Annotated in this window: 44 protein-coding genes, 1 tRNA gene and 3 pseudogenes; 8 read left to right on the top strand and 40 right to left on the bottom strand. The window is 66.2% G+C overall.

Annotation, left to right across the window (positions count from 1 at the left end; genetic code table 11):
- The 7 genes from A5711_RS09855 to A5711_RS09825 all read right to left on the bottom strand — a co-directional run.
- Positions 1–963 (bottom strand): phosphatidylglycerol lysyltransferase domain-containing protein (locus tag A5711_RS09855; protein ID WP_231987451.1); only part of this gene is annotated, 963 nt, incomplete at its 3' end.
- Positions 964–970: 7 nt separating this feature from the next.
- A complete protein-coding gene (locus tag A5711_RS09850) occupies positions 971–1,762 on the bottom strand; it encodes a universal stress protein (protein WP_067945931.1) in 792 nt (263 codons plus the stop codon).
- A 16-nt stretch (positions 1,763–1,778) separates the two neighbouring features.
- Positions 1,779–2,417 carry an SRPBCC family protein gene (locus A5711_RS09845; protein WP_082974354.1) on the bottom strand — a complete coding sequence of 213 codons (639 nt, stop codon included), beginning with the start codon at positions 2,415–2,417 and terminating at the stop codon, positions 1,779–1,781.
- Positions 2,418–2,508: 91 nt separating this feature from the next.
- The gene (locus tag A5711_RS09840; protein ID WP_067945906.1) at positions 2,509–3,312 is read right to left on the bottom strand and encodes an HPF/RaiA family ribosome-associated protein; all 804 of its coding nucleotides are present in this window, start codon (positions 3,310–3,312) and stop codon (positions 2,509–2,511) included.
- 66 nt (positions 3,313–3,378) lie between these two features.
- Entirely contained in the window at positions 3,379–4,416 is a 1,038-nt protein-coding gene (locus A5711_RS09835; RefSeq protein ID WP_082974353.1) for an acyltransferase, read from the bottom strand.
- A gap of 13 nt (positions 4,417–4,429) precedes the next feature.
- On the bottom strand, positions 4,430–5,251 hold the full coding sequence (locus tag A5711_RS09830; protein ID WP_067945927.1) for a slipin family protein: 822 nt from the start codon (positions 5,249–5,251) through the stop codon (positions 4,430–4,432).
- Positions 5,252–5,279: 28 nt separating this feature from the next.
- Complete coding sequence (locus A5711_RS09825; protein WP_067945904.1) at positions 5,280–5,765, bottom strand: flavodoxin family protein; 486 nt, start codon at positions 5,763–5,765, stop codon at positions 5,280–5,282.
- 389 nt (positions 5,766–6,154) lie between these two features.
- Between A5711_RS09825 and A5711_RS09820 the strand changes: the two genes are divergently transcribed.
- A complete protein-coding gene (locus A5711_RS09820; protein WP_231972108.1) occupies positions 6,155–7,546 on the top strand; it encodes a trypsin-like peptidase domain-containing protein in 1,392 nt (463 codons plus the stop codon).
- 14 nt (positions 7,547–7,560) lie between these two features.
- Complete coding sequence (locus A5711_RS09815; RefSeq protein WP_067945900.1) at positions 7,561–7,965, top strand: DUF302 domain-containing protein; 405 nt, start codon at positions 7,561–7,563, stop codon at positions 7,963–7,965.
- Here A5711_RS09815 and A5711_RS09810 read toward each other — a convergent pair.
- From A5711_RS09810 to A5711_RS09765, 10 genes and pseudogenes are all read right to left on the bottom strand, one after another.
- Positions 7,916–8,416, bottom strand: coding sequence for a hydrogenase maturation protease (locus tag A5711_RS09810; RefSeq protein ID WP_067945898.1), 501 nt, complete (start codon positions 8,414–8,416; stop codon positions 7,916–7,918). The genes A5711_RS09815 and A5711_RS09810 overlap by 50 nt on opposite strands.
- On the bottom strand, positions 8,413–9,705 hold the full coding sequence (locus A5711_RS09805; protein WP_067945896.1) for a Ni/Fe hydrogenase subunit alpha: 1,293 nt from the start codon (positions 9,703–9,705) through the stop codon (positions 8,413–8,415). The genes A5711_RS09810 and A5711_RS09805 overlap by 4 nt, the downstream gene beginning before the upstream one ends.
- Positions 9,702–10,460, bottom strand: coding sequence for an oxidoreductase (locus A5711_RS09800; protein WP_067945894.1), 759 nt, complete (start codon positions 10,458–10,460; stop codon positions 9,702–9,704). The genes A5711_RS09805 and A5711_RS09800 overlap by 4 nt, the downstream gene beginning before the upstream one ends.
- Positions 10,460–11,302 (bottom strand): FAD/NAD(P)-binding protein, encoded by an 843-nt coding sequence (locus tag A5711_RS09795; RefSeq protein ID WP_067945892.1) that lies wholly within the window; start codon positions 11,300–11,302, stop codon positions 10,460–10,462. Before A5711_RS09795 ends, A5711_RS09800 begins: the two co-directional genes overlap by 1 nt.
- Positions 11,295–12,419, bottom strand: coding sequence for a 4Fe-4S dicluster domain-containing protein (locus A5711_RS09790; protein WP_067945890.1), 1,125 nt, complete (start codon positions 12,417–12,419; stop codon positions 11,295–11,297). Before A5711_RS09790 ends, A5711_RS09795 begins: the two co-directional genes overlap by 8 nt.
- A 58-nt stretch (positions 12,420–12,477) precedes the next feature.
- A complete protein-coding gene (locus A5711_RS09785) occupies positions 12,478–13,038 on the bottom strand; it encodes a hypothetical protein (RefSeq protein WP_067945888.1) in 561 nt (186 codons plus the stop codon).
- 41 nt (positions 13,039–13,079) lie between these two features.
- A pseudogene (locus A5711_RS09780) lies at positions 13,080–14,076 on the bottom strand (NAD(P)H nitroreductase).
- Positions 14,077–14,187: 111 nt separating this feature from the next.
- Entirely contained in the window at positions 14,188–14,454 is a 267-nt protein-coding gene (locus tag A5711_RS09775) for a hypothetical protein (RefSeq protein WP_067945925.1), read from the bottom strand.
- An 87-nt stretch (positions 14,455–14,541) separates the two neighbouring features.
- The gene (locus A5711_RS09770) at positions 14,542–15,726 is read right to left on the bottom strand and encodes a cation:proton antiporter (RefSeq protein ID WP_231987450.1); all 1,185 of its coding nucleotides are present in this window, start codon (positions 15,724–15,726) and stop codon (positions 14,542–14,544) included.
- A 56-nt stretch (positions 15,727–15,782) separates the two neighbouring features.
- Entirely contained in the window at positions 15,783–17,075 is a 1,293-nt protein-coding gene (locus A5711_RS09765; RefSeq protein ID WP_067945883.1) for an MCE family protein, read from the bottom strand.
- Positions 17,076–17,276: 201 nt separating this feature from the next.
- Here A5711_RS09765 and A5711_RS09760 point away from each other — a divergent pair, with 201 nt between their 5' ends.
- From A5711_RS09760 to A5711_RS09750, 3 genes are all read left to right on the top strand, one after another.
- The gene (locus A5711_RS09760; RefSeq protein ID WP_067945881.1) at positions 17,277–17,765 is read left to right on the top strand and encodes a glutathione peroxidase; all 489 of its coding nucleotides are present in this window, start codon (positions 17,277–17,279) and stop codon (positions 17,763–17,765) included.
- 146 nt (positions 17,766–17,911) lie between these two features.
- On the top strand, positions 17,912–18,343 hold the full coding sequence (locus tag A5711_RS09755) for a DUF2267 domain-containing protein (RefSeq protein ID WP_067945879.1): 432 nt from the start codon (positions 17,912–17,914) through the stop codon (positions 18,341–18,343).
- A 43-nt stretch (positions 18,344–18,386) separates the two neighbouring features.
- Complete coding sequence (locus A5711_RS09750) at positions 18,387–19,274, top strand: universal stress protein (protein ID WP_067945876.1); 888 nt, start codon at positions 18,387–18,389, stop codon at positions 19,272–19,274.
- A 53-nt stretch (positions 19,275–19,327) separates the two neighbouring features.
- Here the strand turns inward: A5711_RS09750 and A5711_RS09745 are convergent.
- From A5711_RS09745 to A5711_RS09735, 3 genes are all read right to left on the bottom strand, one after another.
- Positions 19,328–19,404, bottom strand: a tRNA-Met gene (locus A5711_RS09745).
- A gap of 270 nt (positions 19,405–19,674) precedes the next feature.
- Positions 19,675–20,715: a methyltransferase gene (locus A5711_RS09740; protein WP_082974031.1), complete on the bottom strand. Its 1,041-nt coding sequence runs from the start codon at positions 20,713–20,715 to the stop codon at positions 19,675–19,677.
- Between the two features lie 46 nt (positions 20,716–20,761).
- A complete protein-coding gene (locus A5711_RS09735; protein WP_067945872.1) occupies positions 20,762–21,472 on the bottom strand; it encodes a nitroreductase family protein in 711 nt (236 codons plus the stop codon).
- Between the two features lie 251 nt (positions 21,473–21,723).
- Between A5711_RS09735 and A5711_RS09730 the strand changes: the two genes are divergently transcribed.
- Positions 21,724–22,410 (top strand): helix-turn-helix domain-containing protein, encoded by a 687-nt coding sequence (locus A5711_RS09730; protein WP_197500997.1) that lies wholly within the window; start codon positions 21,724–21,726, stop codon positions 22,408–22,410.
- Positions 22,411–22,438: 28 nt separating this feature from the next.
- On the opposite strand, the gene A5711_RS09725 is transcribed toward A5711_RS09730, so the two are convergent.
- The 9 genes and pseudogenes from A5711_RS09725 to A5711_RS26220 form a co-directional block, all read right to left on the bottom strand.
- The gene (locus tag A5711_RS09725) at positions 22,439–24,064 is read right to left on the bottom strand and encodes a GMC family oxidoreductase (RefSeq protein WP_082953385.1); all 1,626 of its coding nucleotides are present in this window, start codon (positions 24,062–24,064) and stop codon (positions 22,439–22,441) included.
- A 378-nt stretch (positions 24,065–24,442) separates the two neighbouring features.
- Positions 24,443–25,216 (bottom strand): SDR family NAD(P)-dependent oxidoreductase, encoded by a 774-nt coding sequence (locus tag A5711_RS09720; RefSeq protein ID WP_082974029.1) that lies wholly within the window; start codon positions 25,214–25,216, stop codon positions 24,443–24,445.
- Between the two features lie 28 nt (positions 25,217–25,244).
- Entirely contained in the window at positions 25,245–26,258 is a 1,014-nt protein-coding gene (locus A5711_RS09715; protein ID WP_067945866.1) for an LLM class flavin-dependent oxidoreductase, read from the bottom strand.
- Complete coding sequence (locus A5711_RS09710) at positions 26,255–26,878, bottom strand: DsbA family protein (RefSeq protein ID WP_067945864.1); 624 nt, start codon at positions 26,876–26,878, stop codon at positions 26,255–26,257. The genes A5711_RS09715 and A5711_RS09710 overlap by 4 nt, the downstream gene beginning before the upstream one ends.
- Positions 26,878–27,687, bottom strand: a complete 810-nt coding sequence (locus A5711_RS09705; protein ID WP_231986970.1) for an alpha/beta hydrolase — start codon at positions 27,685–27,687, stop codon at positions 26,878–26,880. The genes A5711_RS09710 and A5711_RS09705 overlap by 1 nt, the downstream gene beginning before the upstream one ends.
- A 155-nt stretch (positions 27,688–27,842) precedes the next feature.
- On the bottom strand, positions 27,843–29,435 hold the full coding sequence (locus A5711_RS09700) for a UbiD family decarboxylase (RefSeq protein ID WP_067945862.1): 1,593 nt from the start codon (positions 29,433–29,435) through the stop codon (positions 27,843–27,845).
- A gap of 35 nt (positions 29,436–29,470) precedes the next feature.
- Positions 29,471–30,100 carry a UbiX family flavin prenyltransferase gene (locus A5711_RS09695; RefSeq protein WP_082953387.1) on the bottom strand — a complete coding sequence of 210 codons (630 nt, stop codon included), beginning with the start codon at positions 30,098–30,100 and terminating at the stop codon, positions 29,471–29,473.
- A 313-nt stretch (positions 30,101–30,413) separates the two neighbouring features.
- Positions 30,414–30,689 carry a hypothetical protein gene (locus A5711_RS26225; RefSeq protein WP_082953388.1) on the bottom strand — a complete coding sequence of 92 codons (276 nt, stop codon included), beginning with the start codon at positions 30,687–30,689 and terminating at the stop codon, positions 30,414–30,416.
- 148 nt (positions 30,690–30,837) lie between these two features.
- Positions 30,838–31,279 (bottom strand): annotated as a pseudogene (locus A5711_RS26220) (HD domain-containing protein); the annotation flags it as partial.
- Positions 31,280–31,451: 172 nt separating this feature from the next.
- Between A5711_RS26220 and A5711_RS09680 the strand changes: the two are divergent.
- Positions 31,452–32,396 carry a GlxA family transcriptional regulator gene (locus tag A5711_RS09680; RefSeq protein WP_067945919.1) on the top strand — a complete coding sequence of 315 codons (945 nt, stop codon included), beginning with the start codon at positions 31,452–31,454 and terminating at the stop codon, positions 32,394–32,396.
- A gap of 37 nt (positions 32,397–32,433) precedes the next feature.
- Here A5711_RS09680 and A5711_RS09675 read toward each other — a convergent pair whose 3' ends face one another.
- From A5711_RS09675 to A5711_RS09645, 7 genes are all read right to left on the bottom strand, one after another.
- The gene (locus tag A5711_RS09675; protein ID WP_067945857.1) at positions 32,434–33,339 is read right to left on the bottom strand and encodes an SDR family NAD(P)-dependent oxidoreductase; all 906 of its coding nucleotides are present in this window, start codon (positions 33,337–33,339) and stop codon (positions 32,434–32,436) included.
- 120 nt (positions 33,340–33,459) lie between these two features.
- Positions 33,460–36,192: a LuxR family transcriptional regulator gene (locus A5711_RS09670; RefSeq protein ID WP_197520769.1), complete on the bottom strand. Its 2,733-nt coding sequence runs from the start codon at positions 36,190–36,192 to the stop codon at positions 33,460–33,462.
- A gap of 93 nt (positions 36,193–36,285) precedes the next feature.
- Entirely contained in the window at positions 36,286–38,997 is a 2,712-nt protein-coding gene (locus A5711_RS09665; RefSeq protein WP_197520768.1) for an AAA family ATPase, read from the bottom strand.
- Positions 38,998–39,204: 207 nt separating this feature from the next.
- Positions 39,205–39,690 carry a cupin domain-containing protein gene (locus tag A5711_RS09660; RefSeq protein WP_067945855.1) on the bottom strand — a complete coding sequence of 162 codons (486 nt, stop codon included), beginning with the start codon at positions 39,688–39,690 and terminating at the stop codon, positions 39,205–39,207.
- Between the two features lie 43 nt (positions 39,691–39,733).
- Positions 39,734–40,438, bottom strand: a complete 705-nt coding sequence (locus tag A5711_RS09655; protein WP_067945853.1) for a nitroreductase family protein — start codon at positions 40,436–40,438, stop codon at positions 39,734–39,736.
- Positions 40,439–40,455: 17 nt separating this feature from the next.
- A complete protein-coding gene (locus A5711_RS09650; protein WP_067945912.1) occupies positions 40,456–41,106 on the bottom strand; it encodes an HD domain-containing protein in 651 nt (216 codons plus the stop codon).
- A gap of 541 nt (positions 41,107–41,647) precedes the next feature.
- Positions 41,648–42,298: an HD domain-containing protein gene (locus tag A5711_RS09645; protein WP_067945910.1), complete on the bottom strand. Its 651-nt coding sequence runs from the start codon at positions 42,296–42,298 to the stop codon at positions 41,648–41,650.
- A gap of 230 nt (positions 42,299–42,528) precedes the next feature.
- Here A5711_RS09645 and A5711_RS09640 point away from each other — a divergent pair, with 230 nt between their 5' ends.
- The gene (locus tag A5711_RS09640) at positions 42,529–43,443 is read left to right on the top strand and encodes a GlxA family transcriptional regulator (protein WP_067945908.1); all 915 of its coding nucleotides are present in this window, start codon (positions 42,529–42,531) and stop codon (positions 43,441–43,443) included.
- Positions 43,444–43,606: 163 nt separating this feature from the next.
- On the opposite strand, the gene A5711_RS09635 is transcribed toward A5711_RS09640, so the two are convergent.
- The 4 genes and pseudogenes from A5711_RS09635 to A5711_RS09620 form a co-directional block, all read right to left on the bottom strand.
- Positions 43,607–44,896, bottom strand: a complete 1,290-nt coding sequence (locus A5711_RS09635) for an FAD-dependent oxidoreductase (protein ID WP_197520767.1) — start codon at positions 44,894–44,896, stop codon at positions 43,607–43,609.
- A 52-nt stretch (positions 44,897–44,948) separates the two neighbouring features.
- Complete coding sequence (locus A5711_RS09630) at positions 44,949–46,694, bottom strand: thiamine pyrophosphate-dependent enzyme (RefSeq protein ID WP_082975694.1); 1,746 nt, start codon at positions 46,692–46,694, stop codon at positions 44,949–44,951.
- A 28-nt stretch (positions 46,695–46,722) separates the two neighbouring features.
- Positions 46,723–47,424 (bottom strand): helix-turn-helix domain-containing protein, encoded by a 702-nt coding sequence (locus A5711_RS09625; RefSeq protein ID WP_197501050.1) that lies wholly within the window; start codon positions 47,422–47,424, stop codon positions 46,723–46,725.
- 161 nt (positions 47,425–47,585) lie between these two features.
- Positions 47,586–47,819 (bottom strand): annotated as a pseudogene (locus A5711_RS09620) (hypothetical protein); the annotation flags it as partial.
- Between the last annotated feature and the right edge of the window lie 45 nt (positions 47,820–47,864).

The raw sequence follows: 47,864 nt of genomic DNA, 5'->3' as shown, positions 1-47,864 counted from the left end.
ACCGGGAAAGCGGCCTTGCAACGCGCCGTCGAGGTTCATGCAGAAGCCGCGATCGGTGCGCGCCGCGCGGTGAGCGGCGTACAACACCTCGGTCAGCTCGGCCAGCGTTGCGCCGCTGAGCTTTTGTTCGTCGACGATCTCGGTGGTGACACCGCAGTTGTGCGTCCGCTGCACCGCTTGGCGCAGGTTGCGAAAGCGGCGGCCCCGCAGGGTGAAGTGGCGGATGTCGACGACCACGTCGCGGCCGATCGGCACCGACAGCATCGGCTGCCCCACCGTGTCCCTGCGCCACAACCGAAGGTGGCGTTCGCCCGCGGCCAAGACGATGATCTGCCATCCCCGGCCGCGGCACATGCGGACGAAATCGGCTACCAGAGCGTCGAATTGCGTCGCGTCGCCGATCGGGTCGCCGCTGACCACGGCGAATCCAAGCCGGGCACGGTAGGCGATCGCCGCGGTCCCGTCGGGGTTGAAGTGGTAACTCTTGCTGGAGTGCATGGCGAACGGGGCCAGCGGATCCCCCCGCGTGGCGTTGACCAGCACCCACACCCGGCCCAGCAGCTCCGGCTGCGGTCGGACCGTGGTGGGTGACATCAGCGCGAGCCCGCTGCCGGCGATCAGAACGTTGCCCAGCAGGGCCCAGGACAGGAAATGCGCGCCCAGCCCGGCGCCCACCGCGGCGGCCGCGTACATCGCGTGTGCGGAGGTCACCGGACGGCCGAGAAAGATGCCGCGAGCGATCAAGGCGGCCGCGCCCAGGAGCGCCACCGACCAGCCGAACCGGCCGGGGGCGATGCGTTCGTAGCCGAGATACTCTCGCGCCACCAGCACTACCAGCCAAACCAGGACGCACAGCAGCATCAGCACGCTGATGCGACGCGCCGCAGGGACATCGGCACCCAGCAGCACCCGCTCCCCACCCCGCGCGACGCTGGTCGCGCGGCTTCTGGGAGTGATCTTCACGGGGCCACTAGCGCACGACGAGCACGGAGCATTCGGGGTGGCGGAAGAGGGGATGCCCTTGGGGCCCGACCAGTCGCGCGAGCTGACCGGCCTCGTCGGCGCCGATCACGGCGAGCTGAACCCTCTCGTCGTTGGCGCTCAGGTAGCTGGCGATGGCGTGCTTCGTGGTGATCGGGTAGACCCGCACCTCGGGATAGTGCTGCCGCCATTCGGCCACCCGGCGCTCGAATTCGCCGTCGGCGTGCTCGGTGAGTTCCTCGGGCCGGCCGCCGAGCACCAGCAGCGGAGCCCTGCGTAACTTCGCCTCCGCAGCAGCGAAATTCACGACGGTGTCGTTGCCGGGTACGTCCGTCATCCGGACCACGATCCAGTTGATGTCGGGCGCCGGCCGGTCGGATTCGGTCCGCAAGACCGCGACCGGGCAACGCGCCTTCTCGGCGAGCTCCGTCGCGGTCGAACCCACGATGGAGCGCGCGTAGCGTCCGATGCCGACGCAACCGACGCAGATCATCTCGGCGTCCCAGGATGCCTCCAACAGGACCGCGCCGGCCGGGCCCCGCGGCACGTCGGTTTCGATCGCGACCGCCTTGCCGGTGGCCTCCACGGCCAACCGTGCGGCATGGAGCGATGTCTCGGCGTGTGCGAAGTCGCGCTCGTAGTCTTCTGCGGAATCGTGCGCCGGCTTGATGACGGAGACGAGACGCAGTGGCGCGCCGCGGGTGATCGCCTCGTCGATACCCCATAGCGCGGCCGTGATCGCGGCCGCCGAACCGTCAATTCCCACCAGGATTGGTTTCATCATCCGGCCTTTACTGTCAGATTGTTTCGACCGACGAACGGATCGGCGCCGCGTCGGCGGGCCGCTCCGCGCGGCGCTTGACCGCCAGCATCAGCGCACGTGTCCCCAGCGCTATCAACGGCCTGGCCAGTTCCATCGCGAACACTTCACCCGGGTAGCGCAGGGCTATCCGAGCGCGTGCCAGCAGCCGGACGCGGTCCTCCCAGTGCGGCTGGAGATGAAAGGACAACACAACGTTCCAGCGCGGCTCGGATCGCATGGCATTGAGGACGACGTATTTTTCGGGGACTATCTCCGTGACGCGTAGCGTCAACCCGTCGGGCAACCAGCCCTCGGGAGCCAGGCGGACCGCATCCCCCACCCGCAGCCCTTCGTTAGCATCTTGCGCCGCAGGGCTTTCCAAACCCTCGAAGCCGAGGCTTTCGTTTCTGTCCCGGCCCATCTGCAGGAGCCGGGACCAGACCACCGACGCGGTCGCGTCGATGTCAACTGCCTCGGTCGTCTGAACCGCCGGATCGCTGACCAAGGCGTCACCCGGGACACGCATCTGCGACTCCGCCTTGGTTGCGCCCCAGTTGCGGTAGTACCTGCGCGCGCAGTAGAGCACGGTGAGCAATACGGTGGTCTGGGCGATCCGCCTTGTCATGTTCGCCATGGCGCCAGTCTGCGCGGAGCGCCCCGACGCCTGCGAGGGTCCTTGGTCCTTGGTGGTGCGCCGATATGCCCTGCGCACCGCCGAAGGGTCCCTAGCCGGCCGGGGTGATCAAGCCGTAATGGCCGTCGTAGCGGTGGTATAGCACGCTGGCGCAGCCGTAGGCGGCGTGGATGAAGAACAGGAACGGCAGGTCGAGCATGGCCAGCCGGTCGGCGGCTCCCTCTTCGGTGAGGCATGGCAGCGGTTGTCGGCTGATGGTCACCGGTAGCGCATGCGGGCTCACCCGGTCGGCCAGAGCCGGTGCGGCCAGCGCGAGGCGGAAGCCCGTCGGTCCGGCGTGATACAGCACGCTTGCGGTGCCCGTGCCCTTCTCCGTGAACAGATGAAAGTCGTAGTCGAGCAAGTCCATTTCGCGGGCGGCGTCGTCGACGGTGCAGGGCGCCATCGTGAACGACTTCCGCCGGATGACGCGGCGCTGGTCGGCCGGACGAGGAAAGTAGTTGGGCCGGTGCGCCGGCTCGGACTCATGCCGCCATTGGTGGGGACCCACCGACGGCAGCTCGCCGCGGCGCGCCTCCCAGCGCTCGGTGGCGCGTTGCAGGCGGCGGCGCAATCGCGCCACCAGAAGATCGACCGCTTCCCGCGCCGTGTCGGCCTGGACCTGCGCGCGGACCGATCGGCCATCGATGTCGAGGTTCGCTTGCGCGACGACGGGCCGCTGCACCGACGGGTCCCGATGTCTGGACAGTCTTACGCGGGCATGCCGCACAGGCCGGCTTGCGTACCGCGTGAGCTCACCGACCTTGGTCTGCGCGTACTCGGCCGCAGCGGGAAGCTCGTCCCGCATGGAGACCTGCACGTCGATGTCCTGTGGCAATTCTGTCCTGTGGCGCATGGCTCAAGAGCTACATCACGAAACCGGCTGCGGGACAGGGCCGAAAGTCATCGGGGTGTTCACGTTTCATACGTTCTGGGGGACTTTGACTGCCTTCAGCCGCAGTGCCGGTTTCTCGACGACGAACCAGCTGGCCGCGGCCAGCGGCAATGTGGCCGCGGTCGCCACCACCGCAAAGACGAGCGGGGTGATGTGTCCGAGCCCGGAGATGACGAGGATCTGCTGGGTCGGCCACGCGTAGATGTACACGCCGTACGACAAATCGTTGTGTAGATAAAACTTTCGCAACAGTATGCCGGACACGATGATTCCGTAGGCCAGGGGCAAGGCACCGACGATCCGATAGTCGGGCAGCAGCAGACCGCAGACCGCGACCATCGCGAAACTTACCGCGACCCAAGACCACCGAGCCGGTATCACGTCCTTGAGTTGGTAGAGCACCGCGCCGGCGGCGAACATGATCGTAAATCGCGCGACGCATTGCGGGATGGTCCACGACCACGGGTCGGCCATGGGCGGCAACACGAGTGCCACTACGACACCGGTGGCCAACAGAGCCGAAGATATCCAGCGATACCGTGCCAGACCGGCGACGCCGATGGCGAGCACCGCCAGGTAACACATCACCTCGAACACCAGGGTCCACAGCGACGCATTCCACGTGCGGGGATGCGGAACGCCCTGCGGTGTGCCGCCCACGTCGAGTTTGAGGTGCGCGATGGCGCTGTTGAACAGAACGAACTTCAACGGTCCACTGGAGTCCAAAAGGCTGATCGCAGAACCACCTTGAAGTGCGACGCCGACCGGCGCTATGACGAAAGCGGTGACGACCAAACAGGTGTAGAAGCCTGGCAGGATGCGCAGCGCTCGAGCCCGCAGGTACTGCCTTGGCTGCGGGTTGTTCAGCCAGCTCGCGGTGACCAAAAACCCCGACACCGCGAAAAAGCCATCCACGCCCAGGGAGAACAAGAGACGTTGCGTGACCGGTGACGAAACACTATGGCCGGTCACTGCGAACGAATGCCAGAGGATCACCTCGACGGCCAGGACCAGCCGCCACAGGTTGAGGGCATTGTGCCGGTGGTCGAAATTCTGCCCGATCACGCAATGCCTCCCCTCATTGCAGTGCTGCCGCCCGCACCAGCTTCTCCTCGGGCTTGTCCTTGGACGCGTCGGTCTCACGCGCCAGGAAGGCGGTGAGTTCTCCGATCGCGGTCATCAGCGGGGCCGGGAAGACGATGGTGGTGTTCTTCTCCACCCCCAGTTCGATCAAGGTCTGCAGGTTGCGCAGCTGCAGGGCCAGCGGGTGACGCATCATGGTGTCGGAGGCGTCGCCGAGGGCAGCGGCGGCGCGGGCTTCCCCTTCGGCCGCAAAGATTTTCGCCCGCTTCTCCCGCTCCGCCTCGGCCTCGCGCGCCATCGCGCGTTTCATGCTGTCGGGGAGCTGAATGTCCTTGAGCTCCACCAAGGTGACCTCCACGCCCCAGTCCACCGTGGTGGCGTCGAGGATCTGGCGAATGCTGCCGTTGATCTTCTCGGTTTGGGCAAGCACCTCGTCGAGGGAATGTTGCCCGACGACATTGCGGAGGGTGGTCTGTGCGATCTGATCGATGGCGGCGTGGACGTTCTCGATGACCACCACGGCCTTGCGGGCATCGACGATCCGGAAGTAGGCGACAGCGGCGATGTCGACGCTCACGTTGTCGCGGGTGATGATGCCCTGGGACTGGATGGGCATGGTCACGATCCGCATCGAAATCCGCCACAGGCGGTCGATGACCGGAATGATGATCCGCAGCCCGGGTTCGCGAACGCCGATCACGCGGCCGAGGCGGAAATGCACACCCCGCTGGTACTGCTGCACCACCCTGATCGATGCCGCCAGCAACACCGCGGCGGCAATTCCCAAGACCACCAGAATTGCGGCAATGTGGCTCATCACGATCACCTCGATCCGCTTCGCACCGTTACGAGGCGGCCGGAGAGCCGGCGACCCGCTTGTGAATCCGAGCGGCGAACGCCGCCGCGCGATCGAGGTCGTGCTCGTTCGGCCGTCCGCGGTTGATTCCGCCGATGAATCCGAACGGCCCCACCGTGTCGAACCCCCGGCACGAGAACGCTCCGATGACGTCGAACCCCTTTTGCTCGAGCTTCTCCCGAACGGGTTTGTGGTAACCCAGCAGCGGAACCTCGCGTGCGCCGCTGGTGAAGAACGTGAAGGCCGCGGTCGGGTGGTCGGCCGCCGGGAGCTGACGGATCAATTTGCGCAGCCTCGCGTCCACCATCATGTAGTAGATGCCGGAACCGAACCCGACGAGGTCGTAGTCGTGAACGGTCCCCGGGTCGACCGATTCGGGGGTGACGACCTCGGCACCCAGCACCTCGGCCATCCGATCGGCCACCAGGCGGGTGTTGCCATGTGACCTCGAAGCGCACACGATCAGCGACCTCATGGCCAACTCCTTTGCGAATGTGGCTCAGACGACTCCATGCTTCGCTTGGACTGACGGCCCGGTAAGGGCGCAAAGGCACAGCGCCGTGAGGGCCTTGGTCACTTCTGTGGATCGGCCCTGGTGGAGGCCGAAATCGGCCGACGAACGGAGGTCCTTCGCGGTCGGGACTTCGGTCCCTATCCTCTCGCCCGGGGAACCGGTCGAATAGGGGTTGTGACTGTGACAGTTCCCGCGACGGATGCCGGTGCGAAGATAATCGCCCTCGAGTCGCATCCGGCCTGGATTTCTCGGCAACGGCAGGCGGCCGAGCGCGTCGAGGCGATGCGCCGTCATCCGTCATCCTTCCGCCCCACCCATTGGGCCGCAGCCCTGCTGCGGCGGCCCCGTCCGTGACGGGAATCGCGAGGGCGCTGGCGTTGCCGGCGGCCGCCCTCATGCTGTTGGTGGGGCCGGCGGGCATGGCGGCCGCCGACAGCGGGCGTCCGCAAGCCAAGCCCGAGGAGCGGGCCGCGGCTCTGATCCGGCCGTCCATCATGTATCTCTCCGGTGAGGGTTACGGCCTGGTCCGGCTGCCCGACGGTGAGGTGTTGTCCCAATTCGGGCGGGGCTCCAGCATGCCGTTCCTGGCCACCTGGCACTGCACGGCATTCGTCGTCAACCCCGACGGTTGGGTTGCGACGGCGGGCCACTGCGTCGACCCGGCGAGCGCCACCGTCCTGATACTCAAAAGGGCCGCGATCGAATACCAGACCGAACATCCGGATGCGCCCGAGTCGAGTGATCCGGCGGTCACATTGGAATGGCTGCAGAAGAACGCGAGGGTGGAAGGCGACACATCCGGCCAGGGCCCCCACGTGAGCATCACGCTGATTTCGGGCACGGGAACGAAACTCGCGGATAAGCTGACCGCCAACGTCGCCGATTTCCGGCCCATGGGCAAGGGCGACGCCGCGCTCCTCAAGATTCCCAAGCGCAACCTACCGTCGTCGGAACTCGCGACCGATGCCGACGTCACCATCGGGACGCCCGTCCTCGCGGTGGGCTTCCCCGAGAGCACCCAGAACATCACCGGCCCTTCGCTCGACCCCACCTACAAGAGCGGCAAGGTCAGCAAGAAGTCTCTCGCGGGACCCAACCCCGAGTACGAGATCGACGCCGCGATGACCGACGGCATGAGCGGCGGCCCGACGGTCGGGCTGAACGGAAAGGTGCTCGGCGTCAACAGCTTCGCCCCGGTCAACGAAACCCAGCCGTTCAATTTCATCACGCCGGTGGACGGCGTCGCCGCGATATTGGCCGGCAAAGGCGTCCAGCCGGCGCTTGGCCCCGCTGACCGGATCTACCGCAAAGGATTGACCGACTTCTACGCGGGCCGCTACACCGATGCGATCGACGAGTTCGGCCAGACCCTCGCGATGTCACCCGGCTACCCCGGTCTGGACGATCTCAAGACGAACGCGGTCAATCTGCGCCAGCAGTATGGGGACTCCGCCGCCCTCAGCGGGCGAACTCTGTTGTGGTACACCGTTATCAGTGTCGTCTCGGTGCTCGGCCTCGGCGCCGTCCTGACCTTCCTGGGGCTGCGGCCCCGTCATCGCGCCCACACGGCGCCCGACGTGCAACCGCTTCGTCTGATGCCCAAGCATGAATCGGGGGCGGTCGAACCGCATTTCTGCGCACATTGCGGGGCCGAGCACCACCCCAGCGAGCAGTTCTGCCCGAACTGCGGCAAGCACATAGACCTTCCAGCCGCGGTACGGGGAACCGGACTGATCTCCTGACGGATGGCCCATCGGTGAGTGCGAGATTATCCACCAGGCTGACGGCGCGGTTCGACGACGCCGCGGACCGCACTCGAGAAGCTTTGGCACGGCAGGGTTTCGGCGTACTGACCGAAGTGGACGTCAAAGCGCGGGTGCAGGCTCAGCTCGGCGTGGAGATGGAGGATTACCTGATCTTCGGCGCCTGCGACCCGGCCGTGACGTATCGAGCTATCAACGTCGATCGAGAGATCGGGCTGCTGCTGCCCTGCAACGTGCTCGTGCGCGCCGACCCGGGTGACCCGGGCTCGGTGATCGTCGAGGCGATGGATCCGGTGCTCCTGGTCGAGGTGACCGGTGAGCCGGCCCTCATCTCGATCGCCGCAGAGATCACGGAGGGCCTGCGTGCCGCGATCGCTTCGCTGACCGAAAGCGATTGATCTCCGCGGCCACCATGCCGACCACCACCGGCACGGCTCGTGCGACCATCGGGCTCAGCCCCTCCCCATTGCCGGTGTCCCCCACCTCGACCGCGAAGACCACCACGGCGTCGGGCACCCGCCCGAGCTCTCGAGCCAGCGCATGGGTGCGGCCGATATCGATGCTGTGCGAGCTCAACCCTTCGGCTTGGGTGGGCACCTCGTCCAGCCGGTAGCGATGGACGCGGCCCGGGGTTGCCGGGGTGACGATCGCCGCGTCGATGACCACGGCCAGCTCCGCCCCGCTCCATGCGTCGAGAACTCCCGCCGGCTCCGCAATGTCGGTACGCACAACGACATTGGGCCAGGCGAGGCGTTCCATTGCGATCGCAGCGGCGACCCCGACGCCGTCGTCGCGCCGGTAGCAATTGCCGAGCCCGATCACGGCAACCCTGCCGGCATCGGCGGTCATCGTCGCTGCACAGTCAGCGTCAGGAAGTGCGCCGAGCAGGAAATGCACGGGTCGTAGCTGCGGATCAGCTGTTCACACAGCTCGGTCAGCGCGCCGTCGTCCAGGGAGAGGTTGTCCGAAACCAGGCGAGCCAGGTCGGCTTCGATGGCGCCCTGGTTCTGCGAGGTCGGCGGGATGATGGTCGCGGCCGACACCAGGCCCGCCTCGTCGATCCGGTATCGGTGATACAACAGGCCGCGGGGCGCCTCGCTGACACCGTGGCCAACGCCGGCACGAGCCGGGACGGGCACGAACGGACGCGACGGGCGCTGGTACTCATCGATGATGCGCAGTGCCTCTTCGATCGCGTAGACCACTTCGACCGCGCGGACGACGATGCTGCGGAAGGGGTTTCGGCATTCGCCCGATAATCCGGCCCGGGTGGCCGCCTGAGCGGCGATCGGCGAGAGCGCCGGTGCGTTTAGCGAGTATCGGGCCAGCGGGCCGGTCAGGTGGCGACCTCCGTCGAGCGTCGCGTGCAGGGCGGTCGAGTGGGGCAGTTGCGCTTCGGCGACGTGGTCGGTGAAGTCGGCCACTTCAAAGGTGGGACCGGCGCTGCGGGCGATGACCCCGTTTTCGATCGGGTACTCACCCGGCGCCGTGAGAGCCAGGAATTCGTGGTCGAGCTCGAGGTCGGGAAACTCGAAGCCGGACACCCACTCGACCGTCGCCACCGCGTCATCCAGCGCGCGACGCAGCTGCTCTTCGATCGGCTTGAATTCCAATCGTGTTGGAACGGAATAGAATCCGCCCAGCCGCACGTTGACGGGATGGATCGCGCGGCCGCCAACGAACTCCATCAGCCGGTTGCCCGCCTTCTTCAGCGCCAGCCCCCGCTCGACGATCTCGCGATGGTCGCGGGCCATGCCGACGATGTCGGGGTAGCCGAGGAAGTCCGGCGCGTGCAACAGGTAGATGTGCAGGGCGTGACTGTTGATCCATTCACCGCAGTACAGCAGGCGCCGCAGCGCGACGAGTTCGTCGTCCACCCGAACCCCGCAGACGTCTTCGATCGCATTGCAGGCGCTGACCTGGTAGGCGACCGGGCAGATCCCGCAGACGCGTGCCGTGAGGTCGGGCGGCTCGGTGTGGGCGCGGCCGCGCAGGAACGCTTCGAAGAAGCGCGGCGGCTCATAGATGTTGAGCTGCACGCTGTGCAGCGCGCCGTCCTGCAGCGTGACGTGGAGCGCGCCTTCGCCTTCCACCCGGGTCAACGCGCCGACGCTCAGGGTGCGCTCGGACGAATTCACTGCTTGCTCCGTTCGGCGGCGAACGTGGCGACGTTGAACGTGGAGAACACCCGGTCGACGTCGCCGTCGGACATCCCGTCGCGGCGCAGCAGCGGGATCAGCGTCGCGGTCTGCGGCACCGCCGACGGGCCGAAGCAGCCGTAGCAACCGCGGTGATGGCTGGGACACAGCGCGCCGCAACCGGCGTGCGTTACCGGACCTAGACACGGAATCCCATCGGCGACAACGACACACGTGGTCCCGCGCAGTTTGCATTCGGTGCACACCGTCTTGGCCGGCAGCCGCGGCTTTCGCCCGATCAGCAGGGCCGCGAGTGTGTCGAGCAGCTGGCCGCGGTCGATCGGGCAGCCCGGCAACTGGTAATCCACCTTGACGTGTGCCGAAGCCGGCGTCGACGTGGCCAGCGTGTCAACGTATTCCGGCTTGGCATAGACGACGGAGGCGAACTCGGCGACATCGGCAAAGTTGCGCAGCGCCTGTACTCCCCCGGCGGTCGCGCACGCCCCGATGGTGACCAGCACCTTCGACTGCTGCCGAATCTCTTGGATGCGTTGCTCATCACGCCGCGTGGTGATCGAGCCCTCGACCAGCGAGACGTCGTAGGGGCCGGCGACGGTCGCGCTGGAGGCCTCGGCGAAGTTGGCGATCTGCACCTGGTCGGCGAGAGTGAGCAGCTCGTCCTCGCAATCCAGCAGGGTCAGTTGACATCCGTCGCACGAGGCGAACTTCCACACGGCCAGGGTGGGTCGGGTCATCAGAGCTCCTTCACCCGTAGCAGGGGGCCGGCGACGTCGTAGCCCACCACGGGGCCGTCGCGGCACAGCAGCAGCGGCCCCAGCTGACAGTGCCCGCACATGCCGACCCCGCATTGCATGTTCCGCTCCAGCGAGACTCGGATATTCTTTGCCGCAACGCCTTTCGCGAGCAGGGCCTCCGCGCCGAACCGCAACATCGGCTCGGGCCCGCACAGGAATGCGCTGGTGCGATCGGGCTCGAGGACCAGCCGCCCCAGCGGTTCGGTGACCAGGCCGACGTCGCCGTGCCACCCCGGTGTCTGGGCGTCGACGACCAAATGCAATTCGATCTGCGGGTCGTGCGACCACTGCTCGAGCTGAGCGGCGAAGACGAAGTCGGCCTGCGACCGGGCGCCCACGATCAGCGTCACGTTGCCGTAGCGTGCCCGGTCGGCCAGCGCGCCCAGTATCGCCGGGCGCAACGGGCACAGGCCCACACCCCCGGCGACCATGACCAAATCCCGCCCGACGGCTTCCGCTAGCCCCCACGTCGTGCCGAAGGGGCCACGGACACCGATGATGCTCCCCGGCTGCGCGTCATGCAGGGCGCGGCTCACCGCGCCGACCGCTCGCACCGTATGCGTGATCGAGCCGTCGGTGACGGTGGGATCGCCGCTGATCGAGATCGCGGCTTCGCCCACGCCGAATGCGTAGAGCATCATGAACTCTCCGGGTTGCGGCGCGCGCAGCACTTCCCCGAGCGGTTCGAGGCACAGCGTTGCCGAGTCGGGGCTTTCGACGACGCGACTGCGCACCCGGTACGGGTTCGGCGCCATCACCGCGGCGCCCGCAGCGTCAGTCATCGTGGGCCATCTTGTTCATTTCCTCGGTGATGTCGATCCCGGTGGGGCACCAGGCAATGCACCGCCCGCAGCCGACGCACCCCGACATGTCGAACTGGTCGTGCCAGGTGCCGAGTTTGTGGGTCAGCCAGTGCCGGTATCGCGAGGAGCCGGACTGGCGGACGCTGCCGCCGCCGTGGATGTAGGTGAAATCGGGCTCGAAGCACGACGCCCAGTTCTGCCAGCGCTCCGCATGCTCGCCGGTCAAATCGCTGACGTCCTCGGTGCTGGTACAGAAGCAGGTCGGGCACACCATGGTGCAGTTGCCACAGGTCAGGCATCGGCTGGCGACCTCGTCCCACTGCGGCGACTCGCGCGAACGAACCAACAGGTCGCGCAGGTCGGTGTCCGGCATCTGGCGACCCATTCGATGCGAGGCAGCCTGCACCGCCGCGTGTGCGGAATCGATCTCCGCATCGTCGGCGGCCCGGTGTGGAACGGCCGCGAGCACGTCGGCGCCCTCCGGGGTTCCCACCTCGACCAGGTAGGTCACGCCGTCGCCGTCGAGTCGCTCGGTCAGGGCCAGGTCGTACCCTGGTCCGGCCGCGGGGCCGGTGCCCATCGAGGCGCAGAAGCACAGCCCGCCCGGCTCTGTGCAATTGACCGCCACCACGAAAATCTGCCGATGTCGGCGGACGAAGGATTTGTCGGGAAACTGGCCACGGCCAAGGACCCGGTCGAGCGTAGCTATCGCGGCCAAGTCGCAGCCGCGCACTCCGAGGAAGGCATACCTCGGGACCTGCTCGTCCGATTCGGTGTCGCTGAAACCGTCGCGGGTGCCGGACCACAGCCGGCGCCGTGGCGGGTGCAAGAACTGCTTCCATGACTGCGGCCCGGACGAGTGCCCGAACGCGGCGTCGTCGTCGCGCCTGCGCACCCGATACTGCCCGGGCGCCACGTCGACGCCCCACCCCCGCGGCAGGTCGGCGGCGGACTCCAGTTGATCCAGCACGATCGCGTTGTCCCGCAACGTCGGACCGATGACGCGGTATCCGCGCTCGATCAGGACCTCGACAAGAAGGTGCAGTCCGGCGGTGTCAAACGATGCGGCACCAGAGTTCTCGCCGTTTCCGCTCATCGACCCATCATCCGTCGGTTCGATTGTGCTGTATAGGGGTTGGCAGCGGTGTCATCAGTTACGGGGCTTCCGCGAGGAACTTGATGTCGCGTTCCCAGAGGGCGTCACGGGCGCGGTCCAGCCGCGACCGGACGACCGCCACAAGTGCCGCCATCGTCATCGTCACCGCCAGCGCTGTCACCACCGCCACGCCGACCGCCTCGCCCACCGCGAGCCAAGTCGGGGTGGGCGGATCCACCGGGTTGCCCTCCCCGTCCACCCACATCTCGATGGTTCCGCCCACCTTGGCGTGCTCGGTGACCACCAGCGGCCCGTTGCGCTCCCCGTTCGGCCCCGGCCACTTCGCCTGCACGACAACGACACCCAGATCCTCCGCCAGGGCATCGACGATCGTCGCCGTCGCGCGGTGCCGCTCGTGCGCCTCCTGGGTGTAGACCCGATCCCGCGCGCCGTAGGTCACCGCGCCGAACACACCGGCGACCGGGACGGCGATCAGGGACGCGACAAGCGCGACCAGCAAGACCAGTGATTCAATGCGGTCGGCGCGGCGCAGCAACGGGTTACGGCCGAAAACGCGGGCGAAACGCCAGCGGCTTGGGTCGAAGGTGAACGTCTCCATGATGTCCTCTGCGCCGCAACCGTTTCGGTGGATTCGCCGGTTCAGAGGGCGACCTGGTGCTGGTGATCGTTCATCCACTCGACGAAGTCGGAGAGCTCGCGCCGCGGGGTCGCCGGCAACGGGTCCGCGTTGATGGGCGCCCAACCCACCCGGAGCAGCATCTGGGGATGATTGCTGTCCCCGAAGATGTCGGACTGGACCGCCGCGCGCGTTCCGGCCGTCTCCAGCGGTTCGGTGACCGGGCAACTGGCCAGCCCCAGTGACGTCGCGGTGAGCAGCACGACGCTGGTCGCCTCACCGGCGCGTAGCTGGGCCAGGCGGTCGTCGTTGCGGGTGCCCAGCGCGAGGACGACGGCGTTGTCGTCCTCCGACGACGAGTCCGGCGGCATGGGCAGCACCGGGCCGGCGAAGACCCGGCCCGGAATCTTGGCCGCGATATCCGGTGCCGGAGTGTTGCGGGCGGGAACGCCGGCCACGGACGCGTAGCGGCCACTCCACTCGGTGAGCTCGGCGAGATAGTCCTGGTTCATGTGGTCCCGGACGGATTGAGCGACGATTTTCCGCAGATTGTCGAGGTCTTCGACCTGGCACAGCGTTACCCCGCTTCGAGCCGCCCGCGCCGCCATCAGGGCGACATCGCACCGGCACCGGCCAGGAGCTGTAATAGCGCCGGTCGGTTCGCCGCCGCGGTATCGCCGCGGCCAGTGCGATGTCGACCGAATCGGCGCGGTGTCGCGAAAGCTCGATTGCCGCAAGGTGGCTGGGGTCGGCCGGATTCGGCAGCCGGGTCACCTTGGAGAGCCACCCGACCGCCGCGAGCGCGACGACGCAGTGGTGCAGGGCCGCACCGCAACTCAACATGAGGTCGCGGCCGTCCGGGTCGGTGTTGGGCAGTTGCCGGCTGTCGTCGGAGTAGAGGTGCAGGCTTGTCGCGTCCACCCGCCACCGCCAGGGCTGGCTGTTGTGCACCGAGGGTGCGCGAGATGCCAGACTCAAGACCGTCCGGACCGTGCCGGCATCCGGAAATCGAGTGTTCATGGCGGTCGTTCCCTTCGGTATTGCTACGTCTTGTCTACGATTGCGGATTGCTGCCGCCCCGGCGAGAGCCTGACGGCTCTAGCCCGAGGGACTTTGGGCCAATCCGCACGGCTACGCGGCCGCCGCGATGGCCACATCGATGGATAGCTGATCGCCGATGGCGTAGGCGACCGACCAGTCGCCGTCGCATGCCGCCCGCGCCAGCTCGTCCACCAGGGGGCTGTGGGCGCCCAGGTCCGCCAGCCATGCCGCCACGATGGGGGCGATCTCATTGCCGGGCACCCGGACCGTGCGCCCGCCGTGCAAACGATCGGTGACGCGGTACATCGTTGCGGTCGGCACGGCTCGCAGGTGGTGCCGTCGTGTTGCAAACCTCATCACGGCCTCCTCGATCGAGCTTGGAATCGATTCGACCACTCCTGTGATGCGGCCCACAGGGCCAAACGCAACCGGGCGGCAGGTGCTTCAGTCGTGCTTTCGAGGATGCGGAGGTCCCGCCGCGGAAGGGCCCTTGGTCACCTGGCTCCGTGACGCGAACGCGCCCGCGACCGAGGCGGCCGCAATCGTCAGTAGGGCACCGAACATCAACGCCGACGCTTCGCCCGCGACGAGCAGGTGTTCCTGGGTGCCGATGGCGGCCGCGGCCACCGGCACGCCGAGCTGCCCGGCCGAAAGCACCGCCAGGGTGAGCGGTTGGCCGAGCAGCCTGCCGGCGCTGTGTGCCAGCACGGCCCCTAGCCCCAGTCCCACGCCGAGCAGGATGAGTTTCGGGTGCGCACCGAGCTCGCGCACCTGCAGCGAAGCGCCCAGCCAGACGAAGAACAGCGGACTGAAAAACCCCTCGGTGATTCCGAACAGCTGCCGCGCCAACCGTCGCGGTTCGCCGACCATGGCGACCACCAGGCCCACCGCGAAGCCCGCCAGCATGACGGACACGTGCGTGCTCACGGCGAGCGCGGCCAGGGCGAACAGCACGATGAGGTTGGTCCGCAATTCCAGTGCGAACCGCCGATTCTCGGAGTAGACGTGCATCCGGCGGCGCCAGCCCTTGGCGTCGGAGGCCCGCAGCAGCACGTAAAACACCCCCGCGCACCCTGCCACGGCCAGCGCGCCGAGCGCGGCGGTGGGCGCATGTCGGAGGTCAATCACCAACGGCAGCAAGACAATACAGGCGGCATCCGCAACAGCGATCTGCGCCGTGACGGCAATCACCTGCGGCCCTTGCAAGCGCAGGGAATCGATCACCGGCAGCGCCAGCGCCGCCGACGACGAGGCCATCAGCACGGCGTACATCGCGGCGTGGCCGGTGCCGAAGGCGGCCGCCAGCCCAGCCGCGAGCGCCACCGCGGCGGCGCCACCCAGCGCCGCCCGCCCCAGCGCCTGCGGTAGCGATGCGCGCAGTGCCGTGGCGCCGACCGGGACATGGGTGCCCACGACGAACATGACCAACGCGAAGCCGACGTTGGCGAGAAGCTGAAACGTCGGGTTGGTGACATCGACGACGCCCAAACCGGTCCGGCCGACGACGAGACCGGCGACCAGCTCGCCGATGATCACCGGTATCCGAAGGCGCGGCAGTGCCGCCAGCAGCGGACCGGCCAATCCGATCGCGGTCAGCAGCGCCAGGGTGTGAAAGCCAAACCCCGGCACGTCAGCGGTCCCTGCGCGCCTGCACGAACACATTCTGCATTCTTCGCGGCGCAGTCCTAGGGATTGATCGTGTTATCCCCGACCTGGCGACCCCAGACGTACTCGATCGCGTACGGCGATCCGGTGTCGAGGTGGTTGTAGGGCGCGATGCTGTTGCCGCTGTCCATCACCAATTCGGGTGCGGGCCAAAGGTGACGGGTGATGGGCTGCCAGCAACCCGGGGCGCCCCCCGGTCCGCCGCGCGCGTTCACCCGCGGCAGGTTCTCCGGGTAGGTGTACGGATTCGGCGCGCCGCCGACGACCCCGGCCAGCCCGCCGACCAGGCTGGCGATCGTGGCCACCGCCGACACCGGGTTGGCCAGCAGCCCAAGCCCGGACAGCGCCTCGGTGTTCATGTTCAACGAGTAGCCGTTGAAACCGCCCTCGGCCGCACCCGTGGCGGCCAGCGCATCGTTTTCGTTGCGCAGCAGGCAATAGATCTCGGGGCTGTAGGTGTCCAACAGCTGCGCCGTCGGCACCAAGTCTTGGGCGCCCCGCGCCAGGTACGGGCCGCCCCTGTTGAAGATGTCGGCGCCGGTGTTGCCGAACCCGGCCGCCGACAGCAGCGCCTGGTCCAGGTCCTTCTGCTGCGCGTTGACGGTGCGGGAGGTGATCACCGCGTTGTTCAAGAAATCGAACAGGTCGGGCGCCGCGTTGGCGTAGGTGTTGCCCAGCCCGGCGAGCCGCTGAATGTCGTGACGCGCCTGCGGCATCTGCGGATTGACGTCATCGAGGACCGCGTTGGCGTTGACCACCGACTGGCCGAACTTGTCGCCCAGCCCGGTCAGCGCCTGGGCGGCCGCGCTCAGCGTCAGGTTCAGCTTGACCGGATCCACCTTCTCGTTGATGGACACGATCGTCTGGAACAGGGTGTTGATCTCGGTGGTCACCGAGCGCGCGTCGATCACCATGTGCGGCGCAATCCGTTGCGGTGAAGGGTTTTCCGGTGTCGTCAACGAGACGTACTTGCCGCCGAACACGGTGGTCGCCTTGATGTCGGCGTCCACGTTGGCCGGGATCAGCGACAGGTACCGCGGATAGACCTCCAGCGTGAATTTGGCGGCCGGCTTGCCGTCGCGCACGGTCTCCGAGATGTTGCCCACCCGGCCGATCTCGACCCCGTTGTAGGTGACCTTGGATCCCGGATCCATCACCAGCCCGGCCCGCGACGCCACCATGGTCAGCTTCGTCTTCGGGGTGAACCCACCGCGGAACTGCACGTATACGAGGGTGAAGACGATGGCCAGGACGACCAGCACGGCGAGGGCGATCCACCGGTACGGCGGGAGGCGCTGGGAATTGATCTGCACCGGGGAAGACGTTGTCACCAGCGCCCCTCATCTCTGCGCCGCGGCCCAATGCTGCGGCGATCCTTCCCCTTCCAGGGGCCCTGTACACATATGCAATAAGAAGTCCACAGGAATCTACCTTGGCGGTCGTCGTTATGCGAACCGCCGTTCGCACAATCAGTCTCTGGCTGGTTGCGGCCGCATTGCGTTAGCGTCGTCGGCGTGACCCTCAAAGACATCCCGTTGACAACCCTCGACGGCCGGCCCACCACACTGGCCGAATTGGCCGACGGCGCAACGCTCGTCGTCAACGTCGCCTCGAAATGCGGACTGACTCCGCAATACACGGCGCTGGAAATGCTGGCCGAGGACTACCGCGACCGCGGCCTGACGGTCGTCGGCGTCCCCTGCAACCAGTTCATGGGCCAGGAACCGGGCACGGCCGAGGAGATCCGGGAGTTCTGCTCGACGACGTACGGGGTGACGTTCCCGCTGCTGGCGAAGACCGACGTCAACGGCGACGACCGGCACCCGCTCTACGCCGAGCTGACCAAAGCCGCCGATTCCGCCGGCGAGGCGGGAGACATCCAGTGGAACTTCGAGAAGTTCCTCATCGCACCCGGCGGTGAGGTTGTTCAGCGATTCCGGCCCCGCACTCCGCCCGACGCCCCCGAGGTGATCAGCGCGATCGAGGCCGTGCTGCCCCGATAGGCGGCATGAATCGGCTTGGTGGGCCGCAATCCGGTGGGCACCGCCGGAACGAGTGGCCGAAAGTCCCCCTGCGCGGAGTCCATCGCCCCTTCTTCGCTGCGGGCGCGCCGGGGTTGACTGGTCCTCGAGTCAAGCCGGAGGCGACCATGTCGACGAAAACCAAGGTGGCAGCGCTCGATCACGCAACCGACGCCGCACACACGTGGGTCAACGATGTGGCCAAGGAGTTCGACACCGAAGATCGCGAGTTCGCCTACCGGGTTCTGCGGGCCTGGCTACACACGCTGCGTGACCGGCTCACGGTAGAGGCGAGCGCCCATTTCGCGGCCCAGCTTCCCGACCTGATCAGGGGTGTCTTCTACCAGGCATGGAATCCCACTGCCGTCCCCGACAAGTACGACGCCAAGGCCTATGCCGTCCGATTCTCGCGTGAGGCGAACATCGCGCTCGAGGACGTGGGCAAAGCCGCCTCGGCCACTACAGCCGCCGTCTTGCACCACCTGCCGGCCGCCCAGATCGACAAGGCGCTGGGTCAGCTGCCCATGGAAATTCGCAAGATGCTGCAGCCCGCGAGTTGATGCGCGGCGCTTAATTCCTAGTCGCCTAACGAAAGAAGTAGGGATGTCCGGGCACGAAACCCATCGTGGCATTTTGGTCGGCGTCGACGGATCGGCCTCGTCGATGGCCGCGGTCGACTGGGCGGCTCGCGATGCGGCGATACGCAATGTTCCGCTGACCCTCATGCACGTCATCGCACCGGTCGTGCCGGCGGTCGCGCCGTGGCCGGCGATTCCGATTCCTCAATACCATTTCGAGCGGCAGGACGCCAAGGCACGGCAAATCCTCGAAGACGCGCGCAAGGTGGTCGCCGATAGCACCGCCGACCACGGCCCGCCGTTCGTGTACAGCGTGGTGGTACGTGGCCCGACCGTTTCGACGCTCGTCAACGAATCCAAGATCGCGGACATGATAGTCGTGGGCTACCGGGGCGAAGGCGCGTTCAGCCGGGTCCCGTTCGGCTCGGCCAGCACCGGCCTGGTCAACTATGCGCACTGCCCGGTCGCGGTCGTCCACGATGAGGCGCCGCCACGTCCGCAGGCACCGGTGCTGGTGGGAATCGATGGCTCGGCCGCATCAAAACAGGCGGCGGAGATCGCCTTTCATGAGGCTTCTCGCCGGGGCGTGGAGTTGGTGGCACTGCACGCGTGGTCGGACGTCAGCGTGTCGGAAGTGCCGGGTCTGGATCTCGAGATGATGGAAGTGCAGGCGCAACAGGCGCTCGCCGAGTGGCTCGCCGGATTTCAGGAGCGCTACCCCGATGTGCCGGTGCGACGCGTGGTGGTCTGCGATCAGCCGGCTCGTCAACTGATCGAGCACTCGGAGTCCGCACAACTCGTGGTCGTCGGCAGTCACGGTCGCGGCGGATTCGCCGGCATGCTGCTGGGCTCGGTGAGCGCGGCCGTCGCGCATGCGGCGCAATCGGTGGTGATCGTCTCTCGCGAGTCATAGGCGCAGACGTGCACGAAAACGGCCCCCGGATGATCTCCGGGGGCCGTTTCACGTGGTAGCGGGGACAGGATTCGAACCTGCGACCTCTGGGTTATGAGCCCAGCGAGCTACCGAGCTGCTCCACCCCGCGTTGGTAAATGACAGGTTACCGAACTCGCGTCGCGCCAGCCAAATCGCGGCCTGACCAGCTCGTTTTTCAGCGCCGAACGCGCGTCAGTTCGCCGAGTCGCGCCGACTCCAGCGCGGGCTTTCAGTCACACGTCAGGTTAGCCGCGGACAGCTGAAATGAATCTCTCGAGTTCGCATGCGATGTCGGGACCTGAGGGTTCGATGATGATCTCGGTGCACCTGCTTGTGACCATTTCCGGTCGCCGTGACGTAGCGAATCGCCGGGCTGGCTCTAGATTGCGCGTGCCTCGACGATGCTGAAGTCCGTTCCGGTGGCGATCACTCGAGTCATTTCGAATCCGGCTTGGTCAAGCAGTCGGCGGTACTCGGCTGCGGTTCTTTCTTGCCCGTCATTGACCAGCAACATCTCGATATCGGTGACCTTGCCGATGACGTCACCGTGGTGCTCCGGGATTATGGCCTCGACGAGCAGCAACGATGCGTCGGTGGCCGCCGCCCTTCTCACGTTGTGCAGGACGCGTAAGGCGGCCTCGTCGGGCCAGTCGTGGATTATCTGCTTGAGCACGTACACATCGCCCCCGGCGGGGACCTCGTCGAAGAACGAGCCTTCGACGAGCCGAACCCGATGCGTCACATCGAAGTTCCGCAACAGGGATGGCGCGTCCGCTACCACGTCCGGGAGGTCGAACAGGACGCCCTGCGCATTCGGTGCCGATTTCAGGATGGCAGCGAGTAGACGGCCGTGGCCGCCCGCGATATCGACGATCGTGCGGTATGGCGTGAAGTCGTACGCCTCGACGAGCGGTCCGTCTATATACGCCGACAATCCCGTCATCGCTTCGTTGAAAATCGCGCTGAATTCGGGCTCGTCGCGCAGATAGGTGAAGAAGTCTTGACCGCGTAGCGTGGTGACCGGCGATGTCCCGGTCCTGATGGCCCGCGTCAGCAGGCTCCAGTGTTCACGGTGCTGCGGTGCACCCACGAATCGGGCCAGGGCCGCCACAGATACCGGGGCGTCCGAGCGCAGCGTGTCTGCTCGGGGAGTCAGCTCATAGCGACCGTCGTCGCGTTGAGCGAATATCCCCTTGCCGATCAGTGCCCGCAGAGCCCGGCGCAAGGCGTCCGGATGGGCTCCCACTCTGTTGGCGAGTTCATCGAGTTGCAATGGCCCGTCGGCGAGCGCATCCGCCACTCCCAGGTCGGCCACCGCGGTGATCGTCTGCGATACCCACGCCCCGAGCAGTAACTCCTGCATCGCCCGTGCCGGGGAAGACGTAGGTTGGTCGAAGGACGGTGCCTCAGAAATTCTCATGCGATCTCCTCAGTTCGGTTGCCGCGAAAGACGAAAACGTCGGGACTCAGTGGATGCTGCCCAGCTGCAGTTTGGCCTCGAAGGGCTGCCCATCACGCTTGGGCCACAGTGGTTGCGGGACTTCGGCGCCGAAAGGTGCGTCCCAGTGGTTGCGTGAAGAAACCTCATGCACCGGATAACGGTTGGTCGCAACTCCCCATCGGCCAAGCGGATAGCCGAGGGCCACCATGGCCGACATCGTCCACCCCTGGTCGGCCGGCACGCCCAATATGTCGTTGACCTCGTCCGGGAAGTAGCGCAGCAGCGTTGTCATGGCGCCGCCGACGCCTTCGGCGCGGGCGGCGAGCAACGCGCTCCAGATGGCCGGGAAGATGTTTGCGCCGCCATGGTCGTCGATTGCGAAAACGAAGAGCAGCAAAGGGACTTCGTCGAAGTGATCGGCCAGGTAGTCCCCGGATCGGATGACCTGCCGCAGAGTGTCGGCGTAGACGGCGCGATCCCGGCCCGGCGCCTGCACAGCCATTCTCCCGGCCCTGAACTCTTCGTGCTCGATCTCGTTGGCACGCCGATACAACTCGCCCAACGCATGTTTGAGCGCCGGCTCATCGACAACGAGGAAATGCCAGCGCTGCGTGTTGCCGCCGCTGGGCGCGCGGATCGCCGCATCAAGGATGCGTACCTGAGTATCCAGGGGAACCGGATCCGGCCGCATCCGCCGCATTGTTCTGGTGGTGTAGAGCGCTTCATAGATATCCATTGACCGCCTCCTCTCTGAAGAGCTCCCGCCGACGCGCTATTTCCCCGACGGCGAAAACGATGTTTCGAGGATGATCCTGACCCTCCGCGCCGAAACGACCGAACGGCTGTTCCGATGACCGGAACGGCTCAGCGCAGCGCGATATACCGCTGTACGACAGCAACTCTGAAAGATCACGCGCAGCGTTTCGGCAGCGGGCCATGGCGTCTATCGGGTCCGCATTCGGATCGAGGATTAGCTATCATCGTCCAGTGGGATCGGAAAGTTTTGATGATTTCTCGGCCGATGGATTATTCAGATCGGTCGAACCGGGATCTGTGCCCACCAGTGCGGTGCACAGCGCCTTTGCGCTACTCCGAGCGCTCGGCCGGATTCAACAGCACCCGGTCGGGGTTACACGACTCGCCTCGGAGACGGGTATCCCCAAAACCACGGTGCACAGGCTACTTCAGCAGCTCGAACAAGAGAACGTCGTGCAGCGTGAGAACCGAAGGTGGACCTTCGCCGCGGGCCTGCATGAATTGGACCGCCGGCGCCACGACCTGGCCGCCGTGGCACAACCCCGGATGCGATTCATGTCGCTGGCCACTAAGGCGTCAATATTTCTGTACGACGCACCGGGGAACCGATTGAGAGCCATGTGCCGCGCGTATGGGTCGGGCGTTTCCGGCGTCTTGAGCCCCTCACAGCAGTCCTTGGGCGCCGAGAGCCCGGAATCCGCTGCCTCTCAAGCGCTTTACCGCGGGCACATGGCATCCGAGTACGGGACGGTACACCCAGAGTGCTCGTGCATTGCCACTCCGTTTGCGCTTCCCTCGGGAGAGCCCGGGATCGTCGCTTTGGCTCTTCCCATGCGAAAAGACCTCGAATCATTCAGGCGGCCGCTGGACCGCGTCGCCAAACTCATCCAGTCCGACATGCATCGCATGGTGTCCTGAGACAGCCGGCTCCCGCGGCGCCCCGGCGTCACAGGTGGTGCCTTTCTCGGATGCATTCCGCGGCCCGTTCACCGATAACGACGCAGGGGGCCATCGTGTTGCCAGACGTGACGCGCGGCATGACGGAAGCGTCTGCCACTCGCAGACTTTCCAAGCCGTGCACCCGAAGATCACTGTCCACCACCGAAAGTGGGTCTTCGCCTAATTTGGCTGTCCCAGAGGTGTGCCAGTAAGGAACCACCCCATCTCTGACGAAACTTCTAAGATCGTCACCTTTGAGGTTCCCTGGCAAGACTTCATTTTTGATAAATGGCCGAAGCGCGGACGAATTCCCTAGGTCCCGCAGGAACTCCACGCACGAGACCGCGAGCTCGAAATCATCGGGGTGCGACAGTGAGTTGAGGTGCACGCGGACTGGGTCTTCGGGCCCGGGGCCGCTCAAGCGGATGAATCCACGACTGCTGGGGTGGGTGAGCGAGCCGCACAGTGTCCAGCATGACGCCGGCAGTTCACCGAAGCGGGCGATATTCTCCGGGCTCGCCAACGGCACCGCCGCCTGACAGCAGAATAGATCCGGGGCGTCCAAATCGGGATCGCTCGTCCAGAACAGCTGTGCTTCGCCCTGGTTTGTCGATTCGAACGGTTGCGCAAACTCGTAATTGACCGGTAAGCATGCATGGTCCTGGAGGTTCTTGCCGACGCCGGGCAGGTGTTGGCGAACCTCGATGCCGAACTCGCGCATCTCAGCAGCATCCCCGATACCAGACTGCATCAACACCTTCGGCGTATTGATCGCTCCCAGCGAAAGCACAACTTCTCCGCGTGCCGCGACATGCTGCAGTTTTCCATCGCGGCGTACCTCGACACCGGTGACTCGGTTCCCTTCGATGGAAAGCCGGGTGACCGAGGTTTCGGTAAGGACGGTCAGATTCGGGTTACTCAAGATGGGATAGACATAGGAGCGGAAGATCGACTGGCGCCGGCCGTCAACAATGATGACATCGCATAGGGCCGCGCCGCGGTCGTATTCCATCATCCTGCCGTTGGGATGCGCGAAGGTGGGCAGACCCATTGCCCTGGCGGCCTCGAGCGTCGTCGGGCCGAGACCATCGGGGCTCGTGGCCGGTTGCACTCCGACAGGTCCCCCACTACCCCGATATCGGGGATCGGGGGCGCCCAACCAATCTTCGATACGCCGATAAATATCGACGACCGCGCTATAGCTCCAAGCAGGGTCCTTGGCCTCGGCGGCGAAGAAATCCCAGTCCGCCCGATGGCCGCGCGACCACGCCATCACGTTGATGCTCGATCCTCCACCGAGAACCTTGCCCATAGACATCGGCAGCGCGCGATTGTTGATGTGGGGATTGGGCTCGCTTCGATGTCCCCAGTCGCGTTCGGATCCCAAATTTGTCGGCCACAGGGCAGGCACCATCACGGAAGGAGTCGCGTCGTGAGTGCCGGCTTCGAGGAGAAGCACTGACATGTCCGGGTTTTCGGCGATCCTCCTGGCGACCACCGAGCCCGATGATCCAGACCCGCACACGATGAAGTCGTATTCGGGTGCCAGCGTCGAATGTGCCAGCCGCCGCACGTCTCCGTGCGCCACCGCTTCGGGATCATCAAATGCCCGGTGCCGCAATGATTTCGTCATTAATGACCACCTTTCGGAGAATTTGATTTCTGGGATGCCCGATCCACTGCAAACCGTTGTGGTTAGCCGATTCCAAGACGAGGTCGTTCAGGCCAACGACATAGCTATGAATACGCAAAAGGTCGCCGTGGATCCAATAGGTGTTCCGAAGGACGGAACAAGTGTCGAACGCCAACGGAAACGCATCACACCCGCGCTTCACACCGCGCAACGCGTTAGCGAACTCTCCGGCCAAGCTGGACATCTGTGCCGGGCAAGCCCTCGCGGCCCGCTATTCGGGCCGGCCGCTGTTGAGGATGACGTCGACGATGCTGCAGCGCGCGAGGTCGGATCTAAGGGGTTCGTGGCGTCGTTGAAAGCGCGGAGGATGTCAGCATCCTAGTGGTCTGTAACACTGGTAGATGGGCAAGGCATGTGTCCTTCCGACGCACCTGTCGAGGGAGTAACTTTGTCCTGCAAGCGGATTGGCCCCACAAACAACGTATTCAGTTCCATGCCACCGTCGATGGAAATGTCCTGCGCGGTGATGTACCCGGCGCGATCACTGACGAGGAAGGCGACCAGATCGGCGACCTCCTCGGGGCGCCCGAACCGGCCGCTCGGCAGTGCCGCACAGATACGTTCTTGGTCCGCCGCGGGGAGGGTCATCGCTTTGGGCGTGGCGATGACGCCCGGCAGAACTGAATTGGCGGTGATTCCAAGGGAACAGTTCTCCATCGCGATGGTGCGAATCATGCCGTGCAGTCCAGCTTTCGATGCGGCGTAGGCGACTTTGCCTAACGCCCCATTGCGTCCCGCGACGCTCGAAATCGCGACAATGCGACCAAAACCACGTTCTCGCATGCCCGAGAGACATGCTTGAATGACCCGAAAAGCGCCCGTCAGGTTTACGTCGATGTCTCGCGACCACTTTTCGGCCGACATCGAATGCGCGGGAGCGTAGGTGTCGACGACGCCCGCGACCGCCACGCAGATGTCGACGTCGCTGCCGAGCCAATCGGGTATCGGGTCAGCGGTCAGATCCAGCACGGCATCTGCTGGGCCGACGATGTCCGTCGTTCGTACCTCGATGCCGTCGGTTCGCAGCCGCTGGCAGATCGCCGACCCAATTCCCCCGTTTGCGCCTGTAACAACCGCGCGTCGATCGGTCATACCGCCTCCTACTGGCCAGTGCGATCAGCTACCCGACAGAGCTACCGTGGACGGCCACGATGAATCTGTCGAGTTCGCGTGGAATGTCGGGACCCGAGGGCTCGATGACGATCTCGGTGGCGCCGGCTTGGGCCATTGCGGCCACGGCCTTTCCGACAGTCTCGGCGGTTCCGCTCAGGGTGACCGAGGGGACCGAGGCGTAACCTCCGGCACGCCAACCGGCCAGGTCGGCGTCGTTCATCTCGACCATGGTGCCCTGGTGAATGTGCAGGTGGCGCAGGCGCTGAGGGACCTTCTCGATTACATCTAGCCAGGCGGTGCCTCCGGGCATCCCGCGCACTGCGTCGGCGCCCTTGGTGACATAGATGAAGTGATATGCCGCGGCCCACGGGGCGCCGACCACTGATCGGACGCGTTCGCCGGCCAAGTCCTCCCCTTCGTCGAGGACGGTACCCATGGTGGCTACCACCGCGCGAGTAAAGTCGCTCTGACCGGGCACGACGTCGAACATGGAGATCAGCCCGTCGGCGCCGAGCCGCTTGGCGACGCCGGCACCCTTGGGTCCGGTTGCCGCCACCAGCAACGGGATTCGCAGGGGCAGTGCGTCGGCTTGCGCCGAGGTCAGCATCAACTTGATGGCCGCGCCTTCCCAGTCGGTCGCCTCTCCGGCCAACAGCGCCTGGTAGGCACGGATATAGCACTCCATGTAGGACCATCGGATCGGCGGCTGGCCGATGGCCGCGCGGCTGGAGAACCCGGTGCCGAAAGAGGTCACAATCCGCCCCGCCGCCCGTCGATGCAGTGAGACGGTCGCGGCGGCGTTGACCAACGGGTGACGCTGCGTCGGAATCAATACCGCGGGACCCAGCTCGATCGTCGTGGTCCGCTCCGCCGCACGGTGCAGGCCGAGCCAGACGTCATCGCCTCCGAACGGGGTGTCGTAGAGATAGGCCCGGCGATAGCCCAGTTTCTCCGCCGCGACAATGTGCTCAGCCGACTCGAATGACGGTGGCAGCGCGACACTTACATCGATCGCGGTCATTGGTTGCTCCTCTCCAATCGCGCTCGCTGAGCCAACGCATCGTGGGCAATGCGCTCAAATTCCGACATGGGCACTAGCCCGGCTACCAACCTGCCGCCGAGCAGCCACGCGGGTGTGCCGCAGACGCCGCACTGCTGCCCGGTCCGTTCCAACAAATCGACAGCGGCGTAGGCAGTGCCGTCGGCGAGCGCGGTGTGCAGTGCGCCCGGGTCCACGCCGGCCTTTACCGCGTGTCGGTCGATGACCTGTTGATCCTCGATGTCTTCACCGAGAGCGAAGTGCGCCTGGTACAACCCCCGCTGGAGTTCGTCGAAGGCGGCCGGCTGATTGCGGCGAACCCATTCGGCGGCGGCTAAAGCACTCCTGCTGTTGGGGATTCGATCCGGCCAGTTCAGCACCAGTCCCTCCGCTGCCGCCTCCCGCTCGAGCATCTCGGACCTCGGCCCACGACGGGGACCGATAACGAGACCGCCGGCCGGGATGTCGGGATGCGCCTGGAATGGCAGTGAGATGACCTCGAGGCCGGCCTCCACCAGGAGGGCGGACCTCGACTGCCCGATGTAGCAGAACGGGCATATGAAGTCGTACCAGTGCAGTACCGTCCTCGGCGCGTCACTCATCAGTTCCTCACTGGCGGAGACGCTTTCAAAGATCCCCGCAGCACGTCGATCGCTTGTGTGATCGCTGCGGTCGCCGCAGCGGTTTCGCGCAGGGAGTTCAGCATCATGAAGTCATGAATCGTGGCGTTGTAGCGGACGCTGGTGCAATGCACCCCGGCGGCGGTCAGCTTGCGGGCATAGGCCTCTCCTTCGTCGCGCAGGACGTCGCATTCGTCCACGACGACGAACGCCTCAGGCAGTCCGGCGAGTTCGCCGACGCCGGCCCTGAGCGGTGAGGCGAGGACGTCGTCGCGCCGATCCAGATCGGGCAGATACGCATCCCAGAACCAGGCCATGGCCTTGGCAGTCAGGTGCGGACCTTCGGCGAAATCACGGTAACTCGGGGTGTTTTGCGAGGCGTCGGTCACCGGGTAGTACAACGACTGGTGAACGAAGGTGACGTCGCCGCGGCGGCGGGCCAGCAAGGCCAACGCGGCGGCCAAATTGCCGCCGGCCGAGTCACCGGCGACCGCCACGCGGGTGCCGTCGACACCGGCACTGGAGCCGTTTCGCTGGATCCAGCGCGCGGCCGCGTAGGCCTGCTCGAGCGCGACCGGATAGCGGGCCTCCGGTGCGCGATCATATTCGACGAACACAACGGCGGCGTGCACGCCCACACAAAGCTCACGCACCAGGCGGTCATGGGTCGCGGCGCTGCCGAGCACCCATCCGCCACCGTGCAGGTATAGCACGGCAGGTAAAAGGCCTTTCGCCCCAACCGGTTTGACGAGGCGGACGCGCACCTGGGCGCCACCGGCCCCGACGGTCATCCATGCACTGTCGACGTCGGGCTTGGCGGCCGGAGTCGACTGGATATCCTCCAGCCCGTCGCGCGCTTCGGTTGGCGTCAGTTCGTAGACCGGTGGCGCGTGGGCCGCCGTTGCGGCGAATTCGGCGGCGGCCGGCTCGAGGGCGGAATCTGATATCACACTTCCGGCATCCGTTTGCTCAGTTTCTGCAGCGTCAGCATTTCGCGCCCACCATCGTCGAGGTAGGGGATGCCAATCCCGTATTCCTCCCAGCGGCTTGCGATTTTGGACTCGAGCTCGGGTGTGAGCCTGTCGGTCGGCGGGAAGCGACGCCCACCCCACTCCGGGCGCGGGTCGACCTCCCAGCTTCGGGTGGCGTCGATAAGTACCCGGGTCCATTGGCCGGCGCCGTATTTGTTGGTGTCATTTAACGCCGGTGGTGTCGACGGGTCGAGCGATGAGCCCAGACCCGGGCCGAAGAATGCGATATCACCGAGGCCGGCGTTGACCCGGTATGACATGGCCCAGTCCAGCGCGACCGGGTCGTGGAGGTCGATGTCCTCCTCTACGACCATGACGTTCTTGTGAAACCACACCGATCCGCCTGTCCCCCACAGCGCCGAGGCGATCTGCTGCGCGTGGCCCCGGTAACGCTTCTGGATCTGCACCAGAGTGTTTTGGCCGTTTGTCACCTCAGTCATCCACAGGTCGGTGATGCCGCCGATCCCGAGGTCGTCGAGCACGTTCCAGGTGATCGCCGACCGCGCGAAGTTGACGATGCTGTCTTCGTTGAAGCATCCCGGCCGGATCCCTTCCAGGGTGCCGCGCAGCACCGGATCGTTGCGGTGGGTGATCCGGGTGACCCGCAGCACCGGCGCCGGTGCCGCGCCACCAATGAAGCCGGGGTACTCGGCGAAGGGACCCTCGACGACGAAGGTCGAGGGGTCGGGATCGATGAAGCCCTCGACGACGATTTCCGCGGTCGCCGGGACGTGCAACGGCACCGTTTCGCAGGCCACCAGGTCAACCGGGCGCCCGAGCAGGGCACCCATCATGTCCCATTCGCAGATGTTCTTCGGAAACGGGCTCCCGGCGCAGAACCCCAGCACGTCGTGCCACCCGTACACGACGGCGACCGGCATCGGCTCCGGCTTGTACTCCTCCATGTGGCCGCCCCAACCCTGACTGGGCACCAGGAGCTTGGCGATCTTGTCACGGTCGACGATCTGGCCCCGGTAGCAACCGATGTTGTCGCGCCCCGTCACCTTGTCCTCGGTGACCACACCGCAGAACGTGTCGATGTAGCGACCACCGTCCTCGCCGTGCCACTTGGGGACCGGAAGCTCCCACAAATTGATGTCGTCGCCCTCGAGGATGTTCTCCTTGACCGGGCCGGTATCGACCACGCGCGGCGGAATCGGTTTCTTGAACGCCTCCCGGAGGTGACGCACGATCGCCGAGTCACTGGTGCCTTCGGGCAGCCCCAGCATCAGCTGCACCTGACGCCGGCTGCCCAGTGCCGACGTCAAAAGCTTTGTGCACCGAGTGTTCTCATGGCCAATGATGTTCTCGAACAGCAGTGCCGGGCCGCCGAGGGCAAGGTTGGCGCGGGTGATCGCCCCGATCTCCTCATCCCAGTCGACGGGGGCCGTGATGCGGCGTAGCTGGCCCGCGGCTTCGAGGGTGGCCAACCAGCTGCGCTGATCTGGCCCCGATTCTTGGGCGCTGGAAACGTTGATGGTTTCAGGAAGGCTTGTCGTCGTGGTCATTTCGTTCTCCTCACAGGGTTTTGGAGGCTGTTCTTCTATCGGCCGTTTGTGACGAGCCAGTCATCGGATTCCGCGAGGTTTCCGTGCCCATTCACCCCAACCGGCGGTGGATCTTCCTTCCAGCGTTTGATCAGGCAGTGCTCGATCCCCAGTTGATCGATGACCCGCCCGACCACCTGGTTCGTCACCTCGTCGACCGAGGTGGGCTTGGTGTAATAGGCCACCATCGGCGGGAAGATCACGGCACCGGCGCGCGCCAGGTAATGCATGTTCTCCAGGTGGATCTCGCTCAAGGGAGCCTCCCGCGCGACCAGGACCAGCCTGCGCCGCTCCTTGAGCGTCACGTCGGCGGCACGAGTGATCAGGTTGTCGCTGGAGCCAATCCGGATGGCGCTCAACGTCTTCATGCTGCACGGGCACACCACCATGCCATCGGTGCGGAACGACCCGCTGGAAATGCCCGCGGCAAGATCACGGGCGCTGTACACGTGTGAGGCCAGTGCCCGCACCTCGTCGACGCCGGTGTTCGTCTCCATCTTGATCGTCGCCCGTGCCCAGTCGCTGAGAATCAGGTGTGTCTCGACCCCCAGCTGCCCAAGTACTTCCAGCAGACGGATGCCCAGGGCGGCACCCGTCGCTCCGGTCATAGCGACCACTAAGCGCATCGCCGTCCTCCTCTCAGCCGGTCGCCCGGATCTGCTCGAATGCGCACCGAAGCGACGATTCGGCTGCTCATCGCGTGTCCTTCCACCAGTCATTGACCAGCTTGCGGCGCATCGAGCCGACATCGCATCCGCCGGTGGCTAGCCATGGCAGGTAATTTGGGTGCAGCGGTGAGCTGTCGACGAACCATGCCGAGAACCCGAACTATCGATGCGACTATCCGGAGTCGCGGCAGCTCGAACGTGATCGTCATGCCGATAACAGCGCACACGACCAGCAGTGGTGCCTGCTCTCCGCCGCGGTCGGCATCCGCGGTCATAGCTCCTGCTGCCTTCGATTTGTCGGATGCGGGGCCGGACTCATGTGGCCGTTGTTGGCCGCCTCCACCATCAGGTCGGTCAGAGCCTGGAGCATCGACAGCAAAGGCGTGTGGTCGGCGGGCAAGCGACGCGTCTGGGTCGCCCTCGCCGCGATGACATCCTGGTCGGCGACCGCCCTGTCCTTCTCGCAGACGATGTACGTGGATGGCACGGCATGCCAGGCCGCGGCGGTCAGTACCTCGGTGACCGCGAAGCTGCTGAACGGCCTCATCCGGGCGATTGCGCGATCCGCATCTTCCGCCGGCAGATTAGTGAACAAAATCTCGTGGGTGTTGTGAGTCGTCGTGGTGTCGCCCTCAACGTTCCACCAGCGGACGGCGCCGCTCAGTTGTATCAAGGGCTCGCCGATGTCGAGCTGAAAGCACGTCCGCATTGACGGTGCCGAAGGTGGTGTGCGGGCGATGCGTCATGCCGTCGTTGAAGGCTGCCAAGATCCGTGCGTGGATCGGCGGCGGTGACGGCAAGGGCTTCGGGAGGGAGGTCTTCGCGGCAGATGCCCAGGACGTCGGGCTCGACACCTGCTGTGAACACGGCGATTTCGGGTTCGAGGAACTCGGGGATCCCCGGAGTGGTGTGCAGGGCGATGCTCAGCCACACCTTTTCGGTGTCGGCTTTGTCAACGCCGCGTCGCACCAGGAAGTCTCGCGCCGCGTCGGCGCCGTTCACTTCGAAGCGAAGGGTCGAGGTGCGGCCGGGCTGGGTAAGGCCCACATCGTGAAACATCGCGCCGGCGTACAGAAGCTCCAGGTCTGGCCGCGGTCCGCGGCGGTGGCCCTGCAGTGCACCGAACAGGACGGCCATGATCTTTTCTCGTCTCCTTGAGCGATCCTTCTGGCCAGTTTCCGGGTTCCTCGGCCACCCCGGCGCTGGAATTCGCGCCGTCCTTCCCACAGAATGCGACACGGTTGGCTTGAACTTGACGCCGCCGACGCGACACGATGAGCGGGTGGTCGGCATCAGCGCAATACCCCGCGTGGTGGTGATCGTCGTCTTCGACGGCGTAAAGCTGTTGGACGCGGCAGGGCCCGCGGAGGTCTTCGTCGAAGCCAACCGGTTCGGCGCGAACTATTCGCTGGAGATCGCGTCGGTGGATGGGAACGACGTCACCACTTCGATAGGGACGCGGTTCGCCGTCACCCGGAGCATTTCGTCCATCGAGTCCGCCGATACGGTCCTGGTCGCCGGCGGAGACAATCTGGTCGGGCGGCCGATCGATCTCGCGCTCGTCGAGGCACTCAAAACGGTGCCGGCCCGGACGCGACGGCTGGCATCCGTATGCACGGGTTCGTTCATCCTGGCGCAGGCGGGGCTGCTCAGCGGCCGTCGCGCCACGACGCATTGGCGGCATACCGGACGCTTGGCCCGAGCCTTTCCCGATGTCGGGGTCGAACCGGATGCGATCTTTGTCCGCGACGGCGACGTGTTTACCTCCGCGGGCGTGTCGTCGGGCATTGACCTCGCGTTAGCGTTGGTCGAACTCGATTACGGCCCGGAGTTGGTCCGTGAAGTCGCGCGCGCGTTGGTGGTATACCTCAAACGCGCTGGCGGACAGTCGCAGTTTTCGGTCATGATCGAGGCCGATCCGCCGCCGGATTCTCCCCTGCGAGCGGTCACCGACGCAATCAACGCCGACCCCGGGGCCGACCACAGCGTGAAAAGGCTTGCGGCCCGGGCATCTCTGAGCACACGTCAACTGACCCGACTGTTTCAGTCGGACCTCGGATTGACGCCGGCGCGCTACGTCGAGTTGGTGCGAATCGACTTCGCACGCACGGCACTCGAAGCCGGTCGCACCATCGCCGAAGCCGCAGATCTGGCAGGGTTTGGCAGTACGGAGACATTGAGACGGGTGTTTCTCAATCATCTGGGCATCACCCCCAAGGCCTACCGAGACAGATTCCGCACGGCCTGCGCCTGAAAACTCCTCTGCTGCAAGGTGATCAAGGACGCACTCGTTACCTACCCCAACCGGCCGGTTTCAGCAGGTCCGACAATCCGACGCGATGCAACATCTCGGCCCTGAGCCGGTCGAGCACGGCGAAGCCGACATCGGCACCATCGTTGGCCGGGTCGATGTGGACTCGAAACGGACGCTTCCCAAATGCGGTGTCGACCACGTTGACCACTGCGTCGGCAACCGTGGACACGCCGGCTTCGTGCGCCCCGATCACGGCGAGGGCCTCCTGGACCCGGGTTCCTAAACCCGCGTAGGGTCCGGCCTCGTACTGGCCCACAATCACGCGGTCTGCGGGTGAGCCGGCATCGGTGAAGTGATTGGTCCCGCTCGTGAATGCGCCGGGAACGATGATGGAGGTCTCTATGCCCCATCGGGTTAACTCACATGCATAGGCCACCGCGAGCGAGTCCATCGCGGCCTTCGCCGCGAAATATGGCGCCAGATACGGTGGCATGCCCCCCGCGGAACTGCTGCTGGACACCCATACCAGAAGACCCTGGCGCTGTCGTCGCATGTGCGGCAGCACCGCGCGGTTGACTCGCTGTGTCCCCACAACGTTTACGTCATAGAGTTCGGCCAGCTGTTCCGGCGTAAAGGCCTCGGCCGGCCCGAATGCCATGTGTCCCGCGTTGTGTACCACCACGTCGATACGGCCGTTGGCGACGAAAATCCTTTCGATCGCTGCGTCCACCGAAGGCTGCGACTGCACGTCCATTTCCACGGTCCGCAGCTCAACCCCGTTGTCCTTCGCGAAGCAGCCGATCGCTTCGATCTGGGATGCATTGCGGCCGTTGATGTCTTGCATCGACGCATAGACCGTGTGGCCCGCCAGCGCCAACGCCTCGGAGCCCAGCCGACCGAAGCCACTCGCTGCGCCGGTCACCACGATCACGTCCTGACCCATCGAAGCAGCTCCCGTCCCGCTGGTCTTGTGCGTCTTGTGCGTCAATGAGATCCTGGCGCCAACGGGCCGGCAATCGCATCCGCCGGTGGCTAGTCGATGGATGAACGGCCCACTTCTCCGCTAGGTCAAGGCATTGTCGAGCTGGCTTCGGGAGGTGATGCCGAGCTTGGCGAAGACCTTGCGCAGGTGGTACTGGACCGTTTTGGCGCTGATAAACAGCCGGGCTCCGATCTCGGGGTTAGACAGCCCTTCGCGGGCCAGACGGGCTATCTGGGTCTCTTGGGCGGTCAGTTCAACGGTGCTCGTGATGGCTGTGCGCTTGCGGGTGGTTGCACCGATGGCTTCCAGTTCGCGCCGCGCCCGCTCCGCGAACCCCGCCATACCCATGGTCTCCAGCATGTGGTGAGCGGTGTGCAGCTGCTCGCGCGCCTCGACGCGTCGGCGTTCCCGGGCGAGCCATTCGCCGTAGATCAGGTGCGCTCGGGCGAGCTCGGTGCGGACACGGCTTTTCCCGAAGTGCGTGATCGCCGCCCGGTAGAGGCGCTCGGCGTTCTCCCCCTCCGCCATCAGTGCGCGCGAGCGCTTTTCCACCCCGAGCGCCCAGTCGGTGCCACTGGCGGCGGTCATCTCGGCCAGCCAACGAATAGCGACGGTCGCGGTCTCGGTCATCCCGCCACGTACGGCCGCCTCCACGAGCTCCGCCGCGGCCCAGTTCGCAATGCCTGGGTATCGCACATCGGGGTACTCCTGATGGTAGAGAGCCAGCTGGGCAGCGGCCATCGCCTCCGGGTAATCGCCAAAGCCGTTGTGCAACACTGCCCTTGTCCACTCGGCGCAGGCCACCCCGATGCCTTCGCCTCGCTTGGACACCTCCATGTTGGTGGCCTCGATCAGGGCGGACGCCTGCGCTTTCCTGCCGCGCATCGCCGCGAGGCGCATCGCGGTGTAGGGCGCGAGATTGCTCCCCGTCGCCTCCGTGACCGTGGATTGCTCGTCGATCAACGTGCTCGCGGCGGTCAGGTCACCGACCCACAACAGCATCATGGCCCTCGTGCTCAGGGCGAGCGGCAGCTCGTTCAGGGCGCCGACCTTGCGCGCGAGCTGGAGGTAGCGGACCGATAGTGCGTCCCAGCGCGCGTCATCCCACAGGTGCAGGGCCGCTAGGTTGATGAGCCACATCCAGCGCAGTTCCTCGTCCGCCGACATGCCGGCGCCGAACGCCGTCAGCGCGTCCCGCAGGCCGGGCACCGCTGCGGCGTACCCCTCGACGAAGTTGACCGCCAGGCCGTCGAGAAGGACGTCGGGCGCGCGGTGGCCGCGCGGTGGTTGCGGGGCCGCGGCTGCGGCTCGAGCCACTTCGAGAACCCCGCCGCCGCGGCTGGCCAGGCGGCCGGCGAACGCCGCGGCGTTGATGGCGTCGAGGTAGGTCTCCCGGGCGAGGCCGGCCTCGATCGGCTCGAATCGCCTGGCGGCCATCAGCAGCAGGCGTGGAGCGTCGCCGCCCCGGCTCGTGGCGAACGCGACTTGAGCCCGCAGAAGGTCGACGCGCGCCCGTTGCAGATCGTCGAGCGGCCCAGCTTTCGCCATCGCCAGCAGGGCCGCCGCCGCATCGAAGGCGCCCGCCTGCACCTTGGTGTGTGCCGCGGCGAGCGCCCGCCCGGCCCGCAGCCCCGGATCGAGCGTCAACCGCGCGGCGCGTTCGAGGAACGCCGCCGCCGCGGCAAGCCCACCCCGCGCCCGTACCTGGTCGGCGCAGTGCTCCAGCTCCTCGGCGATCTCCTCGTCCGGGCCGGGAGCGGCCTCGGCGAGGTGCCAAACCCGGCGGTCGCGATCGAGTGTTGGATGGGTAACTGCCGCGAGTGCGCCGTGGACCACTCGGCGCTCGGCCGGCGACGCCGACCAGTAGGTCGCTGAGCGAGCCAAGGGGTGCCGGAAACGCACCTGGGTGCCGATCTCGGCCAGACCCGCGTCGGCGGCCTCGGCCGCGGCCGAGGCCGCGACGCCAAGCCGCTCCGCGGCACTCCAGACCAGTGCCGGGTCGCCGGTGGGATCGGCCGCTGCGAGCAGAAGCAGGAGTTGGGCGTCGGCGGGCAATGCGGCGTGGCGACGGCGGAAGCTCTCCTCGACGGCACCGGCAAGGGGCGCCGCTGCCGGCAGCCCGAAACCCCCGGCCAGTTCTGCCGAGGTCATGCGGCGAGGCAGCTCCATCAAGGCCAGCGGGTTGCCGCGCGTCTCAGCGACGATTTGATCGCGCACCCGCCCGTCCAACGACCCCGGCAATGCCGAGTCCAGGAGCGCACGCGCGTCTCCTTTCGGCAGACCGCTGACGACCAGCTCCGGCAGGCCGGCCAATTCCACCCCGGGCACTCGGGTCGCGAAGACAACGCCAACCGCTTCCGCGCCGAGGCGGCGGGCGACGAACGCAAAGATCTGCGACGAGGCGCGGTCCAGCCACTGCTGATCGTCGATCAGGCACAGCAGCGGCTGTTCCTCGGCCACGTCCGACAGCAAGCTCAGGACGGACAGGCCGAGAAGGAACTGGTCCGGCGCCGACCCGGTGCTCATGCCGAATGCGGTCTCCAGGGCTTCTCGCTGCGGCGCTGGTAGGCGCGCCAGTCGATCGAGCATGGGCGCGCAGAGCTGGTGCAACCCGGCGAACGCCAGCTCCATCTCCGACTGAATCCCGGCGGCGTGCACAACCTTGCAGCCCGACGCCTGCCCGGCCAGGTACTCCAAGAGCGCCGTTTTGCCGACACCCGCCTCACCATGCACCACCAGGGCCCGGCTCTCACCGTCGCACACCGCGGCCACCAGTCGACCGAGAGCACCACACTCGGCGTGGCGACCTATCAGCCTCAACTCCGTGCCCTCGCACCGCGACACAGAACCAACGCTATCCGAGCCTCCAGCCCACTGCACACAGCGCGGTTACCCGTCGACGGCGAATCAAAGGACGCGATCGAGCTGGCTGCGTGAACTGATGTCCAGCTTCGTAAACACTTGCCGCAGGTGGTGTTGAACGGTCCGAGCGCTGATGAATAGCCGCGCGCCGATCTCGGGGTTCGACAGCCCGTCGCGGGCCAACCGCGCGATCTGGGCTTCCTGCGCTGTCAGCTGTTCTCCATTGGCGGAAGCTGTCGCGCGTTTGCGCGCGGTCTCCCCCGTGGCCTGCAGCTCGCGGCCGGCCCGCTCGGCGAAAGCCTCCATTCCCATGGCGTCGAGCATGCCGTGCGCGATTCGCAGCTGCGCCCGAGCATCGGTGCGACGGCGCTCGCGACGCAACCATTCGCCGTACAGCAGATGAGCGCGGGCAAGTTCCGCACGAATGCGGGTGCGCCCGAGCCGCGCGATCGCGTCTAGGTACTGGCGCTCGGCCTCGGCACCATCGGAAAGCAGCGCGCGCGAACGTGCTTGGACACCCAGCGCCCAATCGGTTCCGCAGGCATCCGTCATCTCCGTAAGGCGAGCAAGGGCGTCGGTCGCGATGTCGGCCCTGCCGCAGCGCATCGCTGCCTCGACGAGCTCGACCAGGCACCACGGCGATGCGCCCAGGTCCGCTGGATGTTTGACCGCGCATTGCGCTGCGGCCATCGCCACCTTGTAGTTTCCAATTCCATTGTTGAGCACCGCTTCCGCGCGCTCGCCTACGGCTAACCCGATACCTTCACCGCGGCGTGTAACGTCTTTCGTCGTCGATTCGACGAGCGCAGACACCTCGGCCCGGTCGCCGCGAAATGCGGCCTGCAGCAGGGCGCCGTAAGGCGCGAGCCCGGCGCCGGTCGCCTCGGTCACCACCCGCACTTCCTGCACAAGCGCCTCCGCGGCCGTCAGTTCCCCGGCGAATTGAAGCAATATCGCTCGCATGCTCAAAGCGAGCGGCAGTTCCGTCAACACGCCGGTGGTGCGGGCGACCGCGACGTGCCTCTCCGAGAGCAGCTCCCAGCTCTTGTCATCCCAGAGGTCCAGCGCGGCGATGCTCGCCAGCCAAAAAATGCGCAGCGCCTCGCCCGACGACGCGAGGGCGGCACTGACCGCGCGGCGCAAGATCGGCACCGCCACCGCGTACCGGTCGGTGAAGCGTGCGACGTAGCCGTCGAGCAGCAAGTCGGACGGTCGCGGCATCGGCGGCCGCGGCGATGCCGCGGCGGCGCGGGCCACGTCCACGACCCCGCAATCGGCCGCCAACCGACCGGAGAACATCGCCGCCGACGTTGCTTCCAGATACGTTGCGCGCGAAAGCGCTAAGTTGATTCGTTCGAGCTGTTTGGCGGCCTTCAGCAGCAGCGACGGCGCATCACTGCCGCGGTTGGTGACGAAGGCCAACTGAGCGCGGACCAGGTCGACGCGTGCACGCTGGAAGTCGTTCAAGGGCCCGGCCTCGGCCCGAGCAATCAAGTCCAGCGCAGCGTCGAATGCCCCGGCTTCGACCTTGGCCGCCGCGGCGTCGAGCGCCCGCTGTGCTCGCTGGGCCGGGTCGACGGTTAAAACCGTGGCGCGCTCAAGAAAGGCCGCCGCGGCGGCCACGCCACCACGCGCGCGCGCGCGATCGGCGGAACGAAGCAGCTCGGCCGCTACGTGCTCGTCCGGCTTGGCCGTGGCGTGAGCCAGATGCCAGGCGCATCGGTCTGGATCCGACCCCGGATCCGTGACACCGGCGAGGGCCCGGTGGACCCGTTGTCGTCGCAACAGCGACGCCGAGTGGTAAGCCGCCGAACGGGCTAGCGGGTGCCGGAACCACAGCCGCGCGCCGAGCTCCACCAGGCCGGCATCGACCGCGGGCGTTGCGGCGTCGGTGCCGATCCCCAGCTGTGCCGCGGCCGGCCAAATCAACGCCGGATCACCGGTCGGCTCCGCGGCCACAACAAGCAACAGCTCGCGGGTCGGATCTGGCATGGCACTGATGCGCCGACGAAAGCTTTCCTCGACGGTTCCGGAAAGCCTTGCGGCCCTGGGCAGTCCGAATCCGCCCGCCAGTTCCTGGTTACTCAGTCCGCGCGGCAGCTCCACCAATGCCAGTGGATTGCCGTGCGTCTCGGCGACGATCTGATCGCGCACCTTCGCATCCAACGGCCCGGTCAGCACCGTGTCCAAAAGCGCACGGGCCTCAGGATCCGCCAGACCACCCACCGCGAGGTGTGGCAACCCGGCGAGATCACGGCTCGGAACTCGCGCGGCAAAGACCAATCCGACGGATTCCGCGAGCAGACGCCGAGCCACGAACGAAAGCACCTGAGCGGACGCACGGTCAAGCCACTGCTCGTCATCGACCAGGCAGACCAACGGCCGCTCGTCCGCCGCCTCGGAGAGCATGCTCAAAAATGCCAATCCGACCAGAAACCGGTCCGGTGGCGGTCCGGCGATAATGCCGAACGCCGTCTGCAGCGCCTCACGCTGCGGCCCGGGAAGGCGCTCGAGGTGGTCGAGCAGCGGCCCGCACAGTTGATGCAGCGCAGCGAAGGCCAGTTCCATCTCGGACTGGACACCGGCCGCACGTATCACACTGCAGCGTGAAGCCTTCGCCTCCAAGTAGTCCAGTAGCGCGGACTTTCCAACGCCCGCTTCGCCGTAGATCAGCAGCGCGCGGCTCTCCCCGGCGGATATCGCCTGGACAAGCTGGTCGAGAACCGCCGTTTCGGCTTGCCGGCCGATAAGCTCCACGACTCCGCTTACCCCGCGACCTCAATCGGGATAGGCACGATCCGACGCTATACCACTGCATCGCTGGCCGGTAAACCGTATCTGGTGCGAAGACTCCGCCTTCCTACGGTAGTGGAAGCGGTTTCCCGAACCGGCCTGGTGACCCACCTCCCGGACCTGTTATACCGATTTCCACTTGCGCAGCCACGCCCCTTGTTTCGCGCCCCGTCACCCCGAGAACGGGGGCACGGTGATGCCGACCGCAGCGTTTTCGTCCGGCGTCGCCAACCGGTAGCCGTAACGCGCCGCAACCTCGACGAAGCGCGCCACCTCCCGGGTGGTCGGTGGCGCGGAGCCCACGGGCCGCCCGACCTCACGAAAAAACCGGCCCATGCGCGCTGTCGTGATGATCAAGTCGACGGCGGGTTCGCGCGAGACGTTGCGGTGCGCGTGCGGGACGTCGCCCGGCACCCGAACGTACTCTCCGGCCTGAGCATCGCGCCATTGAAGGCCGCCGCCGACCTCGACAAGTACCTGGTGGCTGCCCGCCAGGATGTAGAAATCCTCGAAGTCGTTGTGACTGTGGAGCGGGACCACCACCCCGGGCGGGATGACCGCGCGCATGACGCACAACTGATCTTCGTCCGGTGGGGTCATGAATTCCACGACGGGTCCGAAGACTTCCAACGCGTCCGCACTGTTAGCTGATGTCACGCTGTCCTCTCGCTCCCGGCGGCGGAATGGTTCCGCCGCACCACTATCCGACCGCGGCCAATCCGGTCCGCGGGACCTCTTGAGGCGACCACAGCGGTTGCGGCACCTCGACACCGAATGGCGCGTCCCATCGGTTCCGGGACGAAACCTCGTGCACGGGGCGGCGATTGGCTGCCACGCCCCACTTTCCCCGCGGGTAGCCGAGCGTCAGCATGGCCGACATCTTCCAGCCTTCCTCGACGGGCACGCCCAGCAACTCGTTGACCTTGTCCCGGAAGTTGTTGAGCACCATCGTCATGACGCCGCCGACGCCCTCGGCACGGGCGGCCAGCAACACACTCCAGATCGCCGGGTAGATGTTGGCGCCGCCCAGGTCGTCGATGGCGAAGACGAAAAGCAACAGGGGAACCTCTTCGAAATGGTCGGCCAGGTAATCCCCCGAGCCCTTGATTCGGCGCATCGTCTCGGCGTGCGCGGCCGGGTCAGCGCCGGGCCCCGGCACTACCATCGGTCCCTGCCCCGTGCGGAACTTCTCGTATTCGAGGGCGCGGGCCTGGCGGAACAGCTGGGCGAACTCGCGAATCAGGTCCGGATCGTCAACGGCCACAAAGTGCCAGCGTTGCGTGTTGCCGCCGTTGGGCGCGCGAACGGCCGCGTCGAGGATGCGCGCCTGCACGTCCAGCGGAACCGGGTCCGGCCGCAACCGCCGCATCATCCTGGTGGTGTACAGCGCCTCGTGGATCTCCATTTGTCTGCTCCTTTCGGCTATTCGGGCCAGCTGCTGCCGAGAATGAAGTCGACCATGTTCCCCCGCTTGAACGTGGGATCGAAGTGCGCCAGCACGTCGTCGTTCATCGTGCCGAAGGTGGTGTCCGGACGATGCTTCATCCCGTCGTTGAAAGCCGCAAGGATGCGGTTCTTGAAGTCGGGACGTGGGTGGGCGGCGATCACCGCGTCGGTGGCGTCCGGGGCCAGGTCGTCGCGGCCCACGCCGACCACGTCGGTCTTGACACCGGCTGCAAGCAAGGCGGTTTCGGGGCAAAGACGTGCGGGAACTTCGGGCGTCGAGTGCAGGGCGATGCCGAGCCACACCTTGTCGGCGTCGGACTTTTCCACGCCGCGCTCGAGCAGGAAATCGCGCGCAGCGTCGGCGCCGTCCATCTCGAAGCGCTGGCTCGAGGAGCCGTAGCGCGCCGTGAGGCCGAGGTCGTGGAACATCGCGCCCACGTACAGCAGTTCCGGGTCCGGAACCAGGCCGAGGCGGCGCCCATGCAGCGCGCCGAACAGGAACACGCGCCGGGAATGGTGGAAGAGCACGTCGTCTTCGGCGCCGCGAATGAAGTCGGTTGCGTCCCGGACGACTGCCGTGTCGGGGATGACGATGCCGGCAATGGTTTCGATGGACTGGATTGCCATGATCGCTCCTCCTTCGCTGGCTGCCTCCATCTTGCGACGCGGCACAAACATTCACCGGTGCCGTTCCGGCCGTCTTTCCCACAGAATCTGACGTCGGCGGCGTATCAGGCGGCCGGTCAAGCGGCGAGGATTGCCTTAGCCACCTCGTCGGGGCAGGTGAGCAATCCGTTGTGCGTCCCGGCAACCACGATGGGCCGGACCCCGCCTGATAACCCCAGGGGTTATCACCGTCAGTCATTCAGGGCAGCATCAACGTGATCACCCGGTGACCGCCGCGCGAAGCCGCTCGACGACCGGCCGCCACGACCAGGCTCCGTGCCAGGCACCGGGAATCAGCACGTAAGTCGACATGTGTTCTCAACGCGTCCTTAGGCGCCGTGATCGTGTCGGGTGGCGCTCACGCTCGTGGCCAGATCGCAGGCGTCGTTCTCGCTTCGTTGCATGGTGTCCTTATCTCGTTGATTACAACCGCTTTCGCGGATCCGCAGCATCGTCGACGGGCGGAACAGTTCGCGACATCACCCACCGAGCCGGGCGGCGCCTATTCGGGCCATGAGTTGTCGAGGATGATCTCCACGAAGTTGTCACGCCGGAACGCCGGGTCGAAGTGTTGCAGCACATCCGCATTCACCGTGCCGAACGTGGTGTGCGGGCGGTGCTTCATGCCGTCGTTGAAGGCGGCCAGGATGCGCCGCTTGAAGTCCGGCCGCCGATGGGCGGCCGTCACGGCGGCGATTGCATCGGGAGACAGGTCCTCGCGGCCGATGCCCAGCACGTCGGTTTCGACACCCGCTGTGACCAAGGCGATTTCGGGTTCGAGGAATTCGGGGATGCCGGGCGTGGTGTGCAGCGCGATGCCCAGCCACACCTTGTCGGCGTCGGCCTGGTCGACCCCGCGTTCCAACAGGAAATCACGCGCCGCGTTGGCGCTGTCCACCTCGAAGCGCAGAGTGGAGGTGCGGTAGCGATCGGTGAGTCCCAAATCGTGAAACATCGCCCCGGCGTATAGCAATTCGAGGTCCGGCTGCAGTCCCCGGCGCCGGCCCTGCAGCACACCGAACAGGAATACCCGGCGGGAATGGTCGAAGAGCAGATCGTCTTCGGCGTCGCGTATGTAGTCGGTGACCTCGCGCACCAGCTTGGTGTCCGGGACGACGATGTCGGCGATGGCTTCGATCGGCTGGGTGACCACGATCAACCTCCTGAGTTGGGCGATACTGGCTGTTAGTCTCCGGGCGTCCGGCTGTGAGCACCTGGGGCTTTTGAGCCGTCTTCACCACAGAACGCGACGCGATCGTCAATCGCTAGCCGGTCACCGCGGGCCGGTGCGACATCTTTCCCACAGATTGCGACAATGGGACCGTGGCTGAAGCCGGTGTGCGGTCGCGGGTTGTGGTCATCGTCGTCTTCGACGACGTGACGATGCTGGACGTCGCGGGAGCGGGGGAGGTATTCGCCGAAGCCAACCGATTCGGTGCCGACTATCACATAAAGATCGCATCGGTGGACGGCCGCGACGTCACGACCTCGATCGGCGCCCGGTTGGGCGTCACGGACGCGCTTTCGTCGATCGAGTCGGCCGACATCATCATGGTCGCCGGCAGCGACAACCTGCCGCGGCGGGCGATCGATCCCGCGCTTGTCGACGCGGTCAAGTCGGCCGCGGAGCGGACCCGACGACTGGCCTCGATTTGCACGGGCTCGTTCATCCTGGCGCAGGCCGGCCTGCTCAACGGCCGGCGCGCCACCACGCATTGGCATGAAGCCCGGTTGTTCGCCCGCGCTTTTCCCGACGTCGCCGTCGAGCCGGACGCGCTTTTCGTCCGCGACGGCGACGTGTTCACCTCGGCCGGGGTGTCGTCGGGCATCGACCTGGCGCTGGCGCTCGTCGAGATGGATCACGGCACCGAGCTGGTCCGCGAAGTGGCCCGATGGTTGGTTGTCTATCTCAAGCGGGCGGGCGGCCAGTCGCAATTCTCGGTGCTGGTCGAGGCCGAACCCCCGCCCCAGTCCCCGCTGCGCAAGGTCACCGAAGCGATCTCGGCCGACCCGGCGGCCAATCACAGCGTGAAAACGCTTGCCGCCCAGGCGTCCTTGAGTACGCGGCAGCTTACCCGGCTTTTCCAGTCCGAATTCGGCACCACGCCGGCCCGCTACGTCGAGATGGTGCGCATCGACGCCGCGCGTGCCGCGCTCGACGCCGGGCGCAGCGTCGCCGACACGGCGCGCCTTGCCGGGTTCGGTAGCACCGAAAGCCTCCGCCGGGTATTCGTCGACCAGCTCGGCGTCTCGCCGAAGGCGTACCGGGACAGATTCCGGACCGCGTCCCGCTGCTGAATGACGGGGAAATACTGATCCGTCATGCACATTGATGTGATGGCGGTCCCGCAGCCGCTGGACAGGGCGGTGACTTGGCCCGCGCAGCACCTCCATCGCGGCGGCCACCGCATGGGAGCTTCAAGAAGCGACCGGCGGGAACTTCCGGCTCGGTCTCGGCGGACTATCGGCGATGTATGGCATTTGATCTCTTGCCCTCGCTTACGCCGGGAAGTGGAATGGCGGTGAAAACGCCATCGGGGTCGTAGTGTTTCTTGGCGGCGACGAGTCGAATGGCGTTCTCGCCGTAAGCATTTGCGATCTGCTCATGGTCGCCGGGCACGAGCAGGTTGGCGTAGCCGCCGGGAAGCGCGTGTGGGGCAAGTGCGGCCGAGGCCGCGTCGGCCCAGGCGCGATGACGGACGCTGTCCCCGCCCTCCCAGCCGGCGATGATCTCGACGACGAAATGTGGGCGGCGGTTGGCGAACGCGGTCTGGTCCGGGGCGACGAGGGTCGACGCGCCATGACAGTGATGGATGGAGATGCCGCTGCGCGGCGGGGTCAGTGTCCGGCCGATCTCGAGGAGCGCGTCGATGACCTCTGGTGTGTAGCCCGCGATCGTGCGAGTGTTGATCGCCCAGCACTGTCCACGGACATCCCATGCGTCGAATAGGCTCAGCCATTCGCGGTACGTCATGGGCGCGACCTGACCGCTCAGCGGCGTTCCGAGTTTAGTGAGCGCATCGACGGCGGCTTGGCCTGAAAGAAGATCGCCGCTCCAGGCCGGGGCTAGAAAAACGGCCGGATTTCCGTCCGGGCCCGACATCAGTCCACTCAGCACGGTCCACTCATCCGGTGCCGTCGACAACACCTCATCCAGCCCACGCCACACCGTCGCGCCCTGCGACCACGGAAACAGGATCATTCCGCCGATCAACCGGTCGAGCGGATGCAATTGCACCCGCATGGAAGTGACCACGCCGAAGTTGCCGCCACCACCGCGCAGCGCCCAGAAAAGCTCCGGCTCATGAGTCGCGTCGGCCTTCACGATCCGACCATCCGCCAGCACAACCTCGGCGCCGAGCAGGTTGTCTGATGCAAGGCCGAACCGCCCGTTGAGCGGCCCGTAGCCCCCGCCGAGTGTCAGGCCGGTGATGCCAACGCCGCCGCAGTTGCCGGTAGCGGCGACCAGCCCGTACGGCGCGACCGCGTCGATCAGGTCGGCGGCGATGACACCCCCACCCACTGTTGCGACCCGGGCCCCGCTATCGACGGTGACACTTCGCATCCCGGACATGTCGATCACCAGACCGCCGTCGCATACAGCGCGACCCGCCCAGTCGTGGCCGCCGCCGAGCACCGACAGCCGCATCCCTCGGTCACGCGCCACACGGATGGTTTGCTGTACGTCGCCCGGTGACTCGGCCCGCACGATCAAAGCCGGACGATGTTGCACCGCCCCGTTCCAGATCAACGGCACACCGTCGGCGGCCGCGCCTATCGCATCGGTCGTACTCATTTGGCTCCTACGGTTGGACGATGACGTCGAGCAAGAACGTCTGTCCGGACGCGACGGCTTCGAGGGCGCGCTTCACCGCCCCGGCCAGCTCGTCGGGTTTCTGCACGCGTTCACCCGTGCCGCCGTAGGCTTCGGCCTGCTTCACGTAGTCGGGCATTGGCTCAATGACGTTGCCGACGAAGTTCGCTTCGCGGACCGCGGCGCTATCGGGGTAGTACTTGAGGAGATTCCGGGTCTGGGATGCGTACTGCCGGTTGTTGCACAGCACGATGAACAGCGGGGCGCCGTGTTCCTCTGCGAATCCGAGGGCAGCCGGAACGGGATTGTAGTGCCACGCCCCGTCGCCGACGATGCAGACGACCGGCTGACCGGGGCGCGCCAGTTTGACGCCGAGCGCGGTGCCCAGCCCGGTGCCCAGCGCCCCGGCCCATCCGCGATACTGCTGGAAAGGCTTGCGGGCGTATAGGAACTGAATCATCTGCGGCACTTGAGACGTGATCTCATCGACACAGATCGCGTCCTCGGGCAGCGCATCGTGCAACGCGCCGAACAAGCTGGCTGCTGGCACGAAATCGGTTGCCTGCGAGGCCAATTGGCGGGCCTCTTCGATGCCGTGGGCGCGGATGCTCTGCGTAAAGCCGGCCCACCGCTCGCCGGCCTCGGCCCGTGCAGCCGACCGCGTTCGCAGATTGGACGCGAGGCCAGCCAGGTTGAGCGAGAGGTCGCCCGCGACCGCCTCGGTGGTGGGGTATCCCCAGTAGGCGGCTCGCGGGCGCAGCGGGTCTTGCTCGAGGTGGATGACGGCGCATCCTGGGCGTAACACCGCATTTGGCGGGTGCCATAGTCCGTTGCAGCCGGCCAGGAGTACGGCGTCGGCTTCGCCCAACACCGCTTCCACCGGCCCCGCCCCGTACAGCGGATGCGACCGCGGGAAGTTGTGATAGGCGGGATTCCAGAATTCGAATACGGGCGCCGACACTGCCTCGGCAATTTCTTTTAGGGCGTTGCGGTCAGCGTCGGTGCGCCCGCCGTGTTCGGTGATGATGACGGGATTGGTGGCGCCCACGAGAATTTCGGCCACTCGGTCGATATGTTCTGGTGTCGCGACAATCGGTGCCGGGGAAACCCAGGCGGGGACTTCAGGGTGACCGTCGGCCATCAACAACTGAAATGGAACCTCGAGCAACGTTGGTCCCGTTGGGACGGACTCGGCGATGAAGCAGGCGCGCCGGAGTTCATGAACCAGATCCGAAGGCGTGCGTGCGCGCTTCGCCCACTTGACGACGACTTCGCCATGGCGGGCCGGGCCAGCATGGTCAGTGAGCAGTGAGGGCCATTCGGCACCAGGATCCCCGTCGGGGTCATCGCCATAGCTCAGCGTGTCGGGCGACAGCACCGTCATCGGTGTGCGCTCCTGCAGCGCGGTGCTCAGCGCCATCGACGCGTTTTGAACTCCCAGTGATGTCGGCAAGAAGACGATCTGGCTTCGGCCGGTGGCCTTGTAGTAGCCCGATGCCAGGCTTACCGCAAGCAACTCATGACGACATCGGAAGTAGCGCAGCGTCATGTCATCGGCCCGCCGGGCAAGCGCTTCCCACACCGGTGCCATCACGGCGATGGGAGAGGCGAAAATGCAGTCCACGCCCTGAGATTGCAGCTGCGCCAGTAATACTTCCGCGCCGTTCTTGGCCGCATCTCCCGTCACACTTGTGACGTTAAGAAGCGACGGGGGCCACGGCCAGCCCGTGCCCACTCAGTGGGTTTTCCCGCCGGTCACCCTTTCACGGCGTGCGAAGGAGGCTGACGATGCGGGTCCCGGTCGCCCTGGTGGCAGCCAGCAGTCCGAGCGGAGGGCGCCGTTGGGCGATGACAGTCGACACGGCTGCCGCCGCATTGCCGCCGAGAGGAATCGCTACGGCAACACAGCTGAGATTCGCGTGTACGCCGCCGGCATCCACTATTGGTGCGGCACGGCCTAATTCGGCATAGGCGCGCGCCGCCGCGGTGCCCGACGGTACCTTGGCTCCGGGTTCGGCTGTGAATCCCACCGGTACGCGGGCGTCCACCGCGTCCAGGAACACCGGTTCCCCGCCGATCACCGCAGACAACTGAACCGCAGCCCCCGTGGCGGTCGCGAGTTCGGCGATCGGTCGCCGGGCGACCACGCGCAATTGCCGCTCCGGGCTCACCCGCGAACCCAACCCCAACAAGCTCGCGCCGAGTCGGTAGCGGGTACCGTCACGCCTGACCGCCCCGACGGCGATCAACTGCTGCAGCAGTCGACGGACCGTCTCCCGCGGGATCCCGCTCGCATTCGCCAACTCAAGCAGCCGCACCGGTTCCAACGCACCCACGTGTTCCAGCAGTTCAAATGCGCTCTCGATGACGCCGCGACCGTCGTGGCGAAACGAGCCGCCCGTCGCGCCCGCATGCCTACCCCCGGCCATAGGCTCGGTCATCCGATCCGTTTCGGACTGGCCCACCATCGACTCCTTTAGCCTGCCGTTGCCGGCAACGAGATCACGCCCCGTAATAGCAACGCACGAACACGTCCGATCTATGCCGAGTGCCGAGAAACCAATATCTGTTTGTCTGGCCAGGTAGTCAGTTAACGCAGGGCGGCTCAGCAGACCACGAAGGCAAGCTATTTGGTGTTGTTGTACTTGGTGATCGCGTCGTCCAGCCGCTGCAGGGCGGCGCCGTAACCGGCGAAATCGCCCTTCTTCTGAGCGTCCTTGGCCGCGCCCAGCGCCGTCTGGATCTCTTGCAGCGCAGCGGCTTTGGCCGGAGACAGCGTCACCGACCCGTCCGCGACCGGCGGAACCGCCGCGGGCGGCGGCGACCCCGGTGGACCGGCCGGAGGGGGCGGCGTGACGGGCATTCAGCCGACCGATGCGGGGAACAACCCGCAGGCGGCCCCGCC

Source organism: Mycobacterium sp. E2238 (assembly GCF_001672665.1).
GTDB lineage: Bacteria > Actinomycetota > Actinomycetes > Mycobacteriales > Mycobacteriaceae > Mycobacterium.
The sequence above is the reverse complement of the archived record's forward strand: the minus strand, read 5'-3'. Positions and strand labels throughout refer to the sequence as shown.

What these genes read in the sequence shown, in the direction of transcription:
- A5711_RS09675 (WP_067945857.1), bottom strand. Translation starts at nt 33,339, where the DNA reads ATGGGTCAGGACGTGATCGTGGTGACCGGCGCAGCGAGTGGCTTCGGT.
- A5711_RS09790 (WP_067945890.1), bottom strand. Translation starts at nt 12,419, where the DNA reads ATGAGCGGAAACGGCGAGAACTCTGGTGCCGCATCGTTTGACACCGCC.
- A5711_RS09650 (WP_067945912.1), bottom strand. Translation starts at nt 41,106, where the DNA reads ATGGCAATCCAGTCCATCGAAACCATTGCCGGCATCGTCATCCCCGAC.
- A5711_RS09840 (WP_067945906.1), bottom strand. Translation starts at nt 3,312, where the DNA reads ATGCGCCACAGGACAGAATTGCCACAGGACATCGACGTGCAGGTCTCC.
- A5711_RS09715 (WP_067945866.1), bottom strand. Translation starts at nt 26,258, where the DNA reads ATGACCGCGATCGATGTAAGTGTCGCGCTGCCACCGTCATTCGAGTCG.
- A5711_RS09810 (WP_067945898.1), bottom strand. Translation starts at nt 8,416, where the DNA reads ATGACCGCCGATGCCGGCAGGGTTGCCGTGATCGGGCTCGGCAATTGC.
- A5711_RS09705 (WP_231986970.1), bottom strand. Translation starts at nt 27,687, where the DNA reads ATGACCGTCGGGGCCGGTGGCGCCCAGGTGCGCGTCCGCCTCGTCAAA.
- A5711_RS09800 (WP_067945894.1), bottom strand. Translation starts at nt 10,460, where the DNA reads ATGACCCGACCCACCCTGGCCGTGTGGAAGTTCGCCTCGTGCGACGGA.
- A5711_RS09750 (WP_067945876.1), top strand. Translation starts at nt 18,387, where the DNA reads ATGTCCGGGCACGAAACCCATCGTGGCATTTTGGTCGGCGTCGACGGA.
- A5711_RS09725 (WP_082953385.1), bottom strand. Translation starts at nt 24,064, where the DNA reads ATGACGAAATCATTGCGGCACCGGGCATTTGATGATCCCGAAGCGGTG.
- A5711_RS09740 (WP_082974031.1), bottom strand. Translation starts at nt 20,715, where the DNA reads ATGAGAATTTCTGAGGCACCGTCCTTCGACCAACCTACGTCTTCCCCG.
- A5711_RS09695 (WP_082953387.1), bottom strand. Translation starts at nt 30,100, where the DNA reads ATGCGCTTAGTGGTCGCTATGACCGGAGCGACGGGTGCCGCCCTGGGC.
- A5711_RS09755 (WP_067945879.1), top strand. Translation starts at nt 17,912, where the DNA reads ATGTCGACGAAAACCAAGGTGGCAGCGCTCGATCACGCAACCGACGCC.
- A5711_RS09640 (WP_067945908.1), top strand. Translation starts at nt 42,529, where the DNA reads ATGCTGGACGTCGCGGGAGCGGGGGAGGTATTCGCCGAAGCCAACCGA.
- A5711_RS09655 (WP_067945853.1), bottom strand. Translation starts at nt 40,438, where the DNA reads ATGGAGATCCACGAGGCGCTGTACACCACCAGGATGATGCGGCGGTTG.
- A5711_RS09700 (WP_067945862.1), bottom strand. Translation starts at nt 29,435, where the DNA reads ATGACCACGACGACAAGCCTTCCTGAAACCATCAACGTTTCCAGCGCC.
- A5711_RS09845 (WP_082974354.1), bottom strand. Translation starts at nt 2,417, where the DNA reads ATGGCGAACATGACAAGGCGGATCGCCCAGACCACCGTATTGCTCACC.
- A5711_RS09710 (WP_067945864.1), bottom strand. Translation starts at nt 26,878, where the DNA reads ATGAGTGACGCGCCGAGGACGGTACTGCACTGGTACGACTTCATATGC.
- A5711_RS09775 (WP_067945925.1), bottom strand. Translation starts at nt 14,454, where the DNA reads ATGAGGTTTGCAACACGACGGCACCACCTGCGAGCCGTGCCGACCGCA.
- A5711_RS26225 (WP_082953388.1), bottom strand. Translation starts at nt 30,689, where the DNA reads ATGAGGCCGTTCAGCAGCTTCGCGGTCACCGAGGTACTGACCGCCGCG.
- A5711_RS09795 (WP_067945892.1), bottom strand. Translation starts at nt 11,302, where the DNA reads ATGACTGACGCTGCGGGCGCCGCGGTGATGGCGCCGAACCCGTACCGG.
- A5711_RS09830 (WP_067945927.1), bottom strand. Translation starts at nt 5,251, where the DNA reads ATGAGCCACATTGCCGCAATTCTGGTGGTCTTGGGAATTGCCGCCGCG.
- A5711_RS09825 (WP_067945904.1), bottom strand. Translation starts at nt 5,765, where the DNA reads ATGAGGTCGCTGATCGTGTGCGCTTCGAGGTCACATGGCAACACCCGC.
- A5711_RS09735 (WP_067945872.1), bottom strand. Translation starts at nt 21,472, where the DNA reads ATGGATATCTATGAAGCGCTCTACACCACCAGAACAATGCGGCGGATG.
- A5711_RS09785 (WP_067945888.1), bottom strand. Translation starts at nt 13,038, where the DNA reads ATGGAGACGTTCACCTTCGACCCAAGCCGCTGGCGTTTCGCCCGCGTT.
- A5711_RS09850 (WP_067945931.1), bottom strand. Translation starts at nt 1,762, where the DNA reads ATGAAACCAATCCTGGTGGGAATTGACGGTTCGGCGGCCGCGATCACG.
- A5711_RS09720 (WP_082974029.1), bottom strand. Translation starts at nt 25,216, where the DNA reads ATGACCGATCGACGCGCGGTTGTTACAGGCGCAAACGGGGGAATTGGG.